Consider the following 57,671-nt stretch of genomic DNA (forward strand, 5'->3'; position numbering starts at 1 on the left):
GAGCAGGACGTATGTAGCAAGGCTCGGCATAGCCGGGCCTGTTTGGCATCGGTAAAACATTTCCAGTAATAATGCACTTTGACTTCTTACGCCTTTCCTCCTATAATTTATCTGTTATAACCGTTTTTATGGTAGATAGCATTTTATCGCAATTCATATCTAACATACATGCTACCAAGGCTTCGCCTGCGCCAAAAGGCTATTATTCTTTGCGATGGGGTGAAATAAAAATGTTTACACGCTTATCTGCAGTCGAAGAGCGTTTTGAAGAAGTAACGAATCTCCTATGTGACCCCGACGTCATTAGTGATACAAAACGCTTGCGTGAACTGTCTAAGGAACAATCTTCGTTGGAAGAGACGGTAACGACATACCGTGAATATAAATCAGTGGTGAGTCAAATCGACGACGCGAAAGCGATGCTGGAAGAGAAACTGGATGACGAGATGCGTGAAATGGTCAAGCTCGAACTCAGTGAATTGTCAGCACGCAAGGAACAACTGGAAGATCGCTTGAAGATCCTCTTGCTTCCAAAAGACCCGAACGATGAGAAAAACGTGATTGTGGAAATCCGCGGTGCTGCGGGCGGCGATGAAGCTGCACTGTTTGCAGCAGTGCTTTTCCGGATGTACACACGTTTTGCGGAGCGCAACGCTTTTAAAATTGAAGTGCTGGAGGCAAGCCCAACCGATATCGGCGGATACAAGGAAATTGTCTTCTCGCTGTCCGGTCGCGGTGCTTATAGCAAAATGAAATTCGAAAGCGGCGCGCATCGTGTGCAACGAATCCCGGCTACTGAGTCCGGTGGACGCATCCATACTTCTACTGCGACTGTACTGGTTCTGCCAGAAGCAGAAGACGTGGAAGTGGAAGTACACGAAAAAGATATCCGCATCGATACGTTCTGCTCTAGTGGTGCGGGCGGTCAGAGCGTTAACACGACCAAGTCAGCGGTTCGCGTAACGCATATTCCTACAGGGATCATGGTTTCTTGTCAGGACGAGAAATCCCAGCATTCCAACAAAGACAAGGCGCTGCGTGTATTGCGCGCACGTCTGTATGATTTCTATATGCAACAACAAAATGCGGAAGCAGATGCTACGCGAAAAAGCTTGGTGGGTACTGGTGACCGAAGCGAGCGCATCCGCACGTACAACTATCCACAAAGCCGCGTGACCGACCACCGCATCGGTCTGACCTTGCACCGACTGGAATCGGTATTGGAAGGCGAATTGGATGAAGTGATCGACAACCTGATCATGCATGAACAAACGGAGCTTTTGAAAAGCCATGCACACTCAGCTTGATTGGTCTGATGTCACGACGATTCGAGAAGCCCTATTACGGGCTTCTTCCTTTTTGCGGGAAAAAGGGACAAAGGATCCTTTGTTCGAAGCGGAGCTCATGATTCGTCATTGTCTCGACTGGGATCGGACGCGCTTTTTAATGGCGATGACGGATTCAATCGATCCAGAAACATTGGTGAAGCTGGACGGACTGTGCGTGCGCAGGGCGAATAACGAGCCATTGCAATACATGTTTGGCGAACAGGAGTTTTACGGGCGTCCTTTTACGGTGAGACCAGGTGTGCTGATCCCGAGACCGGAAACGGAAATACTGGTGGAGCGAGTGATGGCAGCTGCTGCAAATCTCTGGCCTGAGCGGGAAGAACTAGCGGTGGTGGATATCGGAACAGGGAGCGGAGCCATCTGCGTTACGCTCGCGTTAGAAAAACCGCAATGGCGCGTGACTACGGTGGACCTGTCTCCTGAGGCAACGGCAATCGCTAGGGAAAATGCAAGTCGTCTTGGTGCAGATGTCCGCTTTCTACAAGGGGATTTGGTGCAACCGCTTTTGGAAGCAGGCGAAAAGGTAGACATTCTCGTGTCCAATCCACCATATATCCCGAGTCGCGATGTCGAGGAGCTGGACGATGAAGTGCGCGTACATGAACCTCGCTTGGCTTTGGATGGCGGGGAAGATGGTCTGGATTGCTATCATCGACTGTGTGAGGCGCTGCCGAATCTATTGAAAGAAAGAGCGGTCGTAGCGTTTGAGGTAGGCATTTATCAGGCTGGGGATGTAGCAGAATTGATGAAAGCATCTGGTGTCATGGATGAGGTAGAGATTGTTCCAGATTTGGCGGGGATCGAGCGAGTTGTTATCGGAGTGAGACGATAGCGCTGACTCGTCTCGCCTTTTTTATATAGGGAATGAATGTTTGAAATCGTGTGAATCCGTCCATACTGATTGCTAAAGAGAGAAGATCAGTATAGAGGGAGACGGATAACGATGAAACGGATGTTGTTAATGGCATTTAGCCTGTTTATGCTTATGATGAGCTGGGAGGGGCAGCTTACTTCGGCCAATGTGTTGGATAATGGGCCGATCCCTCAAGAATCTGTTCGCTTGCGCATTATTGCGAACAGCGATTCTGTCCAAGATCAATGGTTAAAGCGCGAAGTCAGAGATGCGATTATCGCTCAAATGAATACGTGGGCGGACGATATCAAGACTTTGGAGGAAGCAGAGCAAGTCATTCAATCACAATTACCCGTCCTTCAACAGGTCGTAGACAAGACGATCAAGGAACGAGGATTTTCGTACAAAGCTGTAGTGGATTTTGGCGAAGTCCCTTTTCCGACGAAGCTGTATGGCTCCTATGTGTATCCTGCGGGTAATTACCGAGCAGTCCGTGTACAAATTGGAGAGGCAAAAGGTCAAAACTGGTGGTGTGTCCTGTTCCCGCCGCTCTGCTTTATTGACATGTCCAATGGCGACGCTGTAAAAGCCGAGCCAACTCCAGAGCCTGAAGAATCTGAACAAACGACAGCAGCTGTATCCGAGGAAGAGGAAGACTACGATCGATTTGATAGAAAGCAAGTAGCGGTCGTACCCCTAGAAGAGAACGAAGTAGGGCTACATTCCGAATCAAATAAAGTGGACGCTGAGCAAACAAAAGTAGAGGTAGAAGAGTCCGAAGAGGTAGAAAAAGTAGAAGAAGTAGAAGAAGTAACTGCCTCTGCTCCTGAAGTAGAAGTGAGATTTTACTTATGGGAAAAAATCGAGAGCTGGCTCTCTTAAGCTGGACATAAAAAACGACACCCGCCATACGTGCAGGTGTCGTTTTGAATTGCTACGATTACTTTTTGAACAAAGCCTCACGAACCTCAGGCTTCAACAGACCTTGGTAACGATGAGCAGGGATCGAGAATTCTGGCATTCCTGCTGCATAAGCGGCTATTTCGTATTGACCAAAATGAATGACCAGGTTGCCGTCTTTAAAGGAGAAGCCTTGATCCTCTCTGATGCTTTCGAATGCATCGTAAGGGTTAAAGCCATCTGCCTCGGTCTTTGCTTTGATTTGTTGCGAAATGATTTGATTGAGAATGGTACGGTAGTCATAACCAGGCTGGAACAGGTCAGCCAGCTTCAGCTCTTTTGCCTTGGCCTGATTATCGATGGTGTAATACGTAACATCCGTCATGCCATGTGCTCCGCCCGTATAAATGTATGTTTGTACGGAGAAAGAAACGAGTTTCCCAGCATTGTGTACCTCATAGGAGATGTCGAGTGCGTGAGGGCGTGGCTCCCAGCCTTGTTTTTTCGCTTCTGCCGCATCTTCTTTGCCGGCTTTTTGTCCTTCCGCCAAGCCTGTTTGCGCTTCTTTCAGCAGAGTAGCGTTTAGTTTTGCTTCAAAAGCTTTATCCTTCATCCCGCTAATCACTGGGATGGATACTTTACCTTGAAATTCTTTCGTATCGACCGTAATGGTTTTTGGTGTGAACACGACACTGTTAGCTTGTAGCTTTGGCGCTTGTACAGCAGGCTTTGTGGAGGCTGCAGGTGAAGCAGGTGCTGCAAATACTGGAGCAGCGACGGCTGTTAACAATACAGCTGTGCCAAGCAGGCTGGAAGCTAAGGATTTAAAAGATGACATATCATTCACGGTCCTTTCGATAAAGGGAAAGTTATTGTTTTGTTTTCGTGTTCATTCTACTACAAGGCAAAGACGGATGAAGTTAAAAAAAGGTAACAATCTTCTCTTTTCCACGCTGTTCAGAAAAGTTATTCACAAGTTACCCACAGCCTGTTGAAAACTTTTTAGTGCACATCTATACTTAAGGCACTCCTTACAAAGAAACGAGCTAGAGAAAGGATTTTTTAACGATGGAAATGAATTTTGTGACAAAAGTCTGGTCTGTGGATAACGATGTGGAAAATCAGCATAGTTGTGCACAGATTGTGGATGCGGCCCGTTTTCTTCGAGAAGGGGAAGTTGTCGCGTTTCCCACAGAGACGGTTTACGGCTTGGGAGCGAATGCATTATCAGATGAAGCAGTGGAAAAAATATTTACAGCAAAAGGCAGACCCAGCGATAATCCGCTGATTGTACATATTGGAGCGTGGGACCAGTTGTCCACAGTAGCAAGTGAGGTTCCGGAGAAAGGGAAAAAGCTGATGGAGGTGTTTTGGCCTGGACCCTTGACGGTGATTTTGCCAAAAACGGATCAGGTAGCTTCGCTGGTAACGGCAGGATTGGATTCAGTCGGGGTTCGCATGCCTGATCATCCGATTGCCTTGGCTTTGATCAAAGAAGCGGGGGTACCGATTGCAGCTCCGAGCGCCAATCGTTCTGGACGTCCGAGTCCAACGACCGCGGCGCATGTATTGGCTGACTTGGATGGACGCGTAGCAGGAGTAGTCGATGGTGGGGCAACAGGTGTTGGGGTAGAGTCTACTGTTATTGATGTGACGCAGGACCCGCCCATGATTCTACGCCCAGGCGGCATCACACGGGAGCAAATGGAACCAGTGATTGGCTACGTGGAGCTCGATCCATCTTTTCAAGTGGGAGCAGCCGAGGCACCGCGCTCTCCAGGTATGAAATATACGCATTACGCTCCTGAAGGAGAAATGTGGTTAGTATCAGGAGAGAGTGAAAAAGTTCGGGCGAAAATGGAAGACATGCTGCAACAGGCGAAGCAGCACAGTCAAAAAACGGGTGTGCTGGCAACGGAAGAAACAGCTCCCTTTTGGCAAAGCCACGCGGCGGCAGATGTTGTTCTTGTAGTCGGATCACAAACAGATCTGGAAGTGGTTGCCCAACAGCTTTATGCTGTGCTGCGAGAATTCGACGATCAAGAAGTACAGTATATTGTCGGTGAGACTTTCCCGCGAAACGGGTTGGGTATGGCCGTGATGAATCGCTTGGAAAAGGCTGCTGGAGGCCGAGTCTTGTCCGTGTAAACCTGTCCTAAACTCCCCCTTGTCCGCATAAGGTGAAGAGACGGGAGGGGAGCTGCTTGGACCAGGTGTTATTCCAATGGGGGCAATTTTTGACGTTGCTCATTATTGCTTTCGCCTTAAGTATGGATGCCTTTTCGTTGGGAATTGGCGTAGGAATGGTCGGGATTCGGTTACGAGAGATTATCAAAGTAAGTATCACCATCGGACTGTTTCATATTATGATGCCGATCATCGGGATTGTCGTTGGAGCGTATTTGTCCGATTTGGTTGGAGATATAGCCGTATTTATTGGCGGTGGTGTCCTGATGATCATCGGCTTGCATATGCTATGGAATGGCTTCATTCAAGGGGATCAAAAAAGTGTATTGAAGACAAAAGGGTTCGGACTGATGCTCTTTGCTTTAAGTGTCAGCCTGGATGCTTTCACCGTCGGTTTCTCGTTCGGCTTGATCGAGGTCAATAGAATTTTGGCCATCTCCCTTTTTGGAATAATGGGTGCCACCATGTCCTACTTCGGTTTATTGTTAGGCAGGAGTGTGGGAGGGTGGCTTGGGGATTATAGCGAATTAGTAGGTGGACTTATTTTGTTTGGTTTTGGGTTAAAATTTATGATATAACCGACTAATTAATAGGAGAGGAGGAACGATACGTGAAACGGATACTTTTCGTCTGTACAGGAAATACGTGCCGAAGCCCAATGGCAGAAGCGATGTTCCGTTCGAAGACAGACGGGCAGGGACTTGAGATACGCTCAGCTGGCGTGGCGGCATTTGCCGGTCAGGATGCCTCCTTGCACGCCAAACAAGTATTAGAAGAACGAGGAATTGCCCACGATCATAAATCCAGCAAGGTAGACGAAGGGTTGATTGAATGGTCTGATGTCATTTTGACGATGACGCACGGTCACAAGCGCGCGATCTTGACGTATTTCCCCTCAGCGGCTGAAAAGGTGCATACCCTGCAGGAGTTCGTAGGGGTAGAAGGTTTTAGTGATATTGCTGATCCGTATGGGGGATCACTGATGGATTATCGCAGGTGTGCCGAAGAAATCGAAGAGTCACTGGAGAGGCTCTCCATGATGCTCAAGGACCCAGGTCTTCGTAAATCAGTGGATGAATAGGGTGCTGGTGTATAGCCAGGGCCTTGTTTTTTGTGAGAGTACGAACGATTTTTTAGTGATTTGATAAAAATGTTCACTTTTTACTTATTGTTTTTTGATGTATACTAGACGAAGATTATGAGACAAGCGAGGGATGACAGATGAAAGTAGCACTTGCTGCTGATCACGGTGGATACAAGCTAAAAGAGGAGATCAAGACTCTGCTGGCCTCCATGAACATCCAGACGGAAGACTTCGGCTGCACCTGCGAGGAATCGGTTGATTATCCCGATTATGCTTTGCCAGTAGCGGAAAAGGTGGCAGCTGGGGAGTTTGATCGAGGCATTCTCGTTTGCGGAACAGGTATCGGTATGTCGATCGCAGCCAACAAGGTTCCAGGCATCCGTTGTGCACTTGTGCATGATACGTTTTCTGCACGCGCTACCCGTGAGCATAACAACACCAATGTGTTGGCGATGGGTGAGCGGGTCATTGGACCGGGTCTTGCGCTTGATATCGTGAAAATTTGGTTGGAAACAGAGTTTCAAGGTGGTCGTCACGAGCGCCGTGTGGAAAAGATTTCCCAAATTGAAGCGAAGCATGCGGGAGTGAAGTAAGTGGATTTATCCGCTATCGAAAAACAAATCAGTGACATTGTCGAAGAAGTAGCTGATATGGCAGAGCTGAAAGCCGGACAACTCATGGTAATTGGTTGCAGTACCAGCGAGGTGCTCGGGGAGCATATCGGTAAAGCTGGCAGCCAGGATGTAGCGAAAGCTCTGTATCGTGGGATTCGATCTGTTGTAGAGAAGCGCGGCTTTGCTGTTGCCTTCCAATGTTGTGAACATTTGAACAGGGCTCTGGTCGTCGAGCGCGATGTTGCATTGCGATACGGACTGGAAGAGGTCTCGGTTGTTCCCGTTCCGACTGCTGGAGGCTCTATGGCTGCGCATGCGTTTACGCAGTTCACGGATGCAGCCGTTGTGGAGCAAATTCGCGCCCACGCAGGCATTGATATCGGCCATACGCTTATCGGCATGCATCTGAAGCATGTGGCAGTACCGGTACGTCCGACACAGCGTCTCGTTGGACAAGCCCATGTTACGGCAGCGCGTACGCGCCCCAAGCTGATTGGCGGACCGCGTGCCGTATATGAGAAGACACCGTCGAATGAAAGCTGCACGTAAAAAGAATGTGGGACAAGCCCACTTTATGATCACGAACTTTTAAGGAGGAGAAACTATTATGCTAGATTTTTTGCGTAATCAAGACCCACAGGTAATGGAAGCCGTTCAACTGGAGCTCGGAAGACAACGTGACAAGATTGAGCTGATTGCTTCTGAGAACTTCGTAAGCCGCGCAGTTATGGAAGCAATGGGAACCGTTTTGACGAACAAATACGCAGAAGGATATCCAGGCCGCCGCTATTACGGTGGTTGCGAGTATGTGGATATCGTGGAAAACATCGCGCGCGACCGCGTAAAAGAAATTTTTGGCGCAGAGCATGCAAACGTACAACCACACTCCGGTGCTCAGGCGAACATGGCTGTATACTTCACAATTCTTCAGCCAGGCGACACTGTACTGGGAATGAATCTGTCCCACGGTGGTCACTTGACGCATGGTAGTGCAGTAAACTTCTCCGGTACTCTGTACAATTTCGTTGATTATGGTGTAGACGAAGATACTCACCTGATTAACTATGAAGTTGTTCGTGCAAAAGCATTGGAGCACAAGCCAAAACTGATCGTTTGTGGTGCGAGTGCGTATCCGCGTACGATTGATTTTGCTAAGTTCCGTGAGATCGCGGATGAAGTGGGCGCGTACTTCATGGTGGACATGGCGCACATCGCTGGTCTGGTTGCGGCAGGTCTGCATCCAAACCCAGTACCACACGCGCATTTCGTTACTTCTACGACGCACAAGACTCTGCGTGGACCACGTGGTGGTTTGATTTTGTGCAAGGAAGAGTTCGCGAAAGGCATCGACAAATCCGTGTTCCCAGGCGTTCAAGGTGGTCCGTTGATGCACGTGATCGCAGCAAAAGCGGTTGCTTTCGGCGAAAACCTGCAACCAGAGTTCAAGGATTACGCAGCTCGCATCATCAAGAATGCGCGTGCATTTGCGGAAAGCTTGACTGCTGAAGGTCTGACGCTTGTTTCCGGCGGAACGGATAACCACCTCGTATTGATTGATGTGAGCAAAATCGGCCTGACAGGTAAAGTGGCTGAGCATCTGTTGGACGAAGTAAGCATTACCACGAACAAAAATACCATTCCTTACGATACACAAAGCCCGTTTGTTACAAGCGGTGTGCGCATGGGTACGCCAGCAGTAACAAGCCGTGGCTTTGATGAGGAAGCAATGAAGGAAGTAGCGGCGATTATCGCTCTGACATTGAAAAATCCAGAGGATGCTGCGAAGCACGAAGAAGCACGTCAACGTGTGGCAGCTTTGTGCCAACGTTTCCCTATGTACGAAGGCTTGAATATCTAATCAAGGCAACGAGAAGCAGACCCAGTGGAAATTTTCCTATACGGGTCTGCTTTTTTTCCACTTCCCGGCAGTTGATAGGGATCGAGAACGCGAAAAAGTACGAAGATTAGGCAAATTGACGGAGCCACTCTCACCAGCTATTATAGAAAGGATGTATTGATAGGGAAACGGAGGAAATGACATGAGCCGTGTATATGTGTTTGACCATCCGCTGATTCAGCATAAAGTTACGTATATTCGTGACAAGAATACAGGGACCAAGGAATTTCGCGAACTGGTAGATGAAGTGACTACTCTGATGGGCTATGAAATTACCCGTGATATGCCGTTGGAGCAAACCACCATCGAAACGCCAGTGGCTACCTGTCAGTCGAATGTAATTGCTGGTAAAAAAGTAGGGTTGGTACCGATTCTGCGTGCTGGTCTTGGTATGGTTGATGGCCTGATGAGGCTGATTCCTGCTGCCAAAGTAGGACACGTAGGTCTTTACCGTGATCCGGAAACCCTGCAGCCTGTTGAGTATTATGTGAAGCTGCCATCCGATGTTGCTGAGCGTGAGTTGATCGTAACTGACCCAATGCTGGCGACTGGTGGCTCTGCTGTTGCTGCTCTTACTGCTTTGAAAAAACGTGGAGCGAAAAACTTGAAACTGATGTGCCTCATCGCTGCTCCAGAAGGTATTAAGCTGGTTCAGGACGAGCATCCTGATGTAGATATTTACGTAGCGGCTGTTGATGAATATTTAAACGACCATGGATACATCGTGCCAGGCTTGGGCGATGCGGGTGACCGCTTGTACGGCACGAAGTAGTCGGAGAGGGAAAAACGGATGAAAACTGTAAAAGTAATGACGGTATTCGGCACTCGTCCAGAAGCGATCAAAATGGCGCCACTTGTCCATGAATTGAACAAGTACAGCGGGCAGATCGAATCGGTCGTTTGCGTGACGGCCCAGCATCGTCAAATGCTCGATCAGGTTTTGGACATTTTTGATATTCAACCAGACATTGATTTGAACATCATGAAGGATCGCCAAACGCTGGTGGGTGTGACCACTCGCGCATTGGAGAGTCTGGATGAAACGATGAAGGAAGTAAAACCGGACATTGTCCTCGTACACGGGGATACGACAACCACTTTTGTTGCGAGTCTGGCTGCTTTTTACAATCAGGTAGCGATCGGACACGTGGAAGCGGGCTTGCGCACATGGGACAAGTACTCGCCGTTCCCGGAAGAGATGAACCGTCAGTTGACAGGTGTAATGGCTGACCTTCACTTCTCTCCGACCAATGGATCGGCTGACAATCTTCGTCGCGAAGCAAAGCCGGAAAAGGACATCTACGTGACAGGAAACACAGCGATTGATGCGCTGAAAACAACGGTTCGCGAGGATTACACGCATCCGGTGCTTGATCGCGTAGCTAGTCAGAAGTTGGTGCTGATGACGGCACACCGCCGCGAAAATTTGGGCGAGCCGATGCGCCGTATTTTCCGTGCAGTTCGAAGACTGGTGGACGAGCATCCGGAGATTGCTGTTGTGTATCCGGTTCACTTGAATCCTGCTGTACAAGAAGTAGCGCAGGAGATTCTCGGAAACCACGATCGCATTTCGTTGATCGAACCATTGGATGCCCTTGATTTCCACAACTTCGCTCGTCGTGCCCATCTCATCCTGACCGATTCTGGCGGGGTGCAGGAGGAAGCGCCGTCTCTTGGCGTACCAGTCCTGGTTCTGCGCGATACGACAGAACGTCCTGAGGGGATTGAAGCAGGCACGTTGAAGCTCGTGGGAACTGACGAAGAGCAAGTTTATGCAATGGCAAAAGAATTGCTGACCAACCAAGCGACTTACGATGCAATGGCGCACGCTGTCAACCCGTACGGGGATGGCGAGGCTTCCCGACGTATCGTAGAAGCAATCCTCTATCATTTTGGTTTGCGAGCTGAACAACCAGAGCCTTTCCAACCAGGTCAGTAACATACAGCTAGGAAAAACCCGCCAGGTACCGTTCGTCAAAACTGGGCGGGTTTCTTGTTGTAGAGGGATATTTTGGTTTTCGATGACTGACGATTTGGTATGTTTTTCTAATAGAGAATCGAGAGAATTGGCGAAACTATCCATGACCTTTTGCGTCTAATATTTAGTTGCTTGGCTTAGAGGGTAGAAAGACAGAGTTTGGAATACGGAGAGGAGTTACCAACATGAGAGCGCAAAGGATAGTGACGCTGCTCACGGCCACGACTATGGCCTGGGGAGCTTTTGTTCCGTTTGTGCCGTTTGCGACCAATGTCGCACACGCCAGAGCGGAGACCAGTGCATTGAATATGATGTGGCAAACCCCAATTGGTGAGGGGACCACTTTGCAGAAATATACGAAATCATTTGCCAATCAAGTAGTCACGATCATGGTGACCAAGGTTGATCTGAACAATCCTTACGTTGAGGTAAAACCAGTATACGGAACGAAAGGCAAGCTGACAGACAGGCAGACGGTTACACAAATGGCGCGTGAAACAGGAGCTGTATCAGCAATCAATGCCGACTTTTTTAACATGTCGAAGCGAGGAGCGCCGTTTGGCATTGTCATGAAAGACGATGAACTCATTTCTTCCATGGGCTTGGTCTCCTACTGGTACGCCCTAGGCTTGACGGGAGACAAGATGGCCATCGTCGATAAGTTTGGTTTTGGCGGCAAGGTTACTGCTCCTAATGGTGCTACCTATTCGATTCAGGGAGTTAACAAGGAAGAGTACAACCCAAGTGAAGGACGAAAGAGTCACCAGAACCAACTGAACGTCTATACCCCTTCCTTTGGCAAAAACAGCTTGGGGACGATATCGGGCTATAAAGATGTCGTCGAGATTCTGTTTGTAGACAACGTAGCCAAAGAAGTTCGTGTGAATCAACCTGGCGTATACATACCTTACAACGGCTATGTCCTTTGGGGACATGGAGCAGCAGGAGCATTTCTCAAACAAAACTTCCCAGTAGGCGCTACTGCGACAGTTGAGTATCAAACGACACCGCAAACCCTCGACTTGAAACATGCGGTGGGTGGCAATGTCATTTTGGTCGATCAAGGGAAAGCACTGTCATCCTTTCAAGCGGACAAGTCCATCACGAACAAAACGGCGCGCACAGCGGTCGGTGTTTCTCAGGACGGAAAGACTTTGTACATGGTCACGATCGATGCGAGCCAAGGCGTTTATTTGGACGAGCTGGCAAAGATCATGGCGGAGCTCGGCTCTTATCGAGCTGTAAACTTTGACGGTGGTGGCTCTACGACCATGGCAGCTCGCATGCTGGGTGAGACACACGCGAATCTGGCGAATAAGCCGAGCGGCGGTGCTGAGCGTCGTGTGCCTACTGGACTGGCTGTATACAACACGGCACCTGCTGGAGAATTGAGAGGCTTCCAAATCGATGTACCGTCCGATGTGCTTATCGGACAAACCATCACGCTCAGCGCATCCAAAGGATATGACGTTCATTACCAGCCGTATGCGATCAATGCAGGCGATGTGAGTTGGGATGGTAGTCAGTCCGAAGCGGGAACCGTAAATGGCAAGCAATTCACACCAGCTCGATCCGGCAAGATCACATTGACTGCGCGATTGGGCAATGTGACGCAAAATAAAGATATTCAAGTGATTTCCGGCAACGATGTGCAGCAAATCATCGTTTCGCCGAATCCGATCACGATTGCACCGGGACAATCCCTTAATCTCGATGTCAAAATCAAAACGAAAAAGGGCTCTACCGTACAAGCGACTCCACTTAGCGTAAAAGCGAGTATCGATTCTTCTGTAGCGACGATTAACGATAATCTGCAACTGGTAGCAGGCAATGAGCCGGGCAACGGAAACCTGACCATTACATATGATGGCGTGTCGACAACCGTACCATTTGCTGTCGGACAATTTGAGCAGCCATGGCTCACCTTCGATAATCAGGTTGGCATGTACCATGCTGCAAATCCATCCAGCATTAGTTCCGCTGGTTCGTTCGCGCTCGTTTCCGATCAGACATTCCGCACGAAGAAGGCAGCGAAGCTGGTGTACAACTTCTCTGGAGCGCCAGCGAACAACATGCGGATTTCGTACGGCGTTCTGGGGGCAAAACCTGTGACCATCCCTGGCAAACCGCTTGGATTGGGCTTGTGGGTCAATGGTGACAACAGTGGACATTGGCTCCGTGCAGAAGTAGTCGATGCAAACGGCAAGCCGGTCTACGTCGATCTGGCAAAAGAGATCAATTGGACAGGCTGGAAACAGGTTAAAGGATACTTCCCGAGCAATGTTGCGTATCCGTTGCAGCTGAAGAGTGTGTATGTCGTTGACCAAGCCAATGATGGCATTACACACGACAAAGGAACACTGTACATCGACGAATTCTCGCTCCTCTTGGGCAACCAAACAGGTCAACCGAGCGATGTAGCCGTTGTCCCTGAACTGCCAGGCAGCATGTCCCTCGGGGCGGAGCTCGATCTCCATTATTCCCTTGCAAATACTGCACCTTACCTGGATAGTGCGCTGATTGATGTGGAGTCGATCGTGACCCAGCCGATGCCAGGATATGTGCCTGCTGATTATTCGTTTACGATTAAGCCGGGCGAACTAAAAGCAGGACAAGAGGACGCGATTTCTACTTCGTCGATTCAGTTGACCTTGGCACCGAAGCAATGGCTCGCTGGAAAAGGCGTTGGACTCCTGTACGTAAACGAAGTGAACAATACTTTGGATCCGCTACTGGGAACGATGAATGCCCAAGGTCAATGGGTATATGAAGTCAATAGCTACGGCAAGTACATTCCGTACTACCTGGACAATGCAGGCACGAGCAACGCTGGATTTACAGATATCACAAAGCATCCAGCCAAGGCAGAAATCACCTATATGGCGGAAAAGGGTTACGTGAAGGGGTTAACGGAGACGACGTTCGGCCCAGAGGTTTCCTTAACTAGAGCACAGTTCGTCACCTTGCTCGCGCGCACTTTTGAATGGGAGCTTCCATCCTCACCAAAGCTGAAATTCAAGGATAAGGTGCCTTCCTATGCGCAAGGTGCCGTACAGGTTGCCGTTTCCAAAGGCCTGGTGAAGGGGTATAACGATAATACTTTCCGTCCGGATCAGCCGGTGACTCGCGCAGAGGCCGCAGTCATTCTCGATCGTCTCGTGAATAAAAAGGGAGCGACGAAAAAGGTCTCCGATAAAGGAACCTGGCCATCCTGGGCATCTACATCCATCAACAACATGGTCGGACTCGGTCTGATTGATCCAGTCGGAGGAAATTATCAGCCGAATAAACCGACGACGAGAGCAGTGTGTGTCGTTGCACTGTATCGCATCTTGCATCAAGACCAATAAGCAGCATGAGGAAAGGTCAAGCTTCTCTAGCAAAGAGGAGCTTGGCCTTTTTCTTTTCCCAAGGCGAAGAAAAAAGCTTTGCCAAAATAGGTTAACCAATTTAAAATAACGGTTAACAAATATATGTTAACCAAGGTTGTGATTTGGTTGTTAAATAGTTATACAGAGCTCTCTGCTAAAAACAAGCAATACGTTTGGCATCCCTTCACCCAAATGAAAGACTACGTCGCACAGGATCCATTGATTATTGCAAGAGGAGAAGGGATCAAGCTGTTCGATGTGAACGGCAAGGCTTACTACGATGGTTTCTCTTCTGTGTGGTTGAATGTCCATGGCCACAACGTTCCCAAGCTGAATCAGGCGATCACGGAGCAGCTCGATCAGATTGCCCACTCTACCTTGCTCGGCATGGCAAACGTCCCATCCATTCTATTAGCGGAAAAGCTGATCCAACTCGCTCCAAAAGGACTGAGCAAAGTCTTTTACTCTGACAACGGGGCAACGGCGGTCGAAATCTCACTGAAAATGGCGTTCCAATACTGGCAAAATCGCGGGCAGATCGGCAAGCATTCGTTTATCACGATGAACAATGCCTACCACGGGGATACGATTGGAGCCACCAGTGTGGGAGCCATTCCTCTCTACCATCAGGTCTATAAGCCACTGCTCTTTTCTCCACATGTCATTCCATACCCATATCCATACCGGCAAGGCGGCGAAGATGCAGCCGTTCAGGCCACATTGAGCAGTCTGGAGAGTTTGCTTAAGGAAAGAGCTCATGAGATTGCGGCGATGATCGTGGAGCCTGTCGTGCAGGGAGCAAGCGGCATGATTATCATGCCGGACGGTTGTTTGAAAAAAATCGCGGAGCTGTTACGCGCCTATGATGTATTGCTGATCGCAGACGAAGTAGCGACAGGATTTGGACGCACGGGCAAAATGTTTGCTTGTGAGCATGATGGGGTCGTACCAGACATCATGGCGGTCGCAAAAGGGCTCACGGGAGGGTATTTGCCAGTAGCGGCTACCTTAGTAACCGAGCAGATTTATAATGCTTTTTTCGCCGACTATGAGGAACAGAAAACCTTTTTCCACGGACATTCGTTCACGGGAAATCCACTTGGCTGTGCAGTTGCTCTTGCCAATCTGCGGCTGATGGAGGAGCGCGGAGTCGTTCAACGAGTAGCAAAAAAAGCAATTGACTTGGATCAATTGTTAAAGCCACTTCGCGACCTGCCTCATGTAGGGGAAATCCGGCAAAAAGGCTTGATGGCGGGAATTGAGCTGGTTCGAGATAAAGAGACCAAGGAGCCTTATCACTGGAATGAGCGGATCGGTATGCGTGTCTGTCAGATAGCGAGAGAAAAAGGGCTTCTGACACGACCGTTGGGCAACGTCATCGTTTTTATTCCACCGCTTGTATCTACAACCGAAGAATTAGCTGACATGGTTCGGATTTTGACGGAATCGATTCAGGACGTAACGACAGGTGATACGGAGGAGTGATAGATATGGCTGATCGCCCCTATACCGGATTGTTCATCACAGGAACAGATACAGGGGTAGGCAAAACAGTTGTGACTGCCGGAATCGCATCCGTGTTGCGTGAGACAGGAGTGGACATAGGGGTTTGGAAGCCAGTCCAGTCAGGAGCACGAGCACATGATGAGGGCAGTGACGCATTGCAATTGAGGTCGTGGAGCGGAGTTCCTGATGCGTGTGACGAGATAGCCCCGCTCTGTTTTGAGGCACCGCTTACCCCTTTTCTGGCTGCGGAAGCAGAGGGGAAAAGCTTGACTATGGAGGACGTAATCGCTTGCGGGCGACCCCTGATGGAACGTTATCCGGCACTCCTTGTCGAAGGAGCAGGTGGTCTGATTGTTCCATTGACACCAACCGAAACGATGGCGGATCTTGCTGCTCGACTGAACCTGCCAATGCTCATCGTGGCGCGGGCTGGGCTCGGCACGATTAATCATACGCTCTTGTCCGTTTGGTATGCACGGGAACTCGGGATTGAGGTTGTAGGTGTCATCCTGAATCAAAACAACTCAGCTGGCGTCACCGATGAGAGTGTCAAAACAAACGCGAGCATGATTGAGAGTTATGGGGGAGTTCCCGTATGGGGCGTGCTTCCATGGATAGACCAACCGCTAGAGCGTCAGCAGTTGACACAGTTGATCCAAGAGTGTGTAGACATCGGGCAGTTGTGTCAGTGGAGCCATAAATAATAAGAAGGGGAGACGAGAAAATGAAGCAAAGCACTTGTCTGGATTGGAAGGGATACTCTCAAAAAGCGATGAACAAAGAAGGGTTTTCACAGGAAGAGGCAATGAAGGTACTGCAAGCGCCAGATGATGAGCTGCTGCTGGTCATGAACGAAGCTTTTCGCGTCAGAAAGTACTTTTTCGGAAAAAAAGTCAAACTGAACATGATCATTAACGCCAAGAGCGGCCTTTGCCCCGAGGACTGCGGTTACTGCTCGCAGTCGATTGTTTCGAACGCTCCCGTATCCAAGTACACGATGCTGGACAAGGAGACATTGCTCGCAGGTGCGCAAGAAGCCATGAATCGAAAAGCAGGTACATACTGTATTGTCGCCTCAGGTCGTGGTCCCACGGAAAAAGAGCTGGGCCAGGTCATCGAGGCAGTCAAAGAAATCCGCGAGACGATGCCGCTGAAAATTTGCGCGTGCTTAGGGATATTAAGCGACGAACAAGCAACGCGCCTAAAAGATTCAGGTGTTCATCGCTACAACCATAATCTCAACACGAGTCGCAATCATTACGAAGCGATTACTACGACACATACGTACGATCAACGTGTACAGACAGTCGATACCGCGAAAAGAGCAGGGATGTCGCCCTGCGCAGGCGTGATCATCGGCATGGGGGAGAGCGATGAGGAGATCGTTGAAATGGCATTTGCCCTGCGCAATCTCGACGCAGATTCCATCCCGATCAATTTTTTAAATGCGATTCCCGGAACCCCGTTGGAGGATAAAGGACGCACTCCGGCAATGAAGGCCCTTCGTGTTCTCGCCTTGTTCCGATTTATTTGCCCAGATAAAGAAATTCGCGTTGCGGGTGGTCGCGAAGTGAATTTGCGCACCTTGCAGCCGCTTTCCTTGTATGCAGCCAACTCGTTGTTTGTTGGCGACTATTTGACGACGCCCGGGCAAGAAATCACGACAGATCACCAGATGATTGAAGACCTCGGGTTTGAAATCGAGCTGTGTGCGCTGTAGGACAGTAGGTCAGTTATGAATAAACGCTACACATGGCTGGAAGAAGAATATGATTCGTTGCGGAAACAATCGCTGGCAAGAGAATGGAGCACCGTAGAGTCAGTTAGTGATCGCGCAGGCACCTGGATTCAAGTCGAAGGGAAACCATTATTAAACCTGTCATCGAACAACTATTTGGGCTTGGCTCATGATCAACGAATCGTGGAAGCTGGCAAGAAGGCGGCAGAGGAGTGGGGGGCAGGAGGAACTGCCTCTCGTCTCGTCCATGGCAACTACGCGTTATATGACGAGCTGGAACAACAATTGGCTGCGTGGAAAGAGAGAGAAGGAGCGCTTGTCTTTGCAAACGGCTATCAGGCAAATACCGGGGTAATTGCAGCACTTGCCGGAAGAGGCGACGCTGTGTTTAGTGATCGGTTGAATCACGCCAGCATCGTCGATGGGATCGTGCTCAGTCGGGCGGAGCATTTTCGGTACAGACATAACGACATGGAGCATCTGGAATTTTTGCTGAAAAAGCACCAGGATGCAAGACGGAAGTGGATCGTCACGGACAGCATATTCTCCATGGACGGTGATAAGGCTCCCCTGCTTGAATTGGTACAACTGCGAGATCGTTACGATGCCATGCTGATGGTTGACGAAGCCCATGCAGGGGGAGTGCGTGGTGAAGAAGGGCAGGGCTTGTGCCACGAGCTGGGCATCGCCGGACAAGTCGATGTTTTGATGGGGACCTTTAGCAAGGCATTTGGTGTTTATGGGGCTTACGTATGTGCAGATGAGATCATCATTCGTTATTTGATGACAAAAGCGCGCTCGTTGGTGTATTCCACAGCCCTGCCCCCTGCTGTGATTGGCTCGAATCTGGCGGCATTGTCTTTGGTGCAAACAGAGTCTTGGCGAAGAAGAGCGGTGAAGCAGAATGCGCTCGTGTTTCGCCAATTGCTTCGCTCACGCGGGTTTACCGTAGACGAAGAAGATACGCCAATCATCCCGCTCACGTTAGGAGAGAATGAATGGACTTTGCAGTTTAGCAAAAGACTTCGGCAGCGCGGGATTGCAGCAGTGGCGATTCGACCGCCTACCGTGCCAGCAGGAACCGCACGTATCCGTTTTACGGTGATGGCTGCCCATACGCGCGAAGAGCTGGAGTGGGCTTGTGAGCAAGTGAGCGAAATCAGAGACGAGCTTCACAAAGGAGGAACGGTAACGTGAGAAAAGTGATGCTGTGGCTAACCGGATGGGGAATGCCGGAATGCAGCTGGGAAGCTGTTCGCTCACAATTTCCTTCCTATCGGCACATCATTCCTACTTATTCGGACGTCACTGACTCCTTGCAATTTTACGAGAGAGTAGAAGAGGAAGTCCGCTCTCTGTCAACGCAGGAGCTGATTGTAGTGGGGTGGTCTTTGGGAGGGATGCTCGCAATACGCCTCGCTGCCCAGTACCCGGTCTCAGGACTTGTTTTGATCGGCACCACAGCACGCTTTACCAGCGAACAGCATGGGTGGCATCCTGTTGTTTTGCAAAGGATGAAAAGGCAGCTTTCCGTAGCACGCGAGCGGGTGATGGACGCATTTGTTGAACAGATGCTAACACCAGGGGAGCGTCAGCAAATAGGCTTGCACGTGGGGGTGGATAGCCAGATGTGGAGTACGGCAGCGTTGATTGCGGGCTTGACCTATTTAGAAGAAGAGGATTGCCGCCCGTTCCTGTCGTCCCTGACTTCTCCCACTCTCGTCATTCATGGAACGGAAGATGCTATCTGTTCACTCGCAGCCGGAGAAGAACTGGCGAGTAGCCTTGCAGGTGCCAATTTCGTGCAAATTCCTGACTGTGGTCATGCCCCGCATGTATTTGTTCCGGAGGTTGTAGGAGATTCGCTAAAGAGGATGGTGGAGCAGCTTGCAGAAGAGAGCAATCAGCAGCCGATTTAGTGAGAAGGCTGTCTCATATGAAAAATACGCACTCGTGCAAAAGAAGATGGCCGATCATTTGAGTCAAATGGTTACAGAAATAGCGAACGAGAACGAGGTGCGAAACATCCTAGAGGTTGGCTGTGGGACAGGGGGATTAACCCGCGTCATTCGCAGCCATTTTTCTGATGCCCATTACGAAGTAGTAGAGTTTGCGTCAGGTATGCTGGAGCAGGCGAAGAACAATCTGGAGCAGCACAGCCTGTTTTGCTCATTTTTTCAAGCAGATGCCGAAGAATGGGTATGGGAACAACAGGCGAAGTCAAAGGATTTGGTGGTTTCAGGAGCGTGTTTTCAGTGGTTTGCCAAGGCAGCGCATACGTTAAAAGGATTGGGAAGAATCCTGAAGCCCGGAGCACCCTTGGTTTTTTCGACATTTGGCCCCGATACGTTTTGGGAGCTGCATGAATCGTTTGCAAATGCTCATGCGATTTTTGGGGAAAAGGGAGTACGCCATGGCTTGGAGTTTCTCTCTGCACGTGATTGGCACGAGCTATTGGAGCAAGCAGGGTTTACGGATATAGAGCTGATGAGGAAATATGAGCGGCTAACTTACCCGGGTGTACGGGATTTCTTGCATGCCGTGAAAGCAGTGGGCGCCAGTGCAAGTATGGAGCAAGGGAGCGGTCTGGGACGCAGAAAACTTCTTGCAGAAATGATTCGTTACTATGAGCAGACGTATAAAAGAGAAACGGGCATCCCTGTCACCTACGAAGTCATTTACGTTCGCGCGGTTTCATCGAGGTAGTGTGCTTTCTACGATTTTTGCTATAGAAATGAGAATGGTTATCAAATAGAATGAAAAGAAGAACGATGGGAGGGCTATCAAGGAGTTGAGTATGGGACAATGAACGTGGATGATCATATTTTTCTATGGAATCAGGCAAGTGTACGATTACATGATGTACGACATATCGTCATGCGAGCCGGAGAGCAGCTGCGATCCTATCAATTGCCGGCTAGTGCCTTTCTATTTTCGGTGAGAGGCAGTGGCCTGATTCGTCTTGATGGGAATGTGCATGCTATCAAGAATTGCTATATGGCCCATGCTGGCAAAGGTACATACGTGGATATCGAGGAAATAAAGGATGAGCTGGAATACTATCTGATTTTGTACAAAGCTCATTTGCCGTTGCCTTGTCGGCAGGAACTGCTACGTTTACTGGAGAAAACACAACCTTTTCATATCCAATACGGCTTTACCCCCATGCATCAGGCAATTGTATTTGTTGCAATATCACGTATGCAGCAAGCGTGGAATCAGAATGGCAACCTGGACAAGCTGCGAGCCAAGGCCCTGCTATATCAACTCGTATGTGAGCTAATGGCACAGATGCAGTCGCAAGGAATCGGGGTAACGGTACCCAATTTGGCCGTTCAGGCCGTCAGGTATATCGAGGAGCATTACGCAGAGACTTTCACCCTCGATGATCTTTCCGCGCTCTTAAACTGCAGCTCCCGATCCCTGCAACGCACCTTTAAAGCCCAGCTAGCGGTCGGCCCTATCGACTATCTGATTCAGGTGCGCATTCAAAAAGCGCAGGAACTGCTGCGTCAAACGAATTTGGGACTAAAAGAGGTAGCGGAATCAGTAGGTTATACAGACAGCTATTATTTCAGTCGTATCTTTAAAAAATATACAGGCTTCTCCCCGACTGCGTATAAGGTAAATCCGCTGACATCGGAAATTCGTCGCCAAAGTCCATTACTCTTGTCGCGATATTCCATTGCTGGTCAAAAGCTGTGGAAATATAATGATCACATTGAAAATGAAAATCAAAATCACTCGCAATCAAGAGATGGAGGAGCCGTACCGATGTATAAGAGTACAAAAGCGATGCTGGCGCTGAACCTGATGCTGAGCCTTTCCTTGCTGCTGGGAGCCTGCTCAGGCGGCGGTACAAATACGAGCAATTCGGGGAGTACAGCAACAGGCGCTTCGAATCAGGTAGCGACGCAGTCGAATACTACGCAATCTAGCGCGAATCAAGAAGTGAAGAAAAGCGAGACGCGTACAATCAAGCACATGAAAGGCGAGCTGATGCTTGATTTTAAACCAGTCAGAATCGCTGTGCTGGATACGCAATACGCAGATCAAATGATTGCCTTGGGCGAGCTGCCTGCAGGTAGTGTCATTACAACGGGGGACGGTTCGAAGTTTCCAGAGTATCTCATGGACAAGCTAAAAGATGTTCACGTACTCGGAACAAAAGACGAGCCCAATTCAGAAGCGGTAGTTGCTATGGAGCCTGACTTGATCATATGCACGGAGTTTCAAGATAAAATCTATGATAATTTGAACAAAATCGCTCCAACCATCATGTTTAACCGAAACGAAGACTGGCGTGAGACGCTGATTACCTTCGGAAAAATTCTCGAAAAAGAACAAGAAGCTGAGCAGATCGTAAAGGACTACCAAGAGAAAACGAATAAATTGAAAACAGAGCTCGCAACCAAACTCAAGGGTGAGTCTGTCGCACTTATTCGTCCTCGTGACAATGCCATTCGACTGCACACAGTTGAACATCGTACGGCTGCTATCTTGTATTCCGATTTGGGACTGACTCCTCCCAAGCCAGCGATGGATAAATCAGATACAGCTACGATGATTTCTCTGGAAGTGTTGCCAGAGGTAAATGCCGATCATTTATTTGTCGTAACGGACAAAGCGAATCAAGCATTAACGGACGAGTACAAGAACAGTTCCATTTGGAAAGGGCTAAAAGCAGCCAAGGAAAATAAGGTGTACGAGGTTAACACAACCGTGTGGATTGCCTATTACGGCCCGATTGCCATTAACAATATCGTCGATGAAATTGCAGAGGCACTTCTATAAATCATTCAAACCGTCACTCTCTTCTCCTAAGAGCAGTGGCGGTTTTTTCATGAATAGGAAAAGAAAGCGATTTCCTGGCAGGAATTATCATAAGAAGATGGAATCTTAAGAAGGTTGCCTATCCTGTGTATTCGAGGGGTGTGTGGAAGATGAGTCAAAGAGAAATCGTCATTGCGAGTGCTGTGCGCACTGCTATAGGTAGCTTTCAAGGAACGCTTGCAGGTGTCAGCGCGACAAAGCTGGGCGGAATTGTACTGGAAGCAGCGCTAGAGCGTGCAGGTGTTTCCAAGGATGCGGTCGATGAAGTGATTATGGGGAATGTACTGTCAGCAGGCTTGGGTCAAAACCCGGCGCGCCAGGCTTCTATTCACGCGGGCCTTGCTCATGAAGTCCCCTCCCTGACAATCAACAAGGTTTGTGGTTCAGGTCTAAAAGCCGTTCATTTGGCCGTTCAGTCAATCCTTGCAGGTGAGTCAGAAGTTGTCTTGGCTGGCGGGATGGAAAATATGAGCCAGGCACCATACTTAATGGAAGGTGCGCGTTCAGGCTACCGCATGGGAGATCAGAAAGTAGTAGACTCCATGATTCGCGACGGGCTGTGGTGTGCTTTCAACGACTACCACATGGGCATTACAGCGGAAAATCTTTGCAGCAAATACGAAATCGGACGCGAAGAGCAGGATGAATTTTCAGCGTGGAGCCAGGAAAAAGCTCAACAAGCGCTCGTTAGTGGTCGTTTTCAAGAAGAAATCGTGCCGGTTCCGATCCCGCAGCGAAAGGGTGATCCGGTTCTTTTTGCTCTAGACGAATTCCCGCGTGCTGGTGTGACAGCCGAAGCGCTAGGCAAGCTGAAGCCTGCATTTAAAAAGGATGGAACCGTGACAGCTGGGAATGCATCAGGCATCAACGATGGAGCCGCCGCTCTCTTGATTATGACACGCGAGAAGGCAGAAGAGCTGGGAGTGAAGCCTCTTGCCCGTATCGTAGCCAATGCGAGTGCAGGTGTTGATCCGAGCATCATGGGGTACGGTCCTGTTCCTGCGACCAAACGCGTACTGGAAAAAGCGGGTCTGTCGATTTCTGACATCGATTTGATCGAAGCAAACGAAGCTTTTGCCGTCCAATCACTGTCTGTTGGCAAAGCACTGGGCTTTGATCGCGAGAAGCTGAATGTCAACGGCGGAGCCATCGCTTTGGGACATCCAATCGGTGCGAGTGGCGCGAGAATTTTGGTCACGCTCGTGCATGAATTGCAAAAGCGTGAAGGGGCAAAATATGGGTTAGCGACTCTTTGCATTGGTGGGGGACAAGGCGTCTCCACAATTGTCGAGAAAATTTAATTTTTAAATTGTGAACGCTTTGTGTACACAGAAACGCTTGCGTTGACAAAGGGAATAAATCTTCGTTAATATGGATGAGGGCATTTGGAAATTGTGTGCCCTCTCCTTATGTGAAAGGAGAAGGATAAACTGGCGAAACTTGACAATCCATGGCGAGCACTTGGTTTGGTCAGCGTACTTGGTCTTGACTTTGCCATTTGTGTGGTTGCCGGTTTTATGATCGGCAGATACGCGGATCGCCTACTAGCGACTGATCCTTGGTTCTTGCTCATTGGCCTGATTACAGGGATTGCGGTTGGTGTATACACTGTCTATCGACTCATTCGCCCGTATCTTTAGGGGGTGACGAACGATGGAAGCGTTTGCTTTAGCGATGCGAAAGACTTTTCGCTATTCTTTATGGTGTATGGCATTGTTTGTGATACTGATGGTTGTGTTGCCTGAATACAAGGTATTCTTGCAGAGTTTGTTGCTTGGAACAGTGGCAGGAATCATTAATACCAGCGTTCTCGCAAGCAAGGTCTGGGTTGTTGGGCAAATGGCAGATGACCCTAATGTCAGACCAAAAGGAACGGGCACGATGCTTCGGTTCATGATTGCCGGGCTAGCCGCCTATACTACCTTTATTTTCCCTCATATCTTCACATTATCAGGGGTTCTACTTGGGTTGTTTTTGATCCAAGGGATCAGCTATCTACTCGTATTCCGCAATTCAAAATAGATTTGTTACCAGCGTTTCCTTTTAAATGAAGTGATTTTACCAGAGAGCGTTCGATAGCAATGTGTAGACAGAGTTTCGGACAACCTCTATCTATCAATGGAAAGGGGTGAAAAGATGGGTCATCATTATACGTTACGGTTTGATTTAGGCGGCATGGTATTTGACATCGCTACGATTCTCATGATGGTTCTTACCGCACTGCTTGTGTTTATCTTCCTGTTTGTAATGACACGAAAGCTGGAAACAGGAGTACCTGGTGCTAAGCAAAATGCAGTTGAGTGGATTTTTGACTTTGTCAAAAACGTTACTGCAGGATACATGGATCACAAGAAAGTCATGATGATGATGACGCTTGGTATTACGTTGTTTCTCTACATCTTCATTGGGAACCAGCTAGGTGTTATCGCCAACGTCACTACAGTGCACAAAGGTGAAATCAGCGAAAGTGTTATGAAGATGCTGACGATTGCTCCTACGCCAGAAGCCGAAGCGAAGAAGCGCGAAACCGTTGAGCACGAGCTGGCTGATAAAGGAGCTCATGTAATCTGGTGGAAGTCTCCAACTGCTACACCAAGCGTAACATTTGGTTTGGCATTGGTAGTGTTGCTCTACTCCCACTACCTCGGTATTAAGAAAAGTCCAGGTGGTTGGTTTAAGCACGTATTCCTCAACCCGATCCACATTCTTGAGGAGTTTATCATTAAACCGTTGACGCTTCCTCTGCGTTTGTTCGGTAACCTCTTTGCAAAAGAGATCATGATTGCCTTCCTGTTGAGTGGGGGAGTTTTGGCCGCGGCACCATTGTTTATCTGGCTCGGCTACTCCGTCTTCGTAGGTGCAATTCAGGCGTTCATTTTCTTGACTCTTTCTATGGTTTACATTTCACAACTTGTGAATGATGAACACTAAAATCTAGTTATTTGTTAACAACAATTTAGGGAGGTATTTTTAACATGGAAGTTATGGGTGTAGCTATTGCTATGGGTCTTATTTTCGGTTTGGCAGCACTTGGTGGTGCTTTTGGTGCAAGTAACGTAATCTCTAAAACAATTGAAGGTGTTGCTCGTCAACCTGAAGCTCGTGGTAACCTGATGGGTATCATGTTCCTCGGTATGGGTCTCGTAGAGGCGATTCCAATTATCGCTGTAGCTGTAGGCTTCATCTTGATGGGTCGTCTGGGCTAAGCGAACAGTTGAACAGTATTAAATAGGCGGAGGGTCACCTTCGCCTATCTTTTAGTAGGGAAAAATCAGGCTTCGGCCACAAGCTTGGCATGGAAGTCTTCTAGTAATAATTCTGGTAAGTACGTAAAGAACTTATTGCAGAATCTTTCGTTTGACAGGAAGGAGTGAACTAAAAATGGTTGAGTTTGGAGCCGTATCCCTGGAATGGGGCACATTACTACTCCAGGTGATTATTTTCATTTTGCTGTTGATCGTTGTTTCCAAATATGCAACAGGACCGATTGCGAGCGTGTTGGAAAAGCGCCGTGCTCATGTTGAGAACGAGCTCGCCACTGCGGAACGCAACCACAAGGAATCCGAAAAGCTTTTGGCTGAACAACGCCGTCTTTTGGATGAAGCTCGCGCTGAATCTAAAGCGATCATCGACCGTGCTGCAAAGCAAGCGTCTGATGAAGCAAGCAAAATCGTTGCTGAAGCACAAGCAGCTTCTGAGCGCATGAAAGCAGATGCAAGTGCTGAACTGGCTCGTGAAGTAGAAAAAGCAAAACTCGAACTGCGTGAGCAAATGACTGGTCTTTCCGTGCTCTTGGCTTCCAAGATCATTGAGAAAGAACTGGACGAAGCAGCTCAAAAGTCTACTGTTGACAAATTTCTCGCACAAGTGGGAGATCGCCTATGAGTAGCGCAGTAGGAAAACGTTATGCTCGCGCTCTCTTTGAAGTAGCGAGTGAGCGTAGCAAGATTGATCAGGTAGAAGCAGACCTGGGTGCGATCGTGGAAGCGGTTGAAGGCAATGAAGATCTGAAAAAGATCATGTTGCACCCGCACATCGCAGCAGATGCGAAAAGCCAGCTCGCTGACGAATTGTTCAAAAGCCATGTAGGGGAAGAAACCTTTAATTTTCTGAACGTCCTGATTGAGAACGGACGCGAAGTTGATTTGGTTGATATCTACCGTTCTTTTGTACAATTGGCGAACGAAGCTCGTGGATTCGCAGATGCAATTTTGACAAGTGCAAAGCCGCTTTCTGTTGAAGAGCAAAATGAGCTGGCTGAGAAGTTCGGTCAAACGCTGAACAAAAAGCTGCGTATGACAGCAGTTGTAGATCCAGCGATTCTCGGCGGCATTATTATCAAAATTGGCGACCGTCTGTACGATGGCAGTCTGAAAACGAAGTTGGAAACCTTTGCGCAAAAGGCGTAAAGTTCGATGGCTTTTACGAAGTTGGATGAATGGGGTGAATTAAGTGAGTGCAATCAGACCAGAAGAGATTAGCTCCCTCATTAAAGAGCGGATCGCTAACTTTAAATCTGAAATCGAAGTTGTGGATGTAGGCACAGTCATCCAAGTAGGTGACGGTATTGCTCGTGTCCACGGTTTGGAAAAGGCCATGCAAGGGGAGCTTCTCGAGTTCCAAAATGGCGTAATGGGTATGGTACTCAACTTGGAAGAAGATAACGTGGGTGTCGTAATTATGGGACCTTTCCGCGACATTAAGGAAGGCGATACTGTAAAACGTACCGGCCGCGTTATGGAAGTTCCAGTAGGGGAAGCGCTGCTCGGCCGCGTTGTAAACCCACTGGGTCAACCAATCGATGGTCAAGGCCCTATCGCAAATGACGGTTTCCGCCCAATCGAGAGCCCAGCTCCTGGCGTTATGGCGCGTAAATCCGTACATGAGCCACTCCAAACAGGTATCAAAGCGATTGACGCGATGATCCCAGTTGGTCGTGGACAGCGTGAGTTGATCATTGGTGACCGCCAAACTGGTAAAACAGCAGTGGCGCTCGACACGATCATCAACCAAAAAGGTAAAGACATGATTTGTATCTACGTTGCAATCGGTCAAAAGCAATCCACCGTTGCAAACATCGTAGAAACACTGCGTAAAGCAGGTGCTCTAGATTACACCATCATCGTTTCTGCAACTGCGTCTGACCCAGCTCCAATGTTGTACCTGGCTCCTTATACTGGTGTAACAATGGCTGAGTACTTCATGTACAAAGGCGGACACGTTCTGTGCGTATACGATGACCTGTCCAAACAGGCTTCTGCATACCGCGAAATGTCCCTCTTGCTCCGCCGTCCTCCAGGTCGCGAAGCATATCCTGGTGACGTATTCTACTTGCACTCCCGCTTGCTGGAGCGCGCTGCGAAACTGTCTGATGAGTTGGGTGCTGGTTCCATTACGGCTCTGCCATTCATCGAAACCCAAGCGGGTGACATTTCCGCGTACATTCCAACCAACGTGATCTCCATCACGGACGGTCAGATCTTCCTGGAGACAGACTTGTTCAACGCAGGTCAACGTCCAGCGGTTAACACCGGTCTTTCTGTATCCCGTGTAGGTGGTTCCGCGCAAATCAAGGCGATGAAAAAGGTAGCAGGTCCACTCAAGCTCGAGTTGGCTCAATACCGTGAGTTGGCTGCGTTTGCTCAGTTCGGTTCCGATCTGGACAAAGCGACCCAAGCTCGTCTGACCCGTGGTGAGCGCTTGATGGAAATCATGAAACAAGGTCAGTTCGATCCAATGTCTGTTGAGAAGCAAGTTGCTTCTATCTATAGCGCTACAAGAGGTTTCCTGGATGACATTCCAATAGCAGAAGTGCGCCGCTTTGAGAAAGAGATGTTGTCTTTCTTGGATTCCAACAAACCGCAACTGTTGGAGCACATCCGCACAACGAAAGACCTTCCAGATGAAAAAGAATTCAACGCAGCGATCGAAGAGTTCAAAAAAGGCTTTTCGGTAACTCGCTAATCGTTAACCTGATAGACATCAGATGCATGCCGGGCCATTTGCCCGTGCATGCGTCCTCAAGGTGGTGAAAACGAGTGGCTAAAGGAATACGTGAGATTCGACGCAGTATCAAAAGTAAAAAAGATATGCGCCAAATCACGAAAGCGATGAAAATGGTGGCGGCTGCAAAGCTTCGCCGTAACCAGGATAAAGCCGAGGCGGCACGACCGTATGCTGACAAGATCCAAGAAGTGATCGCAAGCATCGCGAGTGGGAACTCTGCTTCCAAACATCCAATGTTGCAAAATCGTCCGGTGAAAAAGACTGGTTATATTGTCATCACTTCCGACCGTGGACTTGCTGGGGGTTACAATGCCAACATTCTCCGTAAAGTGGTAACTACCATTAACGAGAAGCACAAGTCCAAGGATGAGTACGGTATTTTTGTGATTGGCCGCAAAGGTCGTGACTTCTTCAGCAAACGGAACTACCCGCTTTTGGAGGAAGTTACAGGTCTGCCAGCCAGCCCAGCCTTTGCTGATATCAAGAAAATTGCCGGTGCAGCAGTCCAAATGTTCGAGAACGAGCAGATTGACGAACTGTACCTGTGCTACAACAAGTTCCAAAGTGCAATTTCGCAAATACCTACCGTAAAACAATTGCTGCCATTGGAAGCTCCCGAGAGCAACAATGCGCGCGAATTGAATTACGAGTATGAGCCGTCCTCGGAAGAAGTATTGGCGGATCTGTTGCCGAAATATGCGGAAACACTGGTTTACAGTGCACTCCTCGAAGCAAAAGCTTCTGAAGAAGGTTCCCGTATGACGGCAATGGGCAGCGCGACAGACAATGCTACGGATATGATCAACCGTTTAACGTTGAGCTACAACCGTGCTCGTCAGGCAGCCATTACACAAGAGATTTCCGAGATCGTTGCAGGTGCAAACGCACAGGCTTAGTGGCAGCGAATAGCTCCCAATTTAGCTTTACAGGAGGGAAGAAGTAAGATGGCGAATGGACGCGTGGTTCAGGTAATGGGTCCGGTTGTTGACGTCGAGTTCGACCGCGGACACCTGCCTGCCATTTACAATGCGATCAAGATTCAACATAAAGCACAAAGCGCTGGTGAGCGCGACATCAACTTGACTGTTGAGGTTGCTACTCATTTGGGCGATAACTTGGTTCGTACCGTTGCGATGTCTTCCACTGACGGTTTGGTTCGTGGCATGGAAGCAGTTGATACAGGTGCAGCTATCTCCGTTCCAGTGGGTGCAATTACCCTCGGACGCGTATTTAACGTATTGGGTGAGCCGATCGACCTGCAAGAACTTGGTCAAGTAGATCGTCGTGACCCAATTCACCGTAAAGCTCCTGAGTTCGTAGACCAAGCAACGACTGTTGAGATCCTGGAAACAGGTATCAAAGTTATTGACCTCTTGGCTCCGTACATCAAGGGTGGTAAGATCGGTCTGTTTGGTGGTGCGGGTGTAGGTAAAACCGTTACTATTCAAGAGCTGATCAACAACATCGCGCAAGAGCACGGTGGTATTTCCGTATTCGCTGGTGTAGGTGAGCGTACCCGTGAAGGTAACGACCTGTACCACGAGATGAAAGACGCAGGCGTACTGCCGAAAACCGCGATGGTATTCGGTCAGATGAACGAACCGCCTGGTGCACGTCTTCGTGTAGCGTTGACTGGTCTGACTATGGCGGAATACTTCCGTGATGAAGAAGGCCGCGACGTTCTTCTCTTTGTTGATAACATCTTCCGCTTTACTCAAGCGGGTTCCGAAGTTTCTGCTCTCTTGGGCCGTATGCCATCTGCGGTAGGTTACCAGCCAACATTGGCTACCGAAATGGGTCAGCTGCAAGAGCGTATTACTTCCACGAAAAAAGGTTCCGTAACGTCCATTCAAGCGATCTACGTACCAGCGGATGACTACACTGACCCGGCTCCTGCTACTACGTTTGCTCACTTGGACGCTACAACGAACTTGGAGCGTTCCATCGCTGAGTTGGGTATCTTCCCTGCGGTAGACCCACTCGCATCCACTTCCCGTGCTCTGGCTCCTGATGTAGTAGGACAAGAACACTATGATGTGGCTCGTAGCGTTCAAAAAATCCTGCAACGTTACAAAGAACTGCAAGATATCATCGCGATTCTCGGTATGGACGAGTTGAGCGACGATGACAAGCAAGTAGTTGGACGCGCACGCCGTATTCAACGTTTCTTGTCCCAGTCCTTCCACGTTGCCGAGCAGTTCACTGGTAACCCAGGCCAATACGTGCCATTGAAAGAAACCGTTCGCAGCTTCAAGGAAATCCTCGAAGGTAAGCATGACCACCTGCCAGAGGGCGCGTTCCTGTACGTAGGTACAATTGAAGAAGCGGTAGAAAAAGCGAAGAAAATGGCGTAAGACACCCTGGAAAGGGGAGACGAGTAAGTGAGTAAGATGACAGTTGAAGTCGTAACTCCTGAACGGGTTGTCTACAGCGGTCAGGCTGAAATGGTGATTGCTCGCGGCTTGCAAGGGGAAATCGGTATTATGCCGAACCACGTGCCGTTGGTAACCCCGCTGAAAACAGCGCCAGTTCGGATTAAGACAGAAGGCGATAAAGAAGTAAAGATGGCTGTAAGCGGCGGCTTCATGGAAGTTCGCGGCGATAAAGTGACCATCCTTGCTGAAACGGCTGAATTGCCGGGAGACATCGATGTTGAACGCGCGAAGGCAGCGAAAGAGCGTGCTGAAAAGCGTTTGGCTGAGAAATATGCCGAGCTCGACGTCAAGCGTGCAGAACGCGCGCTACAACGTGCGATGGCACGTCTCGACGTAGCGAAGTAAAGCGTAAGCTTGATATCCCCGCGCCCATGTGGCTGCGGGGATTTTTCGGTTATAAGGCGATGAATGATGAGCCATGGAAATCGGGCATGATATTTCCAGTTGGTAATTGCCTAATGTTTCTGTGTATAATAGACCTAATGCCCTGCCGACGAGCTACGTTAGCATGAAAAACAGCGGGAAAAAGCGGCATTGGCTATTGGGATTAAAGGAGAGTGTAATTGATGCAAACCGTTCGCGATATCCGCCACAATCAAGATGGCGTAGTGATTCCTAGCAGCTTTGCGGCTAATGGCTGGACAAGCGTGCTATCTCATGAAATGAATGTTCTCTTCCAGGCAATGTGCTATGTAGTAACGAAGCATGAGTCAAAAGAAGAAATGAGAAAAGCTCTGGACGAGTTCGATGCATTGAAAGGCACATTCACCGAGCCTGTTCAAGAAGGCTTTAAGTCTGAAGAGGATTTTAAGGGCTATGTAAACCTCTTGAACAGATTCAAAGCGTTCATGAGCCGTTCTGATTATGCATATCCGACATCTCTTGACGAGGCGATTGAGCTTTTCGTGAAGTGGGGTCTGGTAATCGATAATGGAGATGCTTGGGATGTACCGGTTTATCCATTCCCAGATGCATCTGAGTTGTTCAAGCTGAGTGAAGCAGAATCTCTTGCATTGGCTCATATTAAACTGGAAGCATTGGTTCATCCGATGTTTAGCCGCCTCGTAATGAAGCTGCATGAGCAAGAAGAAAATGAGTTCAGCATGTCCAAAGCAGAAATGAAGCAATTGCTGAACACCAATGACCAGATGCTGGCAGAAGTTCTGATCAAGCTGACTCCATATATGGAAGATGCGATTGAAAATATGCTGGAGATCCCAGAAGACGAGAAGATGAACTTCACGATTGTATGGGAGCGCATTTACGAGGATTTCCTCGGACAGCAATTTTCAAAGAACGTTCAATAATTAAGAGAATATGAGAGCCAGACAGGCATATTCGTTTGGTCATCATACTATGCTGGAAAAACTCAGGGAGAAATCCTTGAGTTTTTTCCCTTTATATGGCACAAAAGGAAGGCTTTCGTTAGACACCCTATTGGCAATTTGCTATAATGATAAAGGTATTTTTTTCTAGCAGTATCAATTAGCGACAGCGTTCATACCTACACCTTTGATGCTGCGAGCAGTACCCTTTTGAGGGAGTCTCAACTTCTTCTGGAGGACAGCGCAAGACGATTCATACCTTTCTCAAGAGCGGAGGGAACGTGGGTGAGTGACATCTATACCAACAATTATGTGATTGTCGCGATCTTTTTGATTCTTGGTGTGCTGTTGCCCGTGGCTACAGTCAGTTTCGTTGGTCCATTACTTCGTCCAAAGAAACCGACACGGGAGAAGCAAACTACTTATGAAAGCGGTAACATTCCTGTTGGTGACAGTTGGGTGCGTTTCAACGTGAAGTATTACATCTTTGCCCTCATGTTTGTCATCTTTGATGTAGAAACACTCTTTCTGTATCCGTGGGCCGTCGCTTACAAAGAACTGGGGCTCTTTGCCTTAGTCGAGATGGTCATCTTTATATCCTTGCTCATCATAGGATTGATTTACGCGTGGAGAAAGAAGGTGCTGGAATGGAACTAGATCTGACAAGCATTGCGCCTGAATTGCAAGAGGAATTGAATCGCAACGTCATGTTCACGACATTGGAAACAGTGAAGGGATGGGTTCGTAGCAACTCGTTGTGGCCATTAACCTTCGGCTTGGCCTGTTGCGCGATCGAGATGATGGGAACGGGTGGAGCGCGTTATGACCTCGACCGGTTTGGCGTTATTTTTCGAGCATCCCCAAGACAATCTGATGTCATGATCGTAGCCGGAACCGTCACGAAAAAGATGGCGCCACTGCTGCGCAGGCTGTATGATCAAATGCCTGAACCGAAGTGGGTGATTGCCATGGGCTCCTGTGCGACAGCGGGAGGTCCGTACGTGCGCTCGTACAGCGTGGTAAAAGGTGTAGACCAGATTGTGCCTGTCGACGTATATATTCCAGGTTGTCCGCCTAACCCTGCCGCTTTGATCTACGGAATCAATAAGCTCCAAGAAAAAATCCGTTACGAAGCGAAGACTGGGAAGCAGGTGACCAATCTATGAGCGACGAGAAACGCAAGCCGACGCCAGAGGAGAAGGCAGCAGCAGCAGCTGAAGCCCGTGCCAAGGCCGAAGCATTGCGAAAATTAAGAGAACAGGAAGCGCAGGGTTCCCAAGAGACGAGCCCAGTGGAGGCATCTCAAGAGCCACAAGAGGAAGTCTCTGCTCCGGAAGCAAAACCTGTGTCCGAAATGACACCTGAGGAAAAAGCTGCAGCCAAGAAAGCAGCAGCGGCTGAAGCGATTGCCAAGGCAAAAGTAGCGAAGGAACAGGCAGAAGCTGCGGAAGCAGAAACTCCAGTTGCCGAGCAACAATCAGAAGCAGTTGCTACACCAGCAAAGCCCGTTTCTGAAATGACGCCGGAAGAAAAAGTCGCAGCCAAGAAAGCAGCAGCAGCCGAAGCAATTGCCAAGGCAAAAGCAGCGAAGGAACAAGCAGAAGCTGCTTCACCACCAGCAAAGCCTGTGTCCGAAATGACGCCGGAAGAAAAAGCCGCAGCCAAAAAAGCAGCAGCGGCTGAAGCAATTGCCAAGGCAAAAGCAGCGAAGGAGCAGACAGAAGCTGCTTCACCACCAGCAAAGCCTGTGTCTGAAATGACGCCGGAAGAAAAAGCTGCAGCCAAGAAAGCAGCTGCCGCAGAAGCACTAGCCAAGGCAAAAGCAGCGAAGGAAGTAAAAGAAGCCGAGGGAAATGGAGCCGATACAGCTGATTCAGCTCCAGATGCGGATGCCAAGGCGAAGGCCGCTGCTGCCGCAAAAGCAAAGGCTGCCGCAGCAGCAGCTGCAAAGGCAAAAGCCGCACGTGAAGCAGGCGGCGATGAATCCGGTGATGACGACGCCAAGGCAAAGGCCGCAGCTGCCGCAAAAGCCAAAGCCGCCGCCGCAGCAGCAGCGAAGGCAAAAGCAGCGCAAGCGACTGGGGATGAGACCCCGGCAGAGGAAACGCCGAAAGCACCTTCTAAAAACCAGCCCTATCTTGATAAATACGTGTCACGAATTTCCGAAGCATTTGGGCAGGAAGTCATCGAGGCTTCGTATATTAACGAGCTGGGAAAGGAAGTTCCAACTCTCACCATTCAAAACGAACGTTGGCATCAAGTTGCCCAATTTTTAAGAGATGATGAGCAATTAAGCTTTGAGTATCTGTCCGATCTTCATGGTGTCGATTACGAGGATCGCCTGGAGGTATACTACCACTTTTATTCCTACAAAAATCGCCAAAGCCTGGCAGTAAAGGTCAAAACGAGCAGAGAAGAGTCAAATGTTGCTTCTGTAATGGACCTCTGGCATGGCGCAAATTGGAATGAAAGAGAGACTTTTGACCTTTTGGGTATTCATTTCCCGGGACATAAGGATTTACGTCGAATCCTGTTGCCGGATGATTGGATAGGATATCCGCTGCGCAAAGATTATGTGCAATACGACGAGGAGGTTTAGCAGATGAACCATAACATCCTCACGACTCATGTTGATACCTCTTCTGAAACAGGACTTCGTACGGAAGAGATGTTATTAAACGTAGGTCCACAGCATCCGAGTACACACGGAGTATTTCGCTTGGTAGTAAAAATCGATGGGGAAACCATTAAAGAAGCGATACCGGTGATGGGTTATCTGCATCGAGGTACAGAGAAGCTGGCTGAAAACTTGACCTATACACAAATTATTCCTTATACAGACCGTATGGACTACGTGTCCGCCATGACCAACAACTACGTTCTCTGTCACGCAGTAGAAACGATGATGGGGTTGGAAATTCCAGAACGAGCTCAGTTTCTACGATTGATCGCGATGGAACTGAACCGGGTGGCGAGCCATTTGGTTTGGTGGGGAACGTTTCTTTTGGACATTGGTGCGATGGGGCCCTTCCTGTATGCATTCCGTGATCGGGAGACGATCCTGGATTTGTTTAATGAGCTATGCGGGGCGCGGATGACCTTTAACTACATGCGCGTAGGCGGAGTGAAATGGGATGCACCTCCAGGCTGGACAGACAAAGCCAAAGAATTTGTCCAATATATGAAGAAGGAATTGAATAACTACCATCAGTTGGTGACGGGTAACGAGATTTTTATCAACCGTCTCAATGGAATCGGCAAGTTCGATACAAAAACTGCGTTGGATTACTCGCTATCTGGCGTGATGCTCCGCTCGACAGGTGTCAAGTGGGACCTGCGCAAAGACGAACCGTATTGTATTTACGATCGTTTTGAATTTGATGTGCCGACAGCGACTGAGGGAGATTGCATGGCGCGTTATCATCTGCGCATGGCTGAAATTGAACAATCTCTGCGAATTCTTGAGCAGGCATTGGAGCAATTTCCGAGTGAAGGCGAAGTCATGGGCAAAGTACCACGTGTGATTCGCCCACCTGCTGGGGAGACATATGTGCGCATCGAGTCACCGCGAGGAGAAATTGGTTGTTACATTGCCAGTCAAGGTAAGGATAAACCGTGGAGATTGAAGTTCAGACGGCCTTCGTTTACCAATCTGCAAATTCTGCCTAAGCTGTTGCAGGGGGAAAACCTCTCGAACATGGTTGCCATCCTGGGCAGTATCGACATCGTGCTCGGGGAGGTTGACTGTTGATGAATACTCTCTTGCAGCAAGCACCCTCATGGGGGACCACGATCTGGTTTATCGTAGCGGCAGTTTTACTGCTTGCAGTCGTGTTGGGATTCGTTACGTACGCCATTTACTTTGAGCGTAAAGTGATAGGGTGGATGCAGCTGCGCATCGGGCCGAATCGAGTAGGACCATTGGGACTTCTCCAGACGGTTGCGGATGTTGCCAAGCTGCTATTAAAGGAAGATATTCGTCCGCAACACGCTGACAAAGCGTTGTTCACTTTAGCACCAATATTGGCCTATGCCCCTGCTTTTGCCGTATTGGCGGTCATGCCTTTTACGGACAGCATTCGGTTCGCTGATCTGGGAATAGGGCTGTTGTACTATATCGCCTTGTCTGGGATCACTGTATTAGGCGTGATCACGGCTGGCTGGGCCTCGAATAACAAGTATTCGCTGATCGGGGGTCTCCGCTCCGCTGCGCAGATGATCAGCTATGAAGTACCGCTGGTCATGTCCGTAGTGGGTATCGTTCTATTGACGGGCAGCATGAATCTCAAAGATATTGTCGAGGCGCAGCGGGATGTCTGGAATATTGTTCCGCAGTTTATCGGATTTGTTGTATTTATCATTGCTGCCCAGGCTGAGCTGAATCGTACGCCATTTGACTTGCCAGAAGCAGAGTCGGAGCTCGTTGGTGGTTACCACGTCGAGTACTCCGGTTTCCGTTTTGCGATGTTCATGCTGGCGGAGTATGTGTACATGTTCGGGATGGGTGCCTTGATCACGATTCTCTTTTTTGGTGGATGGTTGCCGATTCATCCATCGTTGGACTTCATTCCGGGAATCGTCTGGTTTATCCTTAAATTTTCAGTTTACGTCTTCCTCCAGTTTTGGATTCGCGCCACGATGCCGCGCTTACGTGTCGATCAACTGATGTCGTTTGCCTGGAAAGTGCTGTTGCCCGTGGCATTGTTCAACATCCTGCTCACAGCCGTAGTGGTATCTTACCAACATGGCATGTTCTAGTAGCGACTTGATCGAAAACGACTACGTCCCACTGTTTTCATAGCGCAGGCTTCGCCATAGGCTTGCTTCGCCAAAAGCTAGCTTTCGTCAAAAACGTGGTGCAGCCAAGTTCTCAAATCCTGAGGGGTGACACACATGCTAGGACTGGCCAAAGGCCTGGGGTATACATTTAAAAAGCTCACGGAGAAAAAGGTAACCCACTTCTATCCGGATGTGCCCTTTCCAATGCCGCCTCGCTTTCGCGGTATTCAGCACTTTTCTCCTGAAAAATGCATCGTCTGTAACCAATGCGCACGCATTTGTCCGACAGAGTGTATTCAACTGACAGGGAAGCCCCATCCTGATCCGGAGAAAAAGGGAAAGATTATCGATACGTACGATATCAATTTTGAGCTGTGCATTTTATGCGATCTGTGTACAGAGGTTTGTCCCACTGAAGCGATTGTGATGACAAACAACTTCGAACTGGCTGCCTATAGCCGGGACGAATTGTACAAGAACTTGAAGTGGCTGGACGACAACAATACGAACGTCAGGGAGGAGAATTAGTATGACAGGCGAATTCGTTGCCTTTTTTATCCTGTCTCTCCTGACGATCGGTGGCGCGGTGTTTATGATCAGCTTTACGCGCGTCGTCCACATGGTCATCTCATTGGGCGTTACGTTTATCAGCATTGCAGGTCTGTTTGTTTTGCTGGGAGCGGAGTTCGTCGGGGTCGCACAAATTCTGGTTTATTCAGGGGCTATCTCCATTCTGATGCTCTTTGGAATCATGCTGACCAAGCATGATGCGAACGATGAGGGAACGGGCCGGACATGGAAAAACCGTTTTATCCTGCTTTTCGTAATCGTTCTGTTCGGATTATTGTTCTGGGGTGTGCAAAATACACCGTGGCCTGCGCCACCGCCACCTGCAGAGGCTCCTGTAGATAATGCAAAAGAAATTGGTATCGAAGTATTCACCAAATTCGTCATACCATTTGAGCTGTTGTCTGTTCTGTTGTTGGTCGCGTTGGTTGGGGCGATCATCATGGCGAAAAAGGAGGGGGATAACGAATGACAGTAAGTATTTCCTCCTACTTAATGGTTGCTTTGATTCTCTTTTGTGTAGGCTTGTACGGCGCATTGACGAAGCGAAATGCAGTCGTCGTCTTGTTATCAATCGAGCTGATGCTAAATGCTGTAAATATTAACCTGGTCGCCTTTTCCAAATTCGGACTGTATCCATCTGTGACAGGACAAATCTTTACCTTGTTCACGATGACGGTTGCAGCTGCCGAGGTTGCCGTAGGGTTAGCGATCCTGATTGCGCTGTATCGCAACAAGGAGACCGTGAATGTAGATGAAATGGACCAAATGAAACGATAAGAGGGAAACCTGAAAAGGAGGACAAAGATGGATACTCTAATGCACTATGCCTGGCTGATCCCTCTGTTTCCGCTTCTTGCTTTCATCGTGATCGTCTCATTTGGTCGCCAATTGAAAGAAGGAGCGGCCATAGTGGGCATTACCCTGACGGCTGTTTCTTTTGGAATCGCAGTGCTCATCTTCTGGGAGAGATTCCAGGGTGGGGGAACCGATTACAATTATGTGATAGATTGGCTGCATATCGGCGATATCGTGATCAACATGGGATTCGAAGTGAATCCGCTGAATGCCATGATGCTCGTCATTGTGACATTGGTCAGTCTGTTGGTCCAAATCTACTCCAAAGGCTACATGCATGGGGATGAACGATTTCCAGTGTTTTATCAATACCTGGCGCTGTTCACGTTCTCCATGCTGGGATTAGTCATCTCGCCAAATTTGTTGCAAGTATATATTTTCTGGGAGCTGGTCGGGGTATGCTCCTTCCTGCTCGTTGGCTACTACTACTTCAAGACAGAGGCAAAAGCGGCTGCCAAAAAGGCTTTTATCGTTACACGCATCGGGGATCTTGGTCTGTTCATCGGGATATGTCTGTTGTTCTGGTGGACCGGAAGTTTCGAGTACGGAGCGATTTTTGAGAGTATCGCACTCGGACGACTGGAACCATGGATGATTACGCTCGCGGCGATCCTCATCTTCATTGGGGCCATGGGGAAATCAGGTCAATTTCCGCTTCATACGTGGTTGCCTGATGCCATGGAAGGTCCAACACCTGTGTCTGCATTAATTCACGCGGCAACGATGGTCGCGGCTGGTGTTTATTTGGTCGCTGCTACCTATCCGCTGTTTATCGCATCCGATACGGCTTTGACAGTTGTGGCGTATGTAGGAGGATTCACCGCCATATTTGCAGCTTCGATCGGCCTGACTCAACGGGATATCAAGCGTGTCTTGGCTTATTCCACAGTCAGTCAGCTCGGGTACATGATGATGGCATTGGGGGTAGCTGGTGCTGCTGGTTATGTAGCAGGTTCCTTCCATTTGATGACGCACGCGTTTTTCAAAGCATTGCTCTTCCTTGGAGCGGGTAGTGTCATCCATGCCGTACATACGCAGAATGTATTCGAAATGGGTGGCTTGTGGAAAAAGATGCCGATCACCGCTTTGACTTTCTTGATCGGTTGCTTGGCGATTGCGGGGATCTTTCCGTTCGCTGGTTTCTGGTCGAAAGAAGCAATCCTGGGAGCTGTTTACGGAGCGCATCGCTACGATTTACTGTTCATCGCGCTCTTAGCAGCATTCTTTACCGCATTCTATATGTTCCGTCTGTTCTTCCTGACATTCGCAGGGAAGGCACGTGGCAAGCACGAAGCGCACGAATCTCCAAGTGTCATGACAGGTCCGCTCTTGGTCTTGGCGTTGCTTGCGGTTATCGCAGGCTTTGTGAATACACCGTATGCGCCATTACTCTCTGATTGGTTGTTGTCAACCAACACAGGGACGGCAATCACGAGCATTTTTGGGGAAGGCAATGAGCATGCACCATCTTGGTTGCAGATTGTGGCTCTGTTGATCTCGATTCTCGGAGTCGTGCTGGCTTACCTGATGTACGGCAAGAAATCAATCTCCTCGGACACGATTCCAAAAGCAATGCCGTGGCTCTATCAGCTCTCATACAAGAAGTACTACATCGATGAGCTGTATCACAACGTCATTGTTCGTCCATTAGGCTGGCTTGGATTTGTCCTGGATGTATTTGATAAGTATATTGTGGATGGTTTGGTTGGATTGACAGCAAAAATCACCCAAGGAATCGGATCTTTGCACGCAAGAGTACAAAGTGGGCAGATGCAGTCCTATGGAGCAATGGTCATATTCGGTCTGTTACTCTTGATCATTGCCATCAGTTTGACGGCCAAGGGAGGTGGACTCTTTGGGTAATATCCTTTTGTCATCACTGGTGTTCTCTCCGCTGCTGGCGATTCTCGTCATGGCTTTTATCCCCAGTCGACATGCAGGTGTGATCAAGCAGGTCGGGATTTTTGGAACGTTGCCGGCACTTATCTTGGCAGGTTGGATGTTCGGCATGTTTGATTACGAGACAGCTAATCTGCAGTTCGTAGAAAAGCACAATTGGATTTCGATTCCGATTGGAATGGCTCAGGCAGGCACCGTCTTTGCTTTTGAGATCAACTATGAACTCGGTGTAGATGGTATTTCGATGCCATTGATTTTGCTGACGGCGATTATCGGTACCCTCGCAGCAATTGCTTCGTGGCAGATCAAGAAGAGGCAGAAGGAGTATTTTATCCTGTTTCACCTGCTGTTGATCGGTATGTTGGGAGTCTTTGCTGCAGACAATCTGTTTCTGTTCTTCATTTTCTTCGAGCTGACACTCGTACCGATGTACTTCCTCGTCGGGATTTGGGGATATGGGGAGCGCGAACAAGCGGCGAACAAATTCCTTTTGTATAACGGAATCGGTTCAGGTATCATGCTGCTAGCTTTCATCGTGATCTTTGTCATCATGCGGACGCTCAATATGGATGAAATCACGGCGATTCTGACGACACCAGGGCATCCGATAACCGAAATCCTTACGCCGGAAATGCGTTTTGGCATCTTCCTAGCGCTATTTATCGCTTTTGCGATCAAGCTGCCAGTATTTCCGTTCCACACGTGGATGCTACGCGTACACGTACAGGCTCCACCTTCTATCGTCATGATTCACTCCGGTATTTTGTTGAAGATGGGGGCGTACGGTCTTTTGCGGATGGGAATCGGCTTCTTCCCAGAGCAGGCCTATGATTTCTCTACGTGGATGGCAGTTTTGGGGATTATCAACATTTTGTATGGAGCTGTACTGGCCTTCGTACAAAAGGATTTAAAAATGGTGCTGGCTTACTCTAGTATCAGCCATATGGGTATCGTCTTGCTTGGTTTTGCTTCGATGAACACGATTGGGTTTCAGGGAGCGATGTTCCAAGTGGTATCCCACGGCTTTATCTCAGCACTGCTCTTCTTCTTGATCGGTGTCATTTGGGATCGGACACAGACATCGATGCTCGACGATTTGGGCGGTTTAGCCAAGTCCATGCCGTTTGTTAGCGGCGTGTTGTTGGCAGGCGGGATGGCTTCACTCGGACTTCCGGGCATGTCCGGATTCATTAGTGAGTTCTTTGCCTTCCTCGGTCTGTTTGGTCGTTTGCCAGTAATGGCAGCAGTGGGAGCGATCGGGATTGTCCTCACCGCGGTGTACTTACTCAGAGCGATCTTGAAAACGACTTTTGGCCCTACTCCAGGTAGATGTACAGGACTTGCTGATGCACAGCCGATGGAAGTCATTCCGATGGTAGTCCTATTGGGATGTATTATTCTCATCGGGGTTTATCCGGCAGTTCTGGGGAATCCGATGCAGCAGGCGCTGAAAACGATCGTACCTATCGTAACGGGAATAGGAGGGTAATCCATGGAAGTTAAAGATATTTTCTCATATGACTGGAGCTACCTTCTGCCCGAGTTTATCATTCTTGGCTTTGCTACCTTTTTATCACTGTTGGATCTTTTTGCGGGTAAACGCCTTGGCAAGCAGGTCATCGGTTGGCTATCCTTCCTGGCAACGGTCATAGCGGCGATCTTTGTGATCATCAATATGAATGCTCTCGATAAGCCATACAGCTACATGATCGACATGATCCGAATCGATGATTACGGCAATGCGTTCAAGCTGATTTTCCTGGCAGGGACAGCTTTTGCCATTCTCATCTCGCTGTCCTATCTGAAATCAGGGGAAATCCAGCACAGAGGCGAGTATTACTATTTGCTGCTGACCGGGCTTCTCGGGGCTATGGTCATGGCTTCGTCTGCTGACTTGATTACCTTGTTTGTGGGACTGGAGCTATTGTCTCTCTCGTCCTATGTACTGGTCGGATTGCGAAAAAAATCGCAGCTTTCCAACGAGTCGGCGTTCAAATACGTCGTTTCGGGAAGTATTGCCACTGCTGTGCTCCTGTTTGGGATGTCGTACGTGTACGGACTCACGGGAACCACACATATTTATGAAATCTCATTCCGATTGGCAGAAGCGGGAATGGCGGGCTATCAGTTCCTCGTCTATACGGCGTTTGCGTTTCTCGCAGTAGGTCTTGCATTCAAAATATCTGCAGCGCCTAACCACATGTGGGCGCCAGATGTGTATCAGGGTGCTCCTACCCCAGTCACTGCTTTCCTGGCAGTTGTGTCAAAAGCAGCAGGGTTCGCGCTGATCTTTCGAGTGATGATGATCTCGTTTTTCAACGTTTCCGATGGAACGGGATCAGGACGGTTCTTTTTCGAAGAGGGAAGCCTCTATCTGGGGTTGATGGCTGCGGCCTCGATGATTATCGGGAATACGATGGCGCTCAGGCAGACAAACGTCAAGCGTATGATGGCTTACTCAGGTATTGCGCAAGCGGGCTATTTGCTCGTGCCGTTTGTACCGCCGACCTCTCTCTTTTTCAGCGAAGTGATCTTTTATCTGTTCGGTTACTTGATCGTCAGCTTTGGTGCTTTCGCTGTGATTATGGTTGTATCTCGTGAGCAAGAGACAGAGGATTTGAAAGGATTCGCCGGATTGTATCATCGCTCACCAGTGATGGCGATTGCGATGAGCATCTTCCTCTTGTCCTTGGCAGGTATCCCGATTACGGTTGGTTTCTTCGGGAAGTTCTATCTGTTCATGGGTACATTAGTGGTAGAAAACTACTGGCTGGCGGCGATTATGATCATCACCAGCGTCATTTCCTACTACTACTACTTTGGGATTATTCGTCAGATGTACATGCGTCCTGGGACAACCGAAGCACCGATGGTTGTGCCAAAAGGCATTTGGATGTTTATTCTCATCATGGCAATCGCTACTGTCTTCTTCGGTGCTTTCCCGGGTCTGGTCACCGACTATATCCAGATTCATTTCAATCCGTCCTTTGATTTTGGGAACATGCTCTCTCCCAGCTCTCAGTGATACTCGTAACTGAATAGCACTTCAGGTACAATAGAAGGGATGGCTCGTGATCGGGCCGTCCCTTTTTCTATGATTCTTGGAAGGGTAATGAGGAGGTAGCGAACATGCCACAAGAAGTATATGGCTTGTTGAGTATCATTTTATCGATTGCGTTTATTGGGCTCGCTTGGTGGGCGTTGCAATCCTTTCGCTTTGATAAGATTTTGAAAAAACCAAATGGTGCTCAGGCGAAGCTGTTGCAAATTTTTCTTTCCATTGTGATTGGATATGAAGTGTCCCGCTTTTTCCTTGATTACTTGGGCTGGTCCCTGACATTCGGGAATTTGTTCAACTAAATACCCAAAGACGACGATTCGCTGGTATATCCACCCAGCTACATGTACAAAATGAGAAGTACAAAGAGATACATGTAAGCATAGGGAGAGGATATCAATGGGGAAATGGTCTGGTTGGTGCGTGCTGGCTCTATTGCTCGTGATGGGGGCCGTGTATTGGATGCCTGCACAAGCAAAGGAAGAAAAACCGGTTGTGACAGAAATGATGAAAGTACTAGAAGAAACGGGCGCAACGGGTGTATCGGTTCAGGTACGTATGCGTACGGCAATGGGAGAAGGCCTGCGTCCTGAACAAGTAAAAGAGTTGGCGACAAAATGGGCACAACAACTTGAGATTCCGTTTTCCCCAAGCGAACAATCGCGCAAACACAACATACTCGCATATAGGACTACATACACACAAAACGGCGTGGAACTGAGCTACGAGGTGACAGGAGTTCCTAAAAACGGAGCATTTTCTGTATATCTAGTACTTCAGTTATCTGGAAACCGTGATAACCTACTATATATTGGACAAGTACAGGAAACCTTCACGAATGCCCTGCAAAGCGCCGACTTTATTCCGCAAATTAGCACTTGTATTCGCGGATTGTACAATGTTAAGATGGGTGTTGACCAACAGGAGGGTAAAATATTGTCGATTTTTGGTACTCTCCAGGCGACAGAATTAGAACGTTTGCAAGATGATACGGTTGTCAGCATTTCAGGGTATACCCCTATGTGGGAACCATTCATCGCGTTAAACGGTCAAAAGATGAATCTACAGGTGGCTACGCATCGTGACAGCCATTCTGGAACATGGATTACGGTAGGTACACCAATCATCACTGTGGAATATTAGCACGCGGAGGGGTACACATTGGATAAAATTATTGTCCGTGGTGGTAAGGCATTGGCTGGAAATGTAAAAGTATCTGGCGCCAAAAATGCCGTACTCCCTATTATTGCAGCATCTATCTTGGCAGAAGAAGGGACTTGCGTCATCTCAGATGTACCAGGCCTCGACGATGTCCGGACGATATGCGACCTCTTGAAATCGATGGGAATCTCCCTTACATATGATCATGAAGTGCTGACGATCGATGCTTCCAAGCTTACGAGTGTAGAAGCGTCCTATGAACTGGTCCGCAAAATGCGCGCATCTTTCCTCGTGATGGGGCCGCTTTTAGCCAGAAAAGGACAAGCTCGTGTCGCTCTTCCGGGTGGATGTGCCATTGGTACACGCCCGATCGACCAGCACCTAAAAGGGTTTGAGGCTATGGGAGCCAAAATCGAAATCGGACAAGGGTTTATTGAAGCGACGGTAGAAGGACGATTGAAGGGTGCGAAAATCTACCTGGATATTGCTAGCGTCGGTGCAACAGAAAATATTATGATGGCCGCTGCTTTGGCAGAGGGAACCACATTGATCGAAAATGCAGCAGAAGAGCCGGAGATCGTTGATTTGGCGAACTTCCTGAACCGGATGGGAGCAAAAATCCGCGGAGCGGGTACAGGATCTATCCGCATCGAAGGTGTGGAAAAGATGAAGGGCTGCACACATTGTGTCATTCCTGACCGCATTGAAGCAGGAACTTTCATGGTTGCTGCAGCGATTACTGGCGGGGATGTCTTTGTGGAAGGTGCGATTTGCGATCATCTCAAATCCGTGACTGCCAAGCTTCGTGAAATGGGCGTGGACATTGAGGAGCAAGAAAACGGTATTCGTGTACGCCGTACAGGCCCAATGAAAGCAGTTGACCTCAAAACGCTGCCATACCCTGGATTCCCGACGGATATGCAGTCGCAAATGATGGCGCTTTTGCTTGTTTCAGAAGGAACGAGCATCGTGACCGAAACAGTATTTGAGAACCGCTTCATGCACGTGGAAGAGTTCCGCCGCATGAATGCGAACATCAAGATCGAAGGCCGCAGTGCCATCGTCGAAGGCGGTTCCAAGCTGACAGGCAGCAAGGTAGCAGCAACTGACTTGCGTGCAGGTGCAGCGCTTGTACTGGCTGGGCTTGTATCTGAGGGAGAGACTGAGGTTTCTGCCCTGCACCATATTGACCGTGGCTACGTGAACTTTACGGAAAAGCTGCTGGCTTTGGGAGCAGATGTAGAACGCGTGGTTCCAGAAGAAAAGGCTCGTGAAAAATCAGTTTCCGAAACCATCAAAGTAAGCTTCTCTCCTAATTTTGCTTGATAAATACGTCAACCATATGGCAAAACGAAAGATTCTCTGCGTATGCAGGGGGTCTTTTTTTCGTTCTCTCGACTCTCTCATTCTCTCGTTCTACCGCTCTGTTGCAGAACATAGACTTTAGTAGGTTATTCAGACTTTTTGTGTCTAGTACGTAACGGGGAGGATCTCTTGCATGAAACGCTATCTACTCATGTGGTTTATCGCTTTGCCGATCTTGCTCGTCCTGATGCCTGCTGCTCTGGTCTTTTGGTTTTCACCAGAAATGGGCCCTGTCAGCCAGCCAACTGTGGCCGTCTCGGAGCCTGCCATACCGGCAATGAAGGAATCGGCTTCCTCTCTGCCAGTAAAGGTGTACCGTACAGAAAAAAAGGCCGTGGAAACATTGCCGCTAGAAGCGTATATTACCGGAGTCGTAGCGGCGGAAATGCCAGCTGAGTTCGAGCTGGAGGCATTAAAAGCACAGGCGTTGGCCGCCAGGACCTATATCGTGCGCCGAGTAAAAGAGGGCAAGTTTGATGATGTGCCATCAGGCGGTCAGGTTTTGGATACGGTACAGCATCAAGTCTATATGGATGAAAAGCAGCGGCGTGAACGTTGGGGAGACCAATACGAATGGAAAAACAAACGCATCCAGCAAGCAGTTATGGCAACAGCAGGGGTTATCCTGACCTACCAGAACGAGCCCATTGACGCGACGTTTTTTTCCACCAGTAATGGTTTTACAGAGAACTCGGATGAATATTGGGAAAAGCCCATTCCTTATTTAAAGAGCGTTGCGAGCCCTTGGGATATTCAATCTCCTCGCTATGAGGAAACGGTCGTCATGTCCACGGTGGAGCTAGAAAATAATTTGGGCGTCAAGCTCACGCAGGAGGCTTCTACCAATGGTTCCTGGTATCGGATCGAATCGCGTACAACCGGAAATCGCGTAGGAGCCATCAGCATTGGCGGCAAGGAATTTACAGGCAGAGAGTTTCGTGAAAAGCTCAATTTGAATTCTTCTTCCTTTACGTTGGACTTGCGCGGCAATCAGGTTTTCATTACGACCAAAGGGTACGGTCATGGTGTCGGGATGAGCCAGTGGGGAGCAAATGGAATGGCCAAAAACGGCAAAAGCGCAGAGCAAATCGTCAAGCACTTCTATCAAGGAATTAGTCTGCAAGAGTATACAAGAGTGATCCCAGCGTAAAAGAAAAGCAAATTTTTACTTTTCCCTACTCTCTCAGGTTTATACGCCAAAATTCTGGCGATACTGAGGGATGAGGTGATGAATAAAATGGAAGATCAAAAAAATCAAAATCAACCGATTCCATTCAAGAAGGCAAGTTCTTGGAAAAAAGTTTTGGGCAAGAAATGGGCGTTTCCTGCAATCTACATCGGCACCGCAGCAATCATTCTCGCTTTTGTGATGTGGTATCAGGGCAATGTCATGGACACGGTATCCAAAATGACGAATGGCGGAGATGGCGTGGCAGTGACAACTCCTGCAGCTCCTGAGACGACTACACCGCAAAACGAAGAAGCGGTACCTGCTACAAGTGGCGTACAACCACTCGCTTGGCCAGTAGGAAAAGGCGTGCAGTACAATGTGGGCATGAACTACTACGATGAGAAAGCTTCCAAGGAGAATCAGCAAAAAGCATTGGTGAGCTTCGACAATACCTTCTATCCGCACACAGGTATTGACCTCGTATCCACGGATGGAAAGAGCTTTGATGTCATCGCAGCTCTTGCGGGTAAAGTAGTAAAAGTGGTGAACGATCCACTTGTCGGCAACGAGATTGAGATTGAGCACGCAGACAAAATGATTACGGTATATCAAAGTCTGGAAAGCGTAACAGTCAAACCAGGCGATGAAGTGACACAAGGTCAAGTAATCGGGTCTGCTGGGCGCAACACCTTTGAAAAAGACGCTGGCGCACATCTTCACTTTGAAGTTCGCATCGATAACAAGCCTGTCAATCCAGAGCAATACTTGATTCAGGCTGATACGGAAGTAAAAAATCAATAACCAATGAATTTAGAAAAACACCTGCAAAATACAACAATTGCGGGTGTTTTTTTGCGTGTGGTACAAACTGTTGAAAAAAGATGCGGCCGTGCTGGCTTGTCAGGCTTGGAAACGTAGAATATGTGTCCCTACGCACCCATATATTGTATCAGACAATGTAGATACAAGGAGGCGAGTAATGTGCACGACTACATCAAAGAGCGGACCATCAAAATCGGCCGATATATTGTAGAGACAAGAAATACGGTTCGGATGATCGCTAAAGAGTTCGGTGTTTCGAAAAGTACTGTGCACAAGGACTTGACAGAGCGGCTGCCTGAGATAAATCCAGAGTTGGCGAACCAGGTTAAGGAAATTTTGGAATATCACAAAGCCATCAGACATCTTCGGGGAGGCGAAGCGACCAAAATCAAGTACAAACGTCGTAGTAAAAAAGTACGAGTAGAACAGGAGGAGAGTGTGTAAGAAAGAATTTCCTTGTCCTCTCACGTAGAAGAGCCTATGATATTAGGTAGAAATGTAACTGGTAATCAGGGAGGACCTTTCATGTTTGGCAAAGATATCGGAATCGACTTGGGCACGGCCAATGTCTTGGTTTTTGTAAAAGGCAAGGGAATTGTCCTAGACGAACCATCTGTCGTGGCAATAGATAGTAAAACCAGAAAAGTTTTGGCCGTGGGAAATGAAGCCTATCGCATGGTAGGCCGCACCCCAGGAAATATCGTAGCGATCCGACCTTTGCGAGAAGGGGTTATCGCGGATTTTGAAATCACTGAGGCCATGCTAAAGCACTTCTTGAACAAAATTGGTGGAAAGAGCATGTTTGCCCGTCCGCGCATTTTGATTTGCTGCCCGACCAACATCACGTCTGTTGAGCAAAAAGCAATTCGTGAAGCAGCTGAGCGCAGCGGTGGAGCAAGAGAAGTATTTATCGAAGAAGAACCGAAAGTTGCCGCAGTTGGGGCAGGTATGGACATTTTTCAGCCGTCCGGTAATATGGTAGTGGATATCGGTGGGGGAACGACCGATGTAGCGGTATTGTCGATGGGCGATATTGTTACGTCTTCCTCCATTAAAATAGCAGGCGATACATTCGATGTGGCTATTATGCGTTACATAAAAAATAAATACAAATTGCTGATTGGAGAGCGTACGGCTGAAGATATCAAGGTTCAGATTGGAACCGTATCCGGCGGACGCCAGGACGAAATGGACATTCGTGGTCGAGACATGGTAAGCGGCTTGCCGCAAACGATTACCATTCGCTCCACTGAAGTCCAGGAAGCCCTGGCTGAGTCGGTGAGTGCGATTGTACAAGCCTCAAAATCTGTTTTAGAACGAACACCTCCGGAGCTTTCTGCCGATATAATTGATAAGGGTGTTTTCCTGACCGGTGGCGGCGCATTATTGCACGGTATTGACGAGATTCTGGCAGAGGAGCTGAAGGTTCCTGTGCTGGTAGCGGAAGAGCCAATGATGTGCGTTGCAAAAGGAACAGGAATGATGCTGGACTATTTGGACAAGATGCCGGCTCACTCGAATAAGCGATTATTCAGGGGGTAAGATTTAAGTGATCAGAGGCTTGTATACGTCTGCATCTGGCATGCTAGCATTGCAGAACAGGCAAGAATCGCTGGCGAACAATTTAGCAAATATCAATACACCCGGGTTCAAACAGGACGTGGGTGTCATGCGTGCATTTCCAGAGCAATTGCTCTCCCGCATGAATGATCATGAAGGACTGGATGTTCCAGGCGTCCCTACTATGCCTGGACAGCCTGCCATTATCGGGCGTTTGCACACAGGGGTATACATGTCGGAGGCGCTACCGAATTTTGCGCAGGGGGATATTGAAGAGACGCGCAATCCGTATGATCTTGCGTTGATGGACAATATTCAGCCAGATCAAAATGGCAATGAGCGGCGGTTGTTTTACAGTGTGGCGCGGATTGAACAAGCAAATTTGGCTCAGCCAGCACAGCAAGAGGATATCCGCTATACGAGAAATGGTAACTGGAGCGTGAATTCAGATGGTTACCTGGTGACAGCGGAAGGGTATTATGTGCTGGATAGTTCTAATCAGGCAATTCGTATCAACCATGATCCCGCACTCGGTACCAATGTCGGTCAAAACCTGAAAATTACCGAGCGTGGCGAATTGATGCAAGTTACCATTGATCCAATTACAAAAGCAGAACAGTATACGGCGCTTCCTACTCATGCTAGATTGGGACTTGCGGTGGTAACCGATCCGCTGAAGCTAGTACGCGAAGGAACGAATGTTTTCCGATTTGAAGGCGACATAGCGGTGGAAGGGATTGATTTGGCAGAAGCCAACGATCAGGCTGCTAGAGCAGCAGGTATATACACTACCCCTATGGTCGAAGGACGCTTCGGTACACAACAGGGCTGGCGTGAACGCTCGAATGTAGACCCAGCTCAAACCATGACGAGTATGATGAGTGTGCTTCGCGCCTATGAAGCGAACCAACGGGTGATTACCACGATTGACGGTACGCTGGACAAGGCTGCTAATGAAATTGGTCGGGTTAATGGATAATAGGAGGTAGGAAGGATGCAGTCGCTTAATATTTCCACATCAGCTATGCGCGGTATTCAGCAAGCGTTGGACAATACAGCCAACAACCTGTCGAACATTGATACGATTGGGTACAAGCGCAGAGTCGCATCGTTTTCCGAGCTTCTCACAGACTCAATGAATGAGCAGCCGGCAGCGGACAACCAAAATCGTAATACACCAGCGGGGATAAGAATCGGTAGTGGAGCGCATCTTGCCATGACCAAGCTGGATCTCGGTCAAGGCAGTCTCAAGCAGACAGATGTGCCAACAGATGTTTTGATTGAAGGAGATGGCTATTTTTTGGTCACTCGTAAAATCAAAGATTCGAATAACATCACTGTGGATGAAGAAAGTCGCTTTACGCGTAATGGTTCCTTTAAGGTCAGTTATGATAATGATGAGCAAGGATACGTATTGCACACCAGTTCAGGTCATATATTGACAGATGAGGACGGTAAGAATATCGTATTGCAAGAGCCAGTAAAAAACATTGAGATTTCTCCAGACGGTACTATGAATGCTGATGGTTTGCTGGTCCCGGTAAAAATTGGTGTATGGAATGTAGATAACCCTGATCAGCTAAAACAAGTCGGTGAGAATCTGTTTGATGCCGAATTGGTTTTCATGGCAGGAGGACCAAAAATTAAATACACCAGTTCTTATGATAATGGTGTAACATTGCGCCAAGGTGCTCTCGAATCATCGAACGTCAGCATGACAGAAGAAATGTCCCAACTGGTGAACATTCAACGTGCGTATCAATTGAACTCACGCGCAATCGGCATCAGTGATCAAATGATGGGCATTGCTAACCAACTGAGAAGCAGATAACCCATATAATTTCAACATGACGGAGGAGAGGAGCATGGAACAAGGGAAGAGCAAACGTTTCCCGCGTCAGACCGAAGAAGTTAAGTCAAAAGGAAAAGAGCGGGAACGGAGCGGCAAGAATTGGCGGCTGAGAGTTGCCAAGATGGTGCTGGTCCCACTCCTGCTGTTTTTCTCACTGGTCATTGGTCTGATGATCGGATACGGTGGGGTTGGCAAGAAGCCAATGTCTGATGTATTCGATCTGGGAACCTACAAACATATGTGGGATTTAATGTTTGAAGATACGTAAAAACCTTGCTGGACAAGCCCGAACCTATGGTTGGGGCTCCTTTTTTTTCGAGGACTTGTTGTGGTGTTTGTCCACAGAGTATAATAGGTCGAGTGGTTGAAAAAGGAAGTGACGATTTGAATACGGAGGGATGTCCGTGAATCTTCCTAATTTGCTTACGATCTTTCGCATCGTGCTCATCCCTTTGTACCTGTATGTCTTTTTTTCGGAGTTTCCGTATCATGTTGAAATCGCTTTAGGCATTTTGATTTTGGCGGGAGTGACCGATATTGCGGACGGGTACATCGCGCGGAAGCATAAGCTTGTGACCACCATCGGAATGATGTTAGATCCTCTGGCAGATAAATTAATGATGCTGGCGGTCATCGCCTCATTATTTTTGACAGATCGAATCAGTATATGGGCTGCCCTGTTTTTCTTTGTACGCGATCTGGCAATGATAGTAGCAGGAGCTGTTTACCACTTCCGCGGAAAAAAAACCGTCCCGGCAAACGCCTACGGCAAGCTGACAACCGTTCTTTTGTATGTGGTCATTCCGCTGGTGATGTATCGATATGAGTACAGTGAAGCGATACTTTGGTCGGTTATAGCGTTCTCATTTATTGTGAGCGCGATTTATCTGGCAAAGGCTCGACTATTGAACCGCGTGTAAGGGTGAAAAAGAGCACTTCCCACTCTTTGGGGAGGAAGTGCCCCTTTTATCTTAACCCCGCTTGTCCGTTCAACTGGGGCGGGAGTTATGTATATTGTTTCGTTGGTCAAAGGGTATTCATGCATAGACAAGTCTAGTTAAGTATGGAAATGGAGCGATACATAATGGAAATCAAAGCGCCTTTGGATATTATGCAAATTCAGGAAATCATCCCGCATCGTCACCCGTTTTTGCTAATTGACAAAATCGAAGAGCTGGAGTTAGGAAAAAAAGCGGTTGGAATTAAAAATGTTACGGTAAATGAACCGTTTTTCCAAGGCCATTTTCCTGGTTATCCAGTCATGCCTGGTGTCCTTATTGTGGAAGCATTGGCACAGGTTGGGGCAGTAGCGATGCTTAGCATGGAGGAACATCAAGGAAAAATCGGACTGTTCGCAGGTATTGATGAATTCCGTTTCAAGGATCAGGTGAAGCCGGGAGACACGCTGGTACTAGAGGTTGAGCTTACTCGTGTACGTGGAACTGTCGGCAAAGGGCATGGCAGAGCACTGGTAAATGGGAAAGTAGTAGCAGAGGGTGGATTGATGTTTGCCCTAACGGCAGGAAATAAGGCACATTCATGATCATCTTGAATGTGCCTTTCTTTTCGGGTAGAATGGCTAATGGGCAACTCCATGCATGAATAAGGTAGTTTAATTAAATATTCATTTAATAACAAGCACTTGAAGGTGAAGAAATGACCAAACAGGTCGCAACCATATTAGATGTGCCATTTACGACTCGCGGTTTCCGTGAGACAGTTGATCATATAACAGAGCGCATACAAAGCGGTCAAAAGACCCACGTGGTGACCGCCAATCCGGAAATTGTCATGGTAGCGAGAGAGAATCGCGCTTTCCGCTCTATTGTAGAACAAGCCTATGTCGTTCCAGATGGAATTGGAATCGTGTACGCTGCTAAATGGACGAATCAGCCGATTTATGAGCGCGTTACCGGTGTGGAGCTTTTGGAAGCGCTCATGGCGAAAGCCGACCAACATCAGTGGGGCGTGTATTTACTCGGCGCCAAGCCAGATGTGATTCATTTGGCAAAAGACAAACTAAGTGCACGTTATCCGAATGCCCGAATCGTCGGATGTCGGGATGGTTATTTTCGCCCAGAGGATGAAGCTCAACTTGTACAAGAAATTGCCGAAGCGAAACCGCAGCTCCTGTTCGTCGCACTGGGTGCGCCCAGACAAGATGAATGGATGGCGAAGTATCGTGATCAGTTAAATGCCTCCCTGATGATGGGGGTAGGCGGAAGCTTTGACGTCATTTCCGGGAAAGTGAAGCGCGCTCCCGAGATCTGGCAAAAACTGCATTTGGAATGGTTTTATCGACTTGCTTCCGAGCCTTCTCGCTGGAAGCGTCAACTGGCTATTCCGCGGTTTGTTCTAACCGTACTGAAAGAAAAATGGAGTAGCCGTTCCTAGATGCACCCGTAGAGAGGAGAACAGTCGATGTCTACACTAATCCTCGGATTTCTGACTTCGCTGATCATATCGTTTATTGCAACACCGTATGTTAAAAACCTGGCTGTAAAAGTAGGAGCAGTGGATGCCCCAAATCAGCGCAAGGTACACACGCGAATCATGCCACGTATGGGTGGCTTGGCTATTTATATCGGTTATCTGGTTGCATTCTTCCTATTTGTCCCGTATACAAACATATCGGAAATGCTGGGAATTTTCATCGGAAGCACGATCGTTATGGTCGTCGGCATGCTCGATGACAAATACCAGCTCTCGCCAAAATGGAAGCTGCTCGGACAGCTAGTCGCAACAGCGATTGTCGTCATTCCTTTTGGCTTGAAGATCGGCGTCGTGAATCTGCCGTATAGCGGAAGCATTGATTTCAGCAGTGGCTGGCTCTTCTGGCTGGCGATTCCGATCACGATGTTTTGGATTGTCGGGGTAACGAATGCGGTGAACCTGATTGATGGTCTCGATGGCCTGTCGGCAGGTGTGTCAGCGATTGCCGCAGGGACAATGGGTGTCATGGCCTTGTTGATGGACGATTACAAGGTAGCGACCTACTGTTTCGTGCTCCTCGGAGCGATCCTGGGCTTTCTCTACTTTAACTTTCATCCGGCGCGTCTGTTCATGGGCGACACCGGTTCGCTTTTCTTGGGCTTCAACCTGGCTGCTCTGTCGATCATGGGCTTTAAAGAAGCGTTGTTCGTTTCCTTTATCATTCCAATCGTCGTGCTGGGTGTACCGCTCTGGGATACGTTCTTCGCCATTGTGCGCAGGATCGTGAACAAAAAGCCAATTTCGAGCCCAGACAAAGGGCATTTGCATCACTGTTTGCTGAACATGGGTCTGTCGCACCGCTCGACTGTACTCACGATTTACTCGATCAGCATTTTCTTCGGGACGATGGCGATCCTGCTGACGAAGACGACGAAGTGGACTACGATTATTGTCATGGTCGCGTTGTTGATCGTCATCCATCTTGGAACAGAAATCGTTGGACTCGTTAGCCGACGTCACCGTCCACTGATCAATGCTTATCGACGGATTAAAATTAAACAGACCGATCAACAGCGTCGGACGAATTAGAAATAAGCAGAACCCTAGCATCCTTTTGGTGCTAGGGCTTTTTTTCGCCAATATTTAGGGGGAAACACTTAAGTATAGAAGGGAATTGTCCGATAAAGATAGGGAGAATTACATTGTCCCATTACTAGTGTGGGACACATAAGAGGCTTCAAAAACAAACGGAGAGGTGAAAATATGAATAAGTCCTATCAACAATTCCGTCGTTGGCTGGTCATGTGCCTGACGATGATGCTGATTGTTACAGGTATGTTGCCAGCAGTGCCAGCTTCTGCGGCGCTGGGTTCCAACTGGACTGGTTTCCAGACACCACCTGACTATGTTGTGACACCGACACCACCTGCTACAAACGATGGTAAAAGTTATAGCACGCCGATCAAGACCCTAAGCAAACTGGTCCATGGAGTTGAGCTTACTTACATCGATAGCACCAAAAATGGTCAAGGCGTAGACGTACTGATTGATAATGTTCTACTTGCGAACAATCAACTATTCGAGAACAGCAAAATTAAACTGCCAGATTTTTATTTGAACAGTAGTGGAGCAGTGACAAAAGTTACTGTGAGGCCAAAAGTAACGTCCAATACAACGAATGATACAGCAGAGATTTTCTTTCAGTACACACCCAACCCTTCTGCTCCTGGGTTAGGAAAGCTAACATTTAATAACACCGGACAAGGTGAGCATCAAAGTGACCCAAAAAAGGTAACCAACAGAACTGTTTCTAATTTGGAGTATACTTATACTGCCACAAAGGCACTAGATAAAACACAAGCTGTTGAAGTCCAAGTAAATGGTGTGACTGTTCGTACTGTATTCGGCGCTTCAGGTATCCTTCCAGATATTGATTTGTCTCCTGGTCTGAATGCAGTTCAAATATTTGCGCCAAATACAGGAGAACGTGACATTATCTATTACGAGTACAACTCGCAGAACAGCCCAATCTCCATTACCAACTTCACTGGAGGAACGACAGCCTATACTCCAGTGGTTTATGGAGACTCTACGATAACCTTGGTTGGTACGTATGGCAGTGGAGTAACAGGAAGCAGCTTGCGACTGAAGCTGATCACGAACAACGGCACTTCCATTCAAGACTTGGCCAATACTGCGCCAGCGATTAATGGCAGCAACTTTACATTTAGCAACATTGGCTTGAAGCCTGGTCTGAATCAGATCGCTTTCTATGAAAAAGTAGGAAACGTAACAAAAGAGCACTACCAGTTCTATGTTCAATATAACAACACACCACTTGTCAGTGACTTGAAAGTAAATGACACACCGCTGAACGATCCGAATGTCAACACGAGTCCAACTTATATCACGGTTCCATCGCTCAACCGTCTGAATTTGAATATGGACGGGAAAGCCCTCAATGCTGATACCGTTGAAGTGAAAAACCTGCGTACAGGTGATGTAGTCAAAACTCAGGTGAACCGCACAGGTTCCTTTGGATTGAGTGTACCATCCCAGCTTGGCGAAAATACTTTGGAAATCAGAGTCTTTAACCAAAATAAAGAGGTAGGGACTTTTGTCCGAAAGCTTTTGGTAACGACAACATCATCCGGAAGCTCTGATCAGTTTTACAAAGTAACGTTAGGGGGAGTAGCACTTCTGCCTAACCAGCAATCGACGATATCAGGTGCAGCTTCATCCCCAGAGATGGCGTTGAATGGTTCGGCACTGTTGAAGTTTGTAGATATTCCCAATGAACAGCTGTTTCAGGAATTCAAGATCACGATTTCTGATGGCAGTATAAAAAATGAGTACAAGCTTGCTGAGGGGGTAACCTTCAAGAAGATCGGCAACCCGCAAAGCGGATTTACGGAATATGCGGTAGATATGACGAAGGTACCTGCAGGAATCTTTAAGGACGGTAAAACGTATAAGTTATCCTTGAGCTATCAATATCTGTCAAAGGCTTCAGATAATACCGTAACGTCTCCATCCGGTTTTATTAATGTCGCGAACTACGAGTACGAATTCAAATACTTGGATAACACCAAGCCAAGCATTTCACAAGTGATTAATTTGGCGAACGGACAAGTATTGTCCCCGACGGCTACGAATATCATTGTTACTTCACCGTTGGAATTGAAGGCAGTTACGAAAAATATTACAACTCCTACTAATGCAAGCATTACGTATAACGGGCAAGCGTTGACTTCTGCCGACTATGTAATTACGCCAGCAATATCGCCAGCGAAAGATGAATTTACACTTACCCTGAAAAAGCTGCCACAGGGTCAAGGAAAACTGGTCATTAACTATGTAGAAAATTCAAATTCGCTATCTGTTGCTTATACCCTGGATATTCGCATTACTCCATTTGCTCAAATCACCTATGTAGACGCAACTGGACAGGTGCGCAGCTTTGAAGATGGATATCAAGTAAAGAGTGAAAATGACATCCGAAATCTCGACGGGAAAGTGTACAACTATGTTTTGAAGGATAATAACATTGAGGCAACGTTGAACGGCGCGGCCATCACAGTTTCCGATATTAAAACAGACAAGGGTACATTCCTTATCAAGAAAGATCAGCTCGCTTACAAAAAAGGCAACAACGTCCTGAAAATCACCTTGAAAGACGATCCACAAACAGTTTTCACCTATAATGTTTCCTACAACTCATCCAAGACGCCATCGGTAGAGGATGTGAAGCTGGAGATCATCTCCAATGGTGATACGGAAGAGCTGACCAAGAAAGCTGGAGATGCATCTTATAAAACCGGCGCCAACTTCTTGACCAACTTGAGCTTTACAGTAAATGATGCAACACATGTCTACATTGAAAAGAACGGGAAGCGTATCAATGATTTCCGCTACAAGAGTGGAGATTGGGAACAAGATACGACGAACCAGGAGTACGTAAAAGCACGCCTCGAAGCAGCGTTGAATAACGATTTGGAAGACTTGTTCGATGAGCACAACATTGATTCACAGTCACGTTCCCGATTTGAAGGGAAGATGACTACGAAGAA

58 protein-coding genes (1 of these 58 only partly in view) are annotated in these 57,671 nt (G+C 48.3%); 57 read left to right on the forward strand and 1 reads right to left on the reverse strand.

The window, feature by feature from the left end; translation table 11 throughout:
* Positions 1-230 precede the first annotated feature (230 nt).
* From prfA to spoIIR, 3 genes are all read left to right on the forward strand, one after another.
* On the forward strand, positions 231-1,307 hold the full coding sequence (prfA, locus tag ACFVS2_RS29870) for a peptide chain release factor 1 (protein ID WP_173619723.1): 1,077 nt from the start codon (positions 231-233) through the stop codon (positions 1,305-1,307).
* A complete protein-coding gene (prmC, locus tag ACFVS2_RS29875) occupies positions 1,291-2,181 on the forward strand; it encodes a peptide chain release factor N(5)-glutamine methyltransferase (RefSeq protein WP_390240009.1) in 891 nt (296 codons plus the stop codon). Before prfA ends, prmC begins: the two co-directional genes overlap by 17 nt.
* Before the next feature lie 111 nt (positions 2,182-2,292).
* Positions 2,293-3,084, forward strand: a complete 792-nt coding sequence (spoIIR, locus tag ACFVS2_RS29880) for a stage II sporulation protein R (RefSeq protein ID WP_390240011.1) — start codon at positions 2,293-2,295, stop codon at positions 3,082-3,084.
* Between the two features lie 58 nt (positions 3,085-3,142).
* Here spoIIR and ACFVS2_RS29885 read toward each other — a convergent pair whose 3' ends face one another.
* Positions 3,143-3,940 carry a DUF3298 and DUF4163 domain-containing protein gene (locus tag ACFVS2_RS29885; RefSeq protein ID WP_390240013.1) on the reverse strand — a complete coding sequence of 266 codons (798 nt, stop codon included), beginning with the start codon at positions 3,938-3,940 and terminating at the stop codon, positions 3,143-3,145.
* A 230-nt stretch (positions 3,941-4,170) separates the two neighbouring features.
* Between ACFVS2_RS29885 and ACFVS2_RS29890 the strand changes: the two genes are divergently transcribed.
* From ACFVS2_RS29890 to ACFVS2_RS30155, 54 genes are all read left to right on the forward strand, one after another.
* Positions 4,171-5,250, forward strand: coding sequence for an L-threonylcarbamoyladenylate synthase (locus tag ACFVS2_RS29890; RefSeq protein WP_390240015.1), 1,080 nt, complete (start codon positions 4,171-4,173; stop codon positions 5,248-5,250).
* A 56-nt stretch (positions 5,251-5,306) separates the two neighbouring features.
* On the forward strand, positions 5,307-5,867 hold the full coding sequence (locus ACFVS2_RS29895) for a manganese efflux pump MntP (RefSeq protein WP_106839703.1): 561 nt from the start codon (positions 5,307-5,309) through the stop codon (positions 5,865-5,867).
* A gap of 32 nt (positions 5,868-5,899) precedes the next feature.
* Positions 5,900-6,370, forward strand: a complete 471-nt coding sequence (locus ACFVS2_RS29900; RefSeq protein ID WP_390240017.1) for a low molecular weight protein arginine phosphatase — start codon at positions 5,900-5,902, stop codon at positions 6,368-6,370.
* Positions 6,371-6,510: 140 nt separating this feature from the next.
* Entirely contained in the window at positions 6,511-6,966 is a 456-nt protein-coding gene (gene rpiB, locus ACFVS2_RS29905; protein ID WP_007725502.1) for a ribose 5-phosphate isomerase B, read from the forward strand.
* Positions 6,967-7,536: a TIGR01440 family protein gene (locus ACFVS2_RS29910; protein WP_390240019.1), complete on the forward strand. Its 570-nt coding sequence runs from the start codon at positions 6,967-6,969 to the stop codon at positions 7,534-7,536.
* A 58-nt stretch (positions 7,537-7,594) separates the two neighbouring features.
* Positions 7,595-8,845 (forward strand): serine hydroxymethyltransferase, encoded by a 1,251-nt coding sequence (locus tag ACFVS2_RS29915; protein WP_390240021.1) that lies wholly within the window; start codon positions 7,595-7,597, stop codon positions 8,843-8,845.
* A gap of 181 nt (positions 8,846-9,026) precedes the next feature.
* A complete protein-coding gene (gene upp, locus ACFVS2_RS29920) occupies positions 9,027-9,656 on the forward strand; it encodes a uracil phosphoribosyltransferase (RefSeq protein WP_007725492.1) in 630 nt (209 codons plus the stop codon).
* 18 nt (positions 9,657-9,674) lie between these two features.
* Positions 9,675-10,823 carry a non-hydrolyzing UDP-N-acetylglucosamine 2-epimerase gene (gene wecB / locus ACFVS2_RS29925; protein WP_390240024.1) on the forward strand — a complete coding sequence of 383 codons (1,149 nt, stop codon included), beginning with the start codon at positions 9,675-9,677 and terminating at the stop codon, positions 10,821-10,823.
* 224 nt (positions 10,824-11,047) lie between these two features.
* Complete coding sequence (locus tag ACFVS2_RS29930; protein WP_390240026.1) at positions 11,048-14,212, forward strand: phosphodiester glycosidase family protein; 3,165 nt, start codon at positions 11,048-11,050, stop codon at positions 14,210-14,212.
* Between the two features lie 123 nt (positions 14,213-14,335).
* Positions 14,336-15,718: an adenosylmethionine--8-amino-7-oxononanoate transaminase gene (gene bioA / locus ACFVS2_RS29935; RefSeq protein WP_390240028.1), complete on the forward strand. Its 1,383-nt coding sequence runs from the start codon at positions 14,336-14,338 to the stop codon at positions 15,716-15,718.
* Between the two features lie 5 nt (positions 15,719-15,723).
* Entirely contained in the window at positions 15,724-16,443 is a 720-nt protein-coding gene (bioD, locus tag ACFVS2_RS29940; RefSeq protein ID WP_390240030.1) for a dethiobiotin synthase, read from the forward strand.
* A 20-nt stretch (positions 16,444-16,463) separates the two neighbouring features.
* Complete coding sequence (bioB, locus tag ACFVS2_RS29945; RefSeq protein ID WP_390240032.1) at positions 16,464-17,459, forward strand: biotin synthase BioB; 996 nt, start codon at positions 16,464-16,466, stop codon at positions 17,457-17,459.
* 15 nt (positions 17,460-17,474) lie between these two features.
* Positions 17,475-18,674, forward strand: a complete 1,200-nt coding sequence (bioF, locus tag ACFVS2_RS29950) for an 8-amino-7-oxononanoate synthase (RefSeq protein WP_390240034.1) — start codon at positions 17,475-17,477, stop codon at positions 18,672-18,674.
* Positions 18,671-19,396: an alpha/beta fold hydrolase gene (locus ACFVS2_RS29955; protein ID WP_390240036.1), complete on the forward strand. Its 726-nt coding sequence runs from the start codon at positions 18,671-18,673 to the stop codon at positions 19,394-19,396. Before bioF ends, ACFVS2_RS29955 begins: the two co-directional genes overlap by 4 nt.
* Positions 19,365-20,183: a malonyl-ACP O-methyltransferase BioC gene (gene bioC / locus ACFVS2_RS29960; protein WP_390240038.1), complete on the forward strand. Its 819-nt coding sequence runs from the start codon at positions 19,365-19,367 to the stop codon at positions 20,181-20,183. Before ACFVS2_RS29955 ends, bioC begins: the two co-directional genes overlap by 32 nt.
* A gap of 99 nt (positions 20,184-20,282) precedes the next feature.
* A complete protein-coding gene (locus ACFVS2_RS29965) occupies positions 20,283-22,271 on the forward strand; it encodes an ABC transporter substrate-binding protein (protein ID WP_390240040.1) in 1,989 nt (662 codons plus the stop codon).
* Between the two features lie 149 nt (positions 22,272-22,420).
* Positions 22,421-23,611: an acetyl-CoA C-acetyltransferase gene (locus tag ACFVS2_RS29970; RefSeq protein ID WP_390240042.1), complete on the forward strand. Its 1,191-nt coding sequence runs from the start codon at positions 22,421-22,423 to the stop codon at positions 23,609-23,611.
* Positions 23,612-23,776: 165 nt separating this feature from the next.
* Positions 23,777-23,950 (forward strand): AtpZ/AtpI family protein, encoded by a 174-nt coding sequence (locus tag ACFVS2_RS29975; RefSeq protein ID WP_307724157.1) that lies wholly within the window; start codon positions 23,777-23,779, stop codon positions 23,948-23,950.
* A gap of 13 nt (positions 23,951-23,963) precedes the next feature.
* The gene (locus ACFVS2_RS29980) at positions 23,964-24,332 is read left to right on the forward strand and encodes an ATP synthase subunit I (RefSeq protein WP_173619705.1); all 369 of its coding nucleotides are present in this window, start codon (positions 23,964-23,966) and stop codon (positions 24,330-24,332) included.
* A gap of 114 nt (positions 24,333-24,446) precedes the next feature.
* Positions 24,447-25,241 (forward strand): F0F1 ATP synthase subunit A, encoded by a 795-nt coding sequence (atpB, locus tag ACFVS2_RS29985; RefSeq protein WP_173619704.1) that lies wholly within the window; start codon positions 24,447-24,449, stop codon positions 25,239-25,241.
* Between the two features lie 44 nt (positions 25,242-25,285).
* The gene (gene atpE / locus ACFVS2_RS29990) at positions 25,286-25,516 is read left to right on the forward strand and encodes a F0F1 ATP synthase subunit C (RefSeq protein ID WP_017252354.1); all 231 of its coding nucleotides are present in this window, start codon (positions 25,286-25,288) and stop codon (positions 25,514-25,516) included.
* Between the two features lie 175 nt (positions 25,517-25,691).
* Entirely contained in the window at positions 25,692-26,195 is a 504-nt protein-coding gene (gene atpF, locus ACFVS2_RS29995; RefSeq protein ID WP_173619703.1) for a F0F1 ATP synthase subunit B, read from the forward strand.
* The gene (locus ACFVS2_RS30000; RefSeq protein ID WP_173619702.1) at positions 26,192-26,719 is read left to right on the forward strand and encodes a F0F1 ATP synthase subunit delta; all 528 of its coding nucleotides are present in this window, start codon (positions 26,192-26,194) and stop codon (positions 26,717-26,719) included. The genes atpF and ACFVS2_RS30000 overlap by 4 nt, the downstream gene beginning before the upstream one ends.
* Positions 26,720-26,762: 43 nt before the next feature.
* Complete coding sequence (atpA, locus tag ACFVS2_RS30005) at positions 26,763-28,274, forward strand: F0F1 ATP synthase subunit alpha (RefSeq protein WP_106839721.1); 1,512 nt, start codon at positions 26,763-26,765, stop codon at positions 28,272-28,274.
* A 74-nt stretch (positions 28,275-28,348) separates the two neighbouring features.
* Complete coding sequence (gene atpG / locus ACFVS2_RS30010; RefSeq protein ID WP_173619701.1) at positions 28,349-29,212, forward strand: ATP synthase F1 subunit gamma; 864 nt, start codon at positions 28,349-28,351, stop codon at positions 29,210-29,212.
* A gap of 48 nt (positions 29,213-29,260) precedes the next feature.
* Positions 29,261-30,670 carry a F0F1 ATP synthase subunit beta gene (gene atpD, locus ACFVS2_RS30015; protein WP_007725462.1) on the forward strand — a complete coding sequence of 470 codons (1,410 nt, stop codon included), beginning with the start codon at positions 29,261-29,263 and terminating at the stop codon, positions 30,668-30,670.
* 27 nt (positions 30,671-30,697) lie between these two features.
* Entirely contained in the window at positions 30,698-31,096 is a 399-nt protein-coding gene (locus ACFVS2_RS30020; protein WP_017252349.1) for a F0F1 ATP synthase subunit epsilon, read from the forward strand.
* A gap of 221 nt (positions 31,097-31,317) precedes the next feature.
* Positions 31,318-32,058 carry a DUF6042 family protein gene (locus ACFVS2_RS30025; RefSeq protein WP_390240047.1) on the forward strand — a complete coding sequence of 247 codons (741 nt, stop codon included), beginning with the start codon at positions 31,318-31,320 and terminating at the stop codon, positions 32,056-32,058.
* 303 nt (positions 32,059-32,361) lie between these two features.
* Complete coding sequence (locus ACFVS2_RS30030; protein WP_047069804.1) at positions 32,362-32,733, forward strand: NADH-quinone oxidoreductase subunit A; 372 nt, start codon at positions 32,362-32,364, stop codon at positions 32,731-32,733.
* Positions 32,724-33,242, forward strand: a complete 519-nt coding sequence (locus ACFVS2_RS30035; protein ID WP_007725455.1) for a NuoB/complex I 20 kDa subunit family protein — start codon at positions 32,724-32,726, stop codon at positions 33,240-33,242. Before ACFVS2_RS30030 ends, ACFVS2_RS30035 begins: the two co-directional genes overlap by 10 nt.
* Positions 33,239-34,675: an NADH-quinone oxidoreductase subunit C gene (locus tag ACFVS2_RS30040; protein ID WP_390240050.1), complete on the forward strand. Its 1,437-nt coding sequence runs from the start codon at positions 33,239-33,241 to the stop codon at positions 34,673-34,675. The genes ACFVS2_RS30035 and ACFVS2_RS30040 overlap by 4 nt, the downstream gene beginning before the upstream one ends.
* A 3-nt stretch (positions 34,676-34,678) precedes the next feature.
* Positions 34,679-35,827 (forward strand): NADH-quinone oxidoreductase subunit D, encoded by a 1,149-nt coding sequence (locus ACFVS2_RS30045; RefSeq protein ID WP_016740195.1) that lies wholly within the window; start codon positions 34,679-34,681, stop codon positions 35,825-35,827.
* Entirely contained in the window at positions 35,824-36,834 is a 1,011-nt protein-coding gene (gene nuoH, locus ACFVS2_RS30050; protein ID WP_173619698.1) for an NADH-quinone oxidoreductase subunit NuoH, read from the forward strand. The genes ACFVS2_RS30045 and nuoH overlap by 4 nt, the downstream gene beginning before the upstream one ends.
* A 135-nt stretch (positions 36,835-36,969) precedes the next feature.
* Positions 36,970-37,383: an NADH-quinone oxidoreductase subunit NuoI gene (gene nuoI, locus ACFVS2_RS30055; protein WP_007722093.1), complete on the forward strand. Its 414-nt coding sequence runs from the start codon at positions 36,970-36,972 to the stop codon at positions 37,381-37,383.
* A 1-nt stretch (position 37,384) separates the two neighbouring features.
* Entirely contained in the window at positions 37,385-37,894 is a 510-nt protein-coding gene (locus ACFVS2_RS30060) for an NADH-quinone oxidoreductase subunit J (RefSeq protein ID WP_173619697.1), read from the forward strand.
* Positions 37,891-38,202, forward strand: coding sequence for an NADH-quinone oxidoreductase subunit NuoK (gene nuoK / locus ACFVS2_RS30065; protein WP_007722089.1), 312 nt, complete (start codon positions 37,891-37,893; stop codon positions 38,200-38,202). Before ACFVS2_RS30060 ends, nuoK begins: the two co-directional genes overlap by 4 nt.
* 27 nt (positions 38,203-38,229) lie before the next feature.
* Positions 38,230-40,143 carry an NADH-quinone oxidoreductase subunit L gene (gene nuoL, locus ACFVS2_RS30070; protein ID WP_390240053.1) on the forward strand — a complete coding sequence of 638 codons (1,914 nt, stop codon included), beginning with the start codon at positions 38,230-38,232 and terminating at the stop codon, positions 40,141-40,143.
* Positions 40,136-41,668, forward strand: a complete 1,533-nt coding sequence (locus ACFVS2_RS30075) for a complex I subunit 4 family protein (RefSeq protein ID WP_390240055.1) — start codon at positions 40,136-40,138, stop codon at positions 41,666-41,668. The genes nuoL and ACFVS2_RS30075 overlap by 8 nt, the downstream gene beginning before the upstream one ends.
* Positions 41,669-41,671: 3 nt before the next feature.
* Positions 41,672-43,204: an NADH-quinone oxidoreductase subunit NuoN gene (nuoN, locus tag ACFVS2_RS30080; RefSeq protein ID WP_173619694.1), complete on the forward strand. Its 1,533-nt coding sequence runs from the start codon at positions 41,672-41,674 to the stop codon at positions 43,202-43,204.
* Positions 43,205-43,308: 104 nt separating this feature from the next.
* Positions 43,309-43,539 carry a DUF1146 family protein gene (locus tag ACFVS2_RS30085; protein WP_007722081.1) on the forward strand — a complete coding sequence of 77 codons (231 nt, stop codon included), beginning with the start codon at positions 43,309-43,311 and terminating at the stop codon, positions 43,537-43,539.
* Positions 43,540-43,636: 97 nt separating this feature from the next.
* Positions 43,637-44,380: a YwmB family TATA-box binding protein gene (locus tag ACFVS2_RS30090; RefSeq protein ID WP_173619693.1), complete on the forward strand. Its 744-nt coding sequence runs from the start codon at positions 43,637-43,639 to the stop codon at positions 44,378-44,380.
* A gap of 18 nt (positions 44,381-44,398) precedes the next feature.
* On the forward strand, positions 44,399-45,724 hold the full coding sequence (murA, locus tag ACFVS2_RS30095; protein WP_173619692.1) for a UDP-N-acetylglucosamine 1-carboxyvinyltransferase: 1,326 nt from the start codon (positions 44,399-44,401) through the stop codon (positions 45,722-45,724).
* Between the two features lie 172 nt (positions 45,725-45,896).
* Positions 45,897-46,913 (forward strand): stage II sporulation protein D, encoded by a 1,017-nt coding sequence (gene spoIID / locus ACFVS2_RS30100; RefSeq protein ID WP_390240058.1) that lies wholly within the window; start codon positions 45,897-45,899, stop codon positions 46,911-46,913.
* Between the two features lie 87 nt (positions 46,914-47,000).
* Positions 47,001-47,735 carry a M23 family metallopeptidase gene (locus tag ACFVS2_RS30105; protein ID WP_173619690.1) on the forward strand — a complete coding sequence of 245 codons (735 nt, stop codon included), beginning with the start codon at positions 47,001-47,003 and terminating at the stop codon, positions 47,733-47,735.
* 180 nt (positions 47,736-47,915) lie between these two features.
* On the forward strand, positions 47,916-48,200 hold the full coding sequence (gene spoIIID, locus ACFVS2_RS30110; RefSeq protein WP_003388385.1) for a sporulation transcriptional regulator SpoIIID: 285 nt from the start codon (positions 47,916-47,918) through the stop codon (positions 48,198-48,200).
* An 81-nt stretch (positions 48,201-48,281) separates the two neighbouring features.
* On the forward strand, positions 48,282-49,298 hold the full coding sequence (mreB, locus tag ACFVS2_RS30115) for a rod shape-determining protein (protein WP_017252335.1): 1,017 nt from the start codon (positions 48,282-48,284) through the stop codon (positions 49,296-49,298).
* Between the two features lie 7 nt (positions 49,299-49,305).
* On the forward strand, positions 49,306-50,295 hold the full coding sequence (locus ACFVS2_RS30120; RefSeq protein WP_390240061.1) for a flagellar hook-basal body protein: 990 nt from the start codon (positions 49,306-49,308) through the stop codon (positions 50,293-50,295).
* 15 nt (positions 50,296-50,310) lie between these two features.
* Complete coding sequence (locus tag ACFVS2_RS30125; RefSeq protein WP_173619688.1) at positions 50,311-51,147, forward strand: flagellar hook-basal body protein; 837 nt, start codon at positions 50,311-50,313, stop codon at positions 51,145-51,147.
* A gap of 34 nt (positions 51,148-51,181) precedes the next feature.
* Positions 51,182-51,436 (forward strand): DNA-directed RNA polymerase subunit beta, encoded by a 255-nt coding sequence (locus ACFVS2_RS30130; protein WP_007722063.1) that lies wholly within the window; start codon positions 51,182-51,184, stop codon positions 51,434-51,436.
* Positions 51,437-51,566: 130 nt separating this feature from the next.
* Positions 51,567-52,088 (forward strand): CDP-alcohol phosphatidyltransferase family protein, encoded by a 522-nt coding sequence (locus tag ACFVS2_RS30135; protein WP_039960720.1) that lies wholly within the window; start codon positions 51,567-51,569, stop codon positions 52,086-52,088.
* Between the two features lie 164 nt (positions 52,089-52,252).
* Positions 52,253-52,711 carry a 3-hydroxyacyl-ACP dehydratase FabZ gene (gene fabZ / locus ACFVS2_RS30140; RefSeq protein WP_390240064.1) on the forward strand — a complete coding sequence of 153 codons (459 nt, stop codon included), beginning with the start codon at positions 52,253-52,255 and terminating at the stop codon, positions 52,709-52,711.
* Positions 52,712-52,824: 113 nt separating this feature from the next.
* Positions 52,825-53,562, forward strand: coding sequence for a WecB/TagA/CpsF family glycosyltransferase (locus ACFVS2_RS30145; protein ID WP_390240066.1), 738 nt, complete (start codon positions 52,825-52,827; stop codon positions 53,560-53,562).
* Between the two features lie 27 nt (positions 53,563-53,589).
* Entirely contained in the window at positions 53,590-54,690 is a 1,101-nt protein-coding gene (locus tag ACFVS2_RS30150) for a glycosyltransferase family 4 protein (protein ID WP_173619686.1), read from the forward strand.
* A 174-nt stretch (positions 54,691-54,864) separates the two neighbouring features.
* Positions 54,865-57,671, forward strand: partial view of an S-layer homology domain-containing protein gene (locus ACFVS2_RS30155; protein WP_390240068.1) — the 5' portion only. 1,711 nt of this gene lie beyond the right edge of the window; the window shows 2,807 of its 4,518 coding nt (coding positions 1-2,807); the start codon lies at positions 54,865-54,867; its stop codon lies beyond the right edge, outside the window.

The organism is Brevibacillus sp. NPDC058079, assembly GCF_042885155.1.
GTDB lineage: Bacteria > Bacillota > Bacilli > Brevibacillales > Brevibacillaceae > Brevibacillus.

What these genes read in the sequence shown, in the direction of transcription:
- prfA (WP_173619723.1), top strand. Translation starts at nt 231, where the DNA reads ATGTTTACACGCTTATCTGCAGTCGAAGAGCGTTTTGAAGAAGTAACG.
- prmC (WP_390240009.1), top strand. Translation starts at nt 1,291, where the DNA reads ATGCACACTCAGCTTGATTGGTCTGATGTCACGACGATTCGAGAAGCC.
- spoIIR (WP_390240011.1), top strand. Translation starts at nt 2,293, where the DNA reads ATGAAACGGATGTTGTTAATGGCATTTAGCCTGTTTATGCTTATGATG.
- ACFVS2_RS29885 (WP_390240013.1), bottom strand. Translation starts at nt 3,940, where the DNA reads ATGTCATCTTTTAAATCCTTAGCTTCCAGCCTGCTTGGCACAGCTGTA.
- ACFVS2_RS29890 (WP_390240015.1), top strand. Translation starts at nt 4,171, where the DNA reads ATGGAAATGAATTTTGTGACAAAAGTCTGGTCTGTGGATAACGATGTG.
- rpiB (WP_007725502.1), top strand. Translation starts at nt 6,511, where the DNA reads ATGAAAGTAGCACTTGCTGCTGATCACGGTGGATACAAGCTAAAAGAG.
- ACFVS2_RS29915 (WP_390240021.1), top strand. Translation starts at nt 7,595, where the DNA reads ATGCTAGATTTTTTGCGTAATCAAGACCCACAGGTAATGGAAGCCGTT.
- upp (WP_007725492.1), top strand. Translation starts at nt 9,027, where the DNA reads ATGAGCCGTGTATATGTGTTTGACCATCCGCTGATTCAGCATAAAGTT.
- wecB (WP_390240024.1), top strand. Translation starts at nt 9,675, where the DNA reads ATGAAAACTGTAAAAGTAATGACGGTATTCGGCACTCGTCCAGAAGCG.
- ACFVS2_RS29930 (WP_390240026.1), top strand. Translation starts at nt 11,048, where the DNA reads ATGAGAGCGCAAAGGATAGTGACGCTGCTCACGGCCACGACTATGGCC.
- bioA (WP_390240028.1), top strand. Translation starts at nt 14,336, where the DNA reads ATGTTAACCAAGGTTGTGATTTGGTTGTTAAATAGTTATACAGAGCTC.
- bioD (WP_390240030.1), top strand. Translation starts at nt 15,724, where the DNA reads ATGGCTGATCGCCCCTATACCGGATTGTTCATCACAGGAACAGATACA.
- bioB (WP_390240032.1), top strand. Translation starts at nt 16,464, where the DNA reads ATGAAGCAAAGCACTTGTCTGGATTGGAAGGGATACTCTCAAAAAGCG.
- bioF (WP_390240034.1), top strand. Translation starts at nt 17,475, where the DNA reads ATGAATAAACGCTACACATGGCTGGAAGAAGAATATGATTCGTTGCGG.
- ACFVS2_RS29965 (WP_390240040.1), top strand. Translation starts at nt 20,283, where the DNA reads ATGAACGTGGATGATCATATTTTTCTATGGAATCAGGCAAGTGTACGA.
- ACFVS2_RS29970 (WP_390240042.1), top strand. Translation starts at nt 22,421, where the DNA reads ATGAGTCAAAGAGAAATCGTCATTGCGAGTGCTGTGCGCACTGCTATA.
- ACFVS2_RS29980 (WP_173619705.1), top strand. Translation starts at nt 23,964, where the DNA reads ATGGAAGCGTTTGCTTTAGCGATGCGAAAGACTTTTCGCTATTCTTTA.
- atpB (WP_173619704.1), top strand. Translation starts at nt 24,447, where the DNA reads ATGGGTCATCATTATACGTTACGGTTTGATTTAGGCGGCATGGTATTT.
- atpE (WP_017252354.1), top strand. Translation starts at nt 25,286, where the DNA reads ATGGAAGTTATGGGTGTAGCTATTGCTATGGGTCTTATTTTCGGTTTG.
- atpF (WP_173619703.1), top strand. Translation starts at nt 25,692, where the DNA reads ATGGTTGAGTTTGGAGCCGTATCCCTGGAATGGGGCACATTACTACTC.
- ACFVS2_RS30000 (WP_173619702.1), top strand. Translation starts at nt 26,192, where the DNA reads ATGAGTAGCGCAGTAGGAAAACGTTATGCTCGCGCTCTCTTTGAAGTA.
- atpD (WP_007725462.1), top strand. Translation starts at nt 29,261, where the DNA reads ATGGCGAATGGACGCGTGGTTCAGGTAATGGGTCCGGTTGTTGACGTC.
- ACFVS2_RS30025 (WP_390240047.1), top strand. Translation starts at nt 31,318, where the DNA reads ATGCAAACCGTTCGCGATATCCGCCACAATCAAGATGGCGTAGTGATT.
- ACFVS2_RS30035 (WP_007725455.1), top strand. Translation starts at nt 32,724, where the DNA reads ATGGAACTAGATCTGACAAGCATTGCGCCTGAATTGCAAGAGGAATTG.
- ACFVS2_RS30040 (WP_390240050.1), top strand. Translation starts at nt 33,239, where the DNA reads ATGAGCGACGAGAAACGCAAGCCGACGCCAGAGGAGAAGGCAGCAGCA.
- ACFVS2_RS30045 (WP_016740195.1), top strand. Translation starts at nt 34,679, where the DNA reads ATGAACCATAACATCCTCACGACTCATGTTGATACCTCTTCTGAAACA.
- nuoI (WP_007722093.1), top strand. Translation starts at nt 36,970, where the DNA reads ATGCTAGGACTGGCCAAAGGCCTGGGGTATACATTTAAAAAGCTCACG.
- ACFVS2_RS30060 (WP_173619697.1), top strand. Translation starts at nt 37,385, where the DNA reads ATGACAGGCGAATTCGTTGCCTTTTTTATCCTGTCTCTCCTGACGATC.
- nuoK (WP_007722089.1), top strand. Translation starts at nt 37,891, where the DNA reads ATGACAGTAAGTATTTCCTCCTACTTAATGGTTGCTTTGATTCTCTTT.
- nuoL (WP_390240053.1), top strand. Translation starts at nt 38,230, where the DNA reads ATGGATACTCTAATGCACTATGCCTGGCTGATCCCTCTGTTTCCGCTT.
- nuoN (WP_173619694.1), top strand. Translation starts at nt 41,672, where the DNA reads ATGGAAGTTAAAGATATTTTCTCATATGACTGGAGCTACCTTCTGCCC.
- ACFVS2_RS30085 (WP_007722081.1), top strand. Translation starts at nt 43,309, where the DNA reads ATGCCACAAGAAGTATATGGCTTGTTGAGTATCATTTTATCGATTGCG.
- ACFVS2_RS30090 (WP_173619693.1), top strand. Translation starts at nt 43,637, where the DNA reads ATGGGGAAATGGTCTGGTTGGTGCGTGCTGGCTCTATTGCTCGTGATG.
- spoIID (WP_390240058.1), top strand. Translation starts at nt 45,897, where the DNA reads ATGAAACGCTATCTACTCATGTGGTTTATCGCTTTGCCGATCTTGCTC.
- ACFVS2_RS30105 (WP_173619690.1), top strand. Translation starts at nt 47,001, where the DNA reads ATGGAAGATCAAAAAAATCAAAATCAACCGATTCCATTCAAGAAGGCA.
- mreB (WP_017252335.1), top strand. Translation starts at nt 48,282, where the DNA reads ATGTTTGGCAAAGATATCGGAATCGACTTGGGCACGGCCAATGTCTTG.
- ACFVS2_RS30125 (WP_173619688.1), top strand. Translation starts at nt 50,311, where the DNA reads ATGCAGTCGCTTAATATTTCCACATCAGCTATGCGCGGTATTCAGCAA.
- ACFVS2_RS30130 (WP_007722063.1), top strand. Translation starts at nt 51,182, where the DNA reads ATGGAACAAGGGAAGAGCAAACGTTTCCCGCGTCAGACCGAAGAAGTT.
- ACFVS2_RS30135 (WP_039960720.1), top strand. Translation starts at nt 51,567, where the DNA reads ATGTCCGTGAATCTTCCTAATTTGCTTACGATCTTTCGCATCGTGCTC.
- fabZ (WP_390240064.1), top strand. Translation starts at nt 52,253, where the DNA reads ATGGAAATCAAAGCGCCTTTGGATATTATGCAAATTCAGGAAATCATC.
- ACFVS2_RS30145 (WP_390240066.1), top strand. Translation starts at nt 52,825, where the DNA reads ATGACCAAACAGGTCGCAACCATATTAGATGTGCCATTTACGACTCGC.
- ACFVS2_RS30150 (WP_173619686.1), top strand. Translation starts at nt 53,590, where the DNA reads ATGTCTACACTAATCCTCGGATTTCTGACTTCGCTGATCATATCGTTT.